Source organism: Actinoplanes sp. NPDC051470, assembly GCF_040682035.1.
Taxonomy (GTDB): domain Bacteria; phylum Actinomycetota; class Actinomycetes; order Mycobacteriales; family Micromonosporaceae; genus Actinoplanes.
This window is the reverse complement of the sequence record NZ_JBFBAA010000001.1, coordinates 720,324-773,770: the sequence shown is the minus strand read 5'-3', so window position 1 is coordinate 773,770 and position 53,447 is coordinate 720,324. Positions and strand designations below refer to the sequence as shown.

The 53,447-nt window shown below is 70.4% G+C and carries 60 protein-coding genes (2 of these 60 cut by a window edge); 29 read left to right on the top strand and 31 right to left on the bottom strand.

What is annotated here, in order from left to right:
• A protein-coding gene (locus AB0M54_RS03795) for a DsrE family protein (RefSeq protein WP_364313468.1) crosses the window boundary here: on the top strand, nt 1-142 show its 3' end. Its footprint begins 233 nt before the window's first position; the window shows 142 of its 375 coding nt (coding positions 234-375); its start codon lies off the left edge, out of view; the stop codon is at nt 140-142.
• A 592-nt stretch (nt 143-734) separates the two neighbouring features.
• Here AB0M54_RS03795 and AB0M54_RS03790 read toward each other — a convergent pair.
• The gene (locus tag AB0M54_RS03790; protein ID WP_364468928.1) at nt 735-2,192 is read right to left on the bottom strand and encodes an MFS transporter; all 1,458 of its coding nucleotides are present in this window, start codon (nt 2,190-2,192) and stop codon (nt 735-737) included.
• Between the two features lie 79 nt (nt 2,193-2,271).
• Between AB0M54_RS03790 and AB0M54_RS03785 the strand changes: the two genes are divergently transcribed.
• The gene (locus AB0M54_RS03785) at nt 2,272-2,850 is read left to right on the top strand and encodes a TetR family transcriptional regulator (RefSeq protein ID WP_364468926.1); all 579 of its coding nucleotides are present in this window, start codon (nt 2,272-2,274) and stop codon (nt 2,848-2,850) included.
• On the opposite strand, the gene AB0M54_RS03780 is transcribed toward AB0M54_RS03785, so the two are convergent.
• The 4 genes from AB0M54_RS03780 to AB0M54_RS03765 form a co-directional block, all read right to left on the bottom strand.
• A complete protein-coding gene (locus AB0M54_RS03780) occupies nt 2,813-3,808 on the bottom strand; it encodes a phosphotransferase (RefSeq protein WP_364468924.1) in 996 nt (331 codons plus the stop codon). The two genes, AB0M54_RS03785 and AB0M54_RS03780, sit on opposite strands and share 38 nt — an antisense overlap.
• Before the next feature lie 4 nt (nt 3,809-3,812).
• Nucleotides 3,813-4,823 carry a LacI family DNA-binding transcriptional regulator gene (locus tag AB0M54_RS03775; RefSeq protein WP_364313479.1) on the bottom strand — a complete coding sequence of 337 codons (1,011 nt, stop codon included), beginning with the start codon at nt 4,821-4,823 and terminating at the stop codon, nt 3,813-3,815.
• A 5-nt stretch (nt 4,824-4,828) separates the two neighbouring features.
• Complete coding sequence (locus AB0M54_RS03770) at nt 4,829-6,244, bottom strand: GH1 family beta-glucosidase (protein ID WP_364468922.1); 1,416 nt, start codon at nt 6,242-6,244, stop codon at nt 4,829-4,831.
• A gap of 117 nt (nt 6,245-6,361) precedes the next feature.
• Entirely contained in the window at nt 6,362-7,120 is a 759-nt protein-coding gene (locus AB0M54_RS03765) for a maleylpyruvate isomerase family mycothiol-dependent enzyme (RefSeq protein WP_364313485.1), read from the bottom strand.
• Between the two features lie 50 nt (nt 7,121-7,170).
• On the opposite strand from AB0M54_RS03765, the gene AB0M54_RS03760 reads away from it, so the two are divergent.
• On the top strand, nt 7,171-8,220 hold the full coding sequence (locus AB0M54_RS03760) for a UDP-N-acetylmuramate dehydrogenase (RefSeq protein ID WP_364468920.1): 1,050 nt from the start codon (nt 7,171-7,173) through the stop codon (nt 8,218-8,220).
• Between the two features lie 8 nt (nt 8,221-8,228).
• On the opposite strand, the gene AB0M54_RS03755 is transcribed toward AB0M54_RS03760, so the two are convergent.
• Nucleotides 8,229-8,705, bottom strand: coding sequence for a CAP domain-containing protein (locus tag AB0M54_RS03755; protein WP_364468918.1), 477 nt, complete (start codon nt 8,703-8,705; stop codon nt 8,229-8,231).
• A gap of 176 nt (nt 8,706-8,881) precedes the next feature.
• Nucleotides 8,882-9,556, bottom strand: coding sequence for a HAMP domain-containing sensor histidine kinase (locus tag AB0M54_RS03750; protein ID WP_364313493.1), 675 nt, complete (start codon nt 9,554-9,556; stop codon nt 8,882-8,884).
• Between the two features lie 169 nt (nt 9,557-9,725).
• Between AB0M54_RS03750 and AB0M54_RS03745 the strand changes: the two genes are divergently transcribed.
• The 11 genes from AB0M54_RS03745 to AB0M54_RS03695 all read left to right on the top strand — a co-directional run bounded on the left by AB0M54_RS03745 (nt 9,726) and on the right by AB0M54_RS03695 (nt 19,037).
• Nucleotides 9,726-10,427, top strand: a complete 702-nt coding sequence (locus AB0M54_RS03745) for a response regulator transcription factor (RefSeq protein WP_364313496.1) — start codon at nt 9,726-9,728, stop codon at nt 10,425-10,427.
• A gap of 81 nt (nt 10,428-10,508) precedes the next feature.
• Complete coding sequence (locus tag AB0M54_RS03740; RefSeq protein ID WP_364468916.1) at nt 10,509-12,848, top strand: chemotaxis protein CheA; 2,340 nt, start codon at nt 10,509-10,511, stop codon at nt 12,846-12,848.
• A gap of 1 nt (nt 12,849) precedes the next feature.
• Nucleotides 12,850-13,287, top strand: a complete 438-nt coding sequence (locus tag AB0M54_RS03735) for a chemotaxis protein CheW (protein WP_364313500.1) — start codon at nt 12,850-12,852, stop codon at nt 13,285-13,287.
• Complete coding sequence (locus AB0M54_RS03730) at nt 13,287-14,174, top strand: hypothetical protein (protein ID WP_364313502.1); 888 nt, start codon at nt 13,287-13,289, stop codon at nt 14,172-14,174. The genes AB0M54_RS03735 and AB0M54_RS03730 overlap by 1 nt, the downstream gene beginning before the upstream one ends.
• Nucleotides 14,174-15,292, top strand: a complete 1,119-nt coding sequence (locus AB0M54_RS03725) for a chemotaxis response regulator protein-glutamate methylesterase (protein WP_364468913.1) — start codon at nt 14,174-14,176, stop codon at nt 15,290-15,292. Before AB0M54_RS03730 ends, AB0M54_RS03725 begins: the two co-directional genes overlap by 1 nt.
• Nucleotides 15,289-16,134, top strand: a complete 846-nt coding sequence (locus AB0M54_RS03720) for a protein-glutamate O-methyltransferase CheR (RefSeq protein WP_364313507.1) — start codon at nt 15,289-15,291, stop codon at nt 16,132-16,134. Before AB0M54_RS03725 ends, AB0M54_RS03720 begins: the two co-directional genes overlap by 4 nt.
• Before the next feature lie 15 nt (nt 16,135-16,149).
• The gene (locus AB0M54_RS03715; RefSeq protein WP_364317015.1) at nt 16,150-16,527 is read left to right on the top strand and encodes a response regulator; all 378 of its coding nucleotides are present in this window, start codon (nt 16,150-16,152) and stop codon (nt 16,525-16,527) included.
• Complete coding sequence (locus AB0M54_RS03710) at nt 16,524-17,012, top strand: chemotaxis protein CheX (protein WP_364313510.1); 489 nt, start codon at nt 16,524-16,526, stop codon at nt 17,010-17,012. The genes AB0M54_RS03715 and AB0M54_RS03710 overlap by 4 nt, the downstream gene beginning before the upstream one ends.
• The gene (locus tag AB0M54_RS03705) at nt 17,009-17,371 is read left to right on the top strand and encodes a response regulator (protein ID WP_364313512.1); all 363 of its coding nucleotides are present in this window, start codon (nt 17,009-17,011) and stop codon (nt 17,369-17,371) included. The genes AB0M54_RS03710 and AB0M54_RS03705 overlap by 4 nt, the downstream gene beginning before the upstream one ends.
• A gap of 5 nt (nt 17,372-17,376) precedes the next feature.
• Nucleotides 17,377-17,865: a hypothetical protein gene (locus AB0M54_RS03700; protein WP_364313514.1), complete on the top strand. Its 489-nt coding sequence runs from the start codon at nt 17,377-17,379 to the stop codon at nt 17,863-17,865.
• Nucleotides 17,866-17,981: 116 nt separating this feature from the next.
• The gene (locus AB0M54_RS03695) at nt 17,982-19,037 is read left to right on the top strand and encodes a winged helix DNA-binding domain-containing protein (RefSeq protein ID WP_364468911.1); all 1,056 of its coding nucleotides are present in this window, start codon (nt 17,982-17,984) and stop codon (nt 19,035-19,037) included.
• Here the strand turns inward: AB0M54_RS03695 and AB0M54_RS03690 are convergent.
• From AB0M54_RS03690 to AB0M54_RS03640, 11 genes are all read right to left on the bottom strand, one after another.
• Nucleotides 19,024-19,788 carry a flagellar biosynthetic protein FliR gene (locus tag AB0M54_RS03690; RefSeq protein ID WP_364313518.1) on the bottom strand — a complete coding sequence of 255 codons (765 nt, stop codon included), beginning with the start codon at nt 19,786-19,788 and terminating at the stop codon, nt 19,024-19,026. The two genes, AB0M54_RS03695 and AB0M54_RS03690, sit on opposite strands and share 14 nt — an antisense overlap.
• Entirely contained in the window at nt 19,785-20,531 is a 747-nt protein-coding gene (gene fliP / locus AB0M54_RS03685; protein ID WP_364313521.1) for a flagellar type III secretion system pore protein FliP, read from the bottom strand. Before fliP ends, AB0M54_RS03690 begins: the two co-directional genes overlap by 4 nt.
• Before the next feature lie 22 nt (nt 20,532-20,553).
• Nucleotides 20,554-20,958, bottom strand: a complete 405-nt coding sequence (locus AB0M54_RS03680; RefSeq protein WP_364313524.1) for a flagellar biosynthetic protein FliO — start codon at nt 20,956-20,958, stop codon at nt 20,554-20,556.
• A gap of 4 nt (nt 20,959-20,962) precedes the next feature.
• Nucleotides 20,963-21,715: a flagellar motor switch protein FliN gene (gene fliN / locus AB0M54_RS03675; protein WP_364313526.1), complete on the bottom strand. Its 753-nt coding sequence runs from the start codon at nt 21,713-21,715 to the stop codon at nt 20,963-20,965.
• Nucleotides 21,712-22,659: a flagellar motor switch protein FliM gene (locus tag AB0M54_RS03670; protein WP_364313529.1), complete on the bottom strand. Its 948-nt coding sequence runs from the start codon at nt 22,657-22,659 to the stop codon at nt 21,712-21,714. The genes fliN and AB0M54_RS03670 overlap by 4 nt, the downstream gene beginning before the upstream one ends.
• Nucleotides 22,660-22,815: 156 nt before the next feature.
• The gene (locus AB0M54_RS03665) at nt 22,816-23,280 is read right to left on the bottom strand and encodes a flagellar basal body-associated FliL family protein (RefSeq protein ID WP_364468909.1); all 465 of its coding nucleotides are present in this window, start codon (nt 23,278-23,280) and stop codon (nt 22,816-22,818) included.
• Nucleotides 23,281-23,300: 20 nt separating this feature from the next.
• On the bottom strand, nt 23,301-24,293 hold the full coding sequence (locus AB0M54_RS03660) for a flagellar motor protein MotB (protein ID WP_364468907.1): 993 nt from the start codon (nt 24,291-24,293) through the stop codon (nt 23,301-23,303).
• 75 nt (nt 24,294-24,368) lie between these two features.
• Complete coding sequence (locus tag AB0M54_RS03655; RefSeq protein ID WP_364468905.1) at nt 24,369-25,160, bottom strand: flagellar motor protein; 792 nt, start codon at nt 25,158-25,160, stop codon at nt 24,369-24,371.
• Complete coding sequence (locus AB0M54_RS03650) at nt 25,160-25,444, bottom strand: flagellar FlbD family protein (protein ID WP_364468903.1); 285 nt, start codon at nt 25,442-25,444, stop codon at nt 25,160-25,162. Before AB0M54_RS03650 ends, AB0M54_RS03655 begins: the two co-directional genes overlap by 1 nt.
• A gap of 193 nt (nt 25,445-25,637) precedes the next feature.
• The gene (locus AB0M54_RS03645; RefSeq protein WP_364313540.1) at nt 25,638-26,831 is read right to left on the bottom strand and encodes a flagellar hook protein FlgE; all 1,194 of its coding nucleotides are present in this window, start codon (nt 26,829-26,831) and stop codon (nt 25,638-25,640) included.
• Between the two features lie 3 nt (nt 26,832-26,834).
• A complete protein-coding gene (locus AB0M54_RS03640; RefSeq protein WP_364313543.1) occupies nt 26,835-27,311 on the bottom strand; it encodes a flagellar hook capping FlgD N-terminal domain-containing protein in 477 nt (158 codons plus the stop codon).
• Between the two features lie 104 nt (nt 27,312-27,415).
• On the opposite strand from AB0M54_RS03640, the gene AB0M54_RS03635 reads away from it, so the two are divergent.
• From AB0M54_RS03635 to AB0M54_RS03620, 4 genes are all read left to right on the top strand, one after another.
• The gene (locus tag AB0M54_RS03635) at nt 27,416-28,504 is read left to right on the top strand and encodes an EscU/YscU/HrcU family type III secretion system export apparatus switch protein (protein ID WP_364313546.1); all 1,089 of its coding nucleotides are present in this window, start codon (nt 27,416-27,418) and stop codon (nt 28,502-28,504) included.
• Nucleotides 28,505-28,565: 61 nt separating this feature from the next.
• A complete protein-coding gene (locus AB0M54_RS03630) occupies nt 28,566-30,611 on the top strand; it encodes a flagellar biosynthesis protein FlhA (RefSeq protein WP_364313548.1) in 2,046 nt (681 codons plus the stop codon).
• Nucleotides 30,601-32,190, top strand: coding sequence for a hypothetical protein (locus AB0M54_RS03625; protein ID WP_364468901.1), 1,590 nt, complete (start codon nt 30,601-30,603; stop codon nt 32,188-32,190). Before AB0M54_RS03630 ends, AB0M54_RS03625 begins: the two co-directional genes overlap by 11 nt.
• Nucleotides 32,187-32,426: a hypothetical protein gene (locus AB0M54_RS03620; protein ID WP_364313554.1), complete on the top strand. Its 240-nt coding sequence runs from the start codon at nt 32,187-32,189 to the stop codon at nt 32,424-32,426. The genes AB0M54_RS03625 and AB0M54_RS03620 overlap by 4 nt, the downstream gene beginning before the upstream one ends.
• Before the next feature lie 11 nt (nt 32,427-32,437).
• Here AB0M54_RS03620 and AB0M54_RS03615 read toward each other — a convergent pair whose 3' ends face one another.
• Nucleotides 32,438-33,100 carry an MBL fold metallo-hydrolase gene (locus AB0M54_RS03615; protein WP_364313556.1) on the bottom strand — a complete coding sequence of 221 codons (663 nt, stop codon included), beginning with the start codon at nt 33,098-33,100 and terminating at the stop codon, nt 32,438-32,440.
• Between the two features lie 179 nt (nt 33,101-33,279).
• Between AB0M54_RS03615 and AB0M54_RS03610 the strand changes: the two genes are divergently transcribed.
• From AB0M54_RS03610 to AB0M54_RS03600, 3 genes are read left to right on the top strand one after another with little or no spacing between them, the layout of a single operon-like run.
• On the top strand, nt 33,280-33,927 hold the full coding sequence (locus AB0M54_RS03610) for a hypothetical protein (protein WP_364468899.1): 648 nt from the start codon (nt 33,280-33,282) through the stop codon (nt 33,925-33,927).
• Nucleotides 33,924-34,901: a transglycosylase SLT domain-containing protein gene (locus tag AB0M54_RS03605; RefSeq protein ID WP_364468897.1), complete on the top strand. Its 978-nt coding sequence runs from the start codon at nt 33,924-33,926 to the stop codon at nt 34,899-34,901. Before AB0M54_RS03610 ends, AB0M54_RS03605 begins: the two co-directional genes overlap by 4 nt.
• 17 nt (nt 34,902-34,918) lie before the next feature.
• Nucleotides 34,919-37,003, top strand: a complete 2,085-nt coding sequence (locus AB0M54_RS03600) for a flagellar hook-length control protein FliK (protein WP_364468895.1) — start codon at nt 34,919-34,921, stop codon at nt 37,001-37,003.
• A gap of 180 nt (nt 37,004-37,183) precedes the next feature.
• On the opposite strand, the gene AB0M54_RS03595 is transcribed toward AB0M54_RS03600, so the two are convergent.
• The 11 genes from AB0M54_RS03595 to AB0M54_RS03545 all read right to left on the bottom strand — a co-directional run bounded on the left by AB0M54_RS03595 (nt 37,184) and on the right by AB0M54_RS03545 (nt 46,038).
• Complete coding sequence (locus AB0M54_RS03595; RefSeq protein ID WP_364468893.1) at nt 37,184-38,491, bottom strand: FliI/YscN family ATPase; 1,308 nt, start codon at nt 38,489-38,491, stop codon at nt 37,184-37,186.
• Nucleotides 38,488-39,156, bottom strand: coding sequence for a FliH/SctL family protein (locus tag AB0M54_RS03590; RefSeq protein WP_364468891.1), 669 nt, complete (start codon nt 39,154-39,156; stop codon nt 38,488-38,490). The genes AB0M54_RS03595 and AB0M54_RS03590 overlap by 4 nt, the downstream gene beginning before the upstream one ends.
• Nucleotides 39,149-40,144: a flagellar motor switch protein FliG gene (gene fliG, locus AB0M54_RS03585; RefSeq protein ID WP_364313571.1), complete on the bottom strand. Its 996-nt coding sequence runs from the start codon at nt 40,142-40,144 to the stop codon at nt 39,149-39,151. Before fliG ends, AB0M54_RS03590 begins: the two co-directional genes overlap by 8 nt.
• Before the next feature lie 76 nt (nt 40,145-40,220).
• Nucleotides 40,221-41,828: a flagellar basal-body MS-ring/collar protein FliF gene (fliF, locus tag AB0M54_RS03580; RefSeq protein ID WP_364313574.1), complete on the bottom strand. Its 1,608-nt coding sequence runs from the start codon at nt 41,826-41,828 to the stop codon at nt 40,221-40,223.
• A gap of 4 nt (nt 41,829-41,832) precedes the next feature.
• Nucleotides 41,833-42,180: a flagellar hook-basal body complex protein FliE gene (gene fliE, locus AB0M54_RS03575; protein WP_364468889.1), complete on the bottom strand. Its 348-nt coding sequence runs from the start codon at nt 42,178-42,180 to the stop codon at nt 41,833-41,835.
• A gap of 2 nt (nt 42,181-42,182) precedes the next feature.
• Nucleotides 42,183-42,578, bottom strand: coding sequence for a flagellar basal body rod C-terminal domain-containing protein (locus tag AB0M54_RS03570; RefSeq protein WP_364313579.1), 396 nt, complete (start codon nt 42,576-42,578; stop codon nt 42,183-42,185).
• Nucleotides 42,579-42,583: 5 nt separating this feature from the next.
• The gene (locus tag AB0M54_RS03565; RefSeq protein WP_364313582.1) at nt 42,584-42,931 is read right to left on the bottom strand and encodes a flagellar basal body protein; all 348 of its coding nucleotides are present in this window, start codon (nt 42,929-42,931) and stop codon (nt 42,584-42,586) included.
• Nucleotides 42,932-43,055: 124 nt separating this feature from the next.
• Complete coding sequence (locus AB0M54_RS03560) at nt 43,056-43,376, bottom strand: hypothetical protein (protein ID WP_364313585.1); 321 nt, start codon at nt 43,374-43,376, stop codon at nt 43,056-43,058.
• Between the two features lie 19 nt (nt 43,377-43,395).
• The gene (gene fliS, locus AB0M54_RS03555; protein ID WP_364313587.1) at nt 43,396-43,773 is read right to left on the bottom strand and encodes a flagellar export chaperone FliS; all 378 of its coding nucleotides are present in this window, start codon (nt 43,771-43,773) and stop codon (nt 43,396-43,398) included.
• A gap of 19 nt (nt 43,774-43,792) precedes the next feature.
• Nucleotides 43,793-45,085: a flagellar filament capping protein FliD gene (gene fliD / locus AB0M54_RS03550; RefSeq protein ID WP_364313590.1), complete on the bottom strand. Its 1,293-nt coding sequence runs from the start codon at nt 45,083-45,085 to the stop codon at nt 43,793-43,795.
• A 137-nt stretch (nt 45,086-45,222) separates the two neighbouring features.
• On the bottom strand, nt 45,223-46,038 hold the full coding sequence (locus AB0M54_RS03545) for a flagellin (protein WP_364313593.1): 816 nt from the start codon (nt 46,036-46,038) through the stop codon (nt 45,223-45,225).
• 248 nt (nt 46,039-46,286) lie between these two features.
• Here AB0M54_RS03545 and flgN point away from each other — a divergent pair, with 248 nt between their 5' ends.
• The 5 genes from flgN to csrA are packed head-to-tail and all read left to right on the top strand — an operon-like array spanning nt 46,287 to nt 49,805.
• Nucleotides 46,287-46,772, top strand: coding sequence for a flagellar export chaperone FlgN (gene flgN, locus AB0M54_RS03540; protein ID WP_364313596.1), 486 nt, complete (start codon nt 46,287-46,289; stop codon nt 46,770-46,772).
• Nucleotides 46,772-48,169, top strand: coding sequence for a flagellar hook-associated protein FlgK (gene flgK / locus AB0M54_RS03535; RefSeq protein ID WP_364313598.1), 1,398 nt, complete (start codon nt 46,772-46,774; stop codon nt 48,167-48,169). Before flgN ends, flgK begins: the two co-directional genes overlap by 1 nt.
• Nucleotides 48,170-48,182: 13 nt before the next feature.
• Nucleotides 48,183-49,076, top strand: coding sequence for a flagellin (locus AB0M54_RS03530; protein WP_364313601.1), 894 nt, complete (start codon nt 48,183-48,185; stop codon nt 49,074-49,076).
• 41 nt (nt 49,077-49,117) lie between these two features.
• Nucleotides 49,118-49,504, top strand: a complete 387-nt coding sequence (locus AB0M54_RS03525; protein ID WP_364313603.1) for a flagellar assembly protein FliW — start codon at nt 49,118-49,120, stop codon at nt 49,502-49,504.
• Nucleotides 49,505-49,544: 40 nt separating this feature from the next.
• On the top strand, nt 49,545-49,805 hold the full coding sequence (gene csrA, locus AB0M54_RS03520) for a carbon storage regulator CsrA (RefSeq protein ID WP_364468887.1): 261 nt from the start codon (nt 49,545-49,547) through the stop codon (nt 49,803-49,805).
• Between the two features lie 55 nt (nt 49,806-49,860).
• Here csrA and AB0M54_RS03515 read toward each other — a convergent pair whose 3' ends face one another.
• On the bottom strand, nt 49,861-50,694 hold the full coding sequence (locus AB0M54_RS03515) for a peptidoglycan DD-metalloendopeptidase family protein (protein ID WP_364468885.1): 834 nt from the start codon (nt 50,692-50,694) through the stop codon (nt 49,861-49,863).
• A gap of 181 nt (nt 50,695-50,875) precedes the next feature.
• Here AB0M54_RS03515 and AB0M54_RS03510 point away from each other — a divergent pair, with 181 nt between their 5' ends.
• From AB0M54_RS03510 to AB0M54_RS03500, 3 genes are all read left to right on the top strand, one after another.
• Nucleotides 50,876-52,435: a methyl-accepting chemotaxis protein gene (locus AB0M54_RS03510; RefSeq protein WP_364468883.1), complete on the top strand. Its 1,560-nt coding sequence runs from the start codon at nt 50,876-50,878 to the stop codon at nt 52,433-52,435.
• A gap of 109 nt (nt 52,436-52,544) precedes the next feature.
• Nucleotides 52,545-53,285 (top strand): hydrolase, encoded by a 741-nt coding sequence (locus tag AB0M54_RS03505; protein WP_364468881.1) that lies wholly within the window; start codon nt 52,545-52,547, stop codon nt 53,283-53,285.
• A 67-nt stretch (nt 53,286-53,352) separates the two neighbouring features.
• Nucleotides 53,353-53,447: the start of an SRPBCC family protein gene (locus AB0M54_RS03500; protein WP_364468879.1), read on the top strand. Its footprint extends 724 nt past the window's final position; only the first 95 of its 819 coding nucleotides appear in the window; it begins with the start codon at nt 53,353-53,355; the stop codon falls past the right edge of the window.

Sequence of the window (53,447 nt, the reverse complement as noted above, 5' to 3'; positions counted from 1 at the left end):
GGGCCGCGTCACGGCCTGCACCCAGTGCGCCGCCCGCCGCGACATCGGCCCCGACGACGTCCTCCCCGGCATCCGCATCGCCGGCGCCGCCGTCTTCGTCGAGGAGATCACGACCGACGGCGCCCAGGCGCTGGTCTACTGAGTTCAAGATCAAGAGGGTGATGTCGCACCTGGGTGGGTGGCCCAGACCGTCGCTCCCGGCCCTTTCTTCTTCCCAACCCAGGTCAAGGTCAAGTACTTCATGTCGTAGCTGGCTGGGTGGTGCTGACCGTCGCTCCCGCCGAGGCCGGGCGCGCGGCTCCAAGGCCGTGACCGGCCAGAACAGAGCCGCCCACCCTTCATTCTGCGTGAGCGGTCACCCTGAACCCCCTCAAGTGGTAGCCAGGCGCGCCATCCGTGCCTTGAACACCGTCCGGGCCTACCACTGCAGGCGGGGGTGGTAGCCCAGCGCGCCATCCGCGTCCACGATCCCGCCCTGAGCTACCACCGTCCCGGCGCGACCGGCGGCAATCAGCGTGAGCGGGCACCCGCCGGCATGGCCACCCGCCTCAGCCCACCACCGGGCGCAATGGGCGGCAGCAAAGGGCGACCGGGCACCACCTCGCCCGCCGGAGAAGACAGCGCGGCGACGCAGGCGCTCTTGCCGAAGGTCCACGTGGGTGAGTGGTCACACTCCGGCGCGCGCCGAACAGGACGGCCCGACGGGCCGAGTTGGCGCCGCCGGGCTGACGAGATCAGCGGTTGCTCAGATGCAGCTCGACCGGCTCGGGCGGGAGGTCGTCGACGCCCGCGGCCACCGCCTGGTTGTGGCGGCGCCTGGCCGATGGGACCAGGAGGGCGGCGACGATGGCCAGGACGGCCACGCCGGCGCAGACCGCGAAGCCCATCGTGAACGCGTCGTCGGTGGGGAGGCCGCGCGGCGTGGTGTTCGAGGCGATCACGGCCGCGATGACCGCGGTGCCGATGCTGCTGCCGACGGTTCGGGCGATGGTGTTGACGCTGATGGCCTCGCCGGTCTGGGCCGCCGGGACGCTTTCGATGATCGCGTTCGACATGGCGGCGAAGCAGAGGCCGATGCCGGCGCCGACCAGCACGCCGGACAGGACGACCTGCCACAGCTGGCCGTGTGCGACCGCGGGGACCACGAAGCCGGCGACCACGGCGACGGTGCCGAAGAAGAGTGGGAGCTTCGGGCCGAACCTGCGGGCGAGCAGGCCGGCCAGCGGGCCGAAGACGACCATGGTGGCCACGGTGGGCAGGAGGAACAGGCCGGCCTGGGAGACTGACTTGCCGAAGCCGTAGCCGGTGATCGCGGGCAGCTGGAGCAGCGTCGGCACCAGCAGGAATGTGCCGAACATGGCGAAGCCGAGGATCAGCGCGACCAGGTCGGTGGCCCACACGCCGCGGATGCGCATCAGGCGCATGTCGATCAGCGGCTCCTTCGTACGCGTCTCGACCAGGACGAACGCGACCAGCGCGACCGCACCGAGGGCCAGCAGGCCGATGGTCGAACCCGAACCCCAGCCCCATTCGCGGCCCTTGCTGATCGCCAGCAGCAGGGAGACCAGTGACACCGAGAGGATGGTGGCGCCGACCCAGTCGAGGTGGCCGGGCTTGCGCACCGCCGATTCGGGCATGCCGAAGATGGCGCCGAGCAGGGCGATCACGACCAGCACCAGCGGCAGCCAGAACAGCCAGTGCCAGGACAGGTGCTCGACGATCGGGCCGGCCGCGACGATGCCGATGCCGGCGCCGACCCCGAAGATCGCGGAGAGCAGGCCGACCGTGACTCCGACCCGCTCGCGGGGCAGGGCGTCGCGGACCAGGCCGATGGAGAGCGGCATGATCGCGCCGGCCGCGCCCTGCAGGGCCCGGGCCACGATCAGCACGGCCAGGTTCGGGGCGAGGGCGGCCAGGGCGGTGCCGATGGCCAGGATGGCGAGGACGCCGATGAGCACCTTCCGCTTGCCGACCATGTCGCCGAGGCGCCCGAGGATCGGGGTCAGCACCGATGCGGACAGCAGGTACGCGGTGATCACCCAGCTGGCGTCGCCGCTGGACACCTCGAGCTCCCGGGCGATGGTCGACAGGGCGGGCGCCACCAGCGACTGGAGTACGGCGAAGGCCAGGCCGCCCAGCGAGAGGTAGAGCACGAGCAGGGTGCCGTTGACGTGACGGCTGGGCTGAGTCATGGAACCAGTGTGGGGGAGAGTCCCCCGGATAAGTAAACGGTTGTTTACGTCACATCACGGACCGCGTACCCTGCACGGCATGACGCAACAGGCCCGCCGCCGGGACGCGGCCGGCACCCGGCGGGCGCTGCTCGACGCGGCCCGCCACCGGTTCGCCACCAACGGGTACGCGGCCACCACGGTGCGCGACATCGCCGACGAGGCGGGCGTCAACGTGTCCCTGATCAGCCGCTACTTCATGTCCAAGGAGGGCCTGTTCGAGGCCTGCCTGACCGGGGCGGTGGACGAGTTCGACCGCAGCGTCACGCCCGGCATCACCCTCGACGAGCTGCCCCGCACCATGGTCCGCCACCTCGCCGACGACAGCGGCAAGACGCGTCTGCTGCTGCTCCTGCGCTCGTCCGGCGACGCGGCGGCCGACCAGGTCCGGCGCAACGTGATGCGCAACTTCGCCGAGCGCCTGGTCGCGGCGACCGGGCTGGAGGCCGACGACGCGCTCCTGCGTGCCGAGTTCGTGCTGGCCACCGCCCTCGGCCTGGTGCTGATGAGGACGGTCATCGGGGTGCAGCCGCTGGCCGCCGCCGATCAGGAAGACCTGGTCACGCCGCTGGGTGACGTCATCACCGGACTGCTGCGGCCCACTCCCCGAGCATCGTGATCAGCCCGCGCAGCCGCACCATCGCGCTGTCGCCGCTGGTGTCCTGGCCGTAGGTCTTCTGGCCCAGGTCGCCGTCGCGGCTCATCCGGCCGAGCAGGGCCGGCGCGAACCAGGAGTACTTGGTGACCCCGAACAGCATGATCCACCGCCGGACGTCGTCGCCCGAGCCGGTCCAGCCGCCGTCGCGCAGCCCCTCGACGTAGGAATCCATCACCGCTTCGGACAGTTCCGGCAGCAGGGAAGGGTCCATCAGGCCGTCGGTGAAGCTGTCCACGATCAGGTTGGCCGGGTCCTCACCGATCCCGCCGTCGCCGCAGAACGCCCAGTCGAGCAGCACGCTGGTCCCGCCGGAGGAGATCAGGTTGTTGGGCCAGACATCGAGGTGGCACAGCGTACGCGGAACGGCGTCGCATCGGGCGACCAGCGACGGCCGCGCGATCCACGCCGACCGCAACCGGTCCAGCGCGTCCGAGGGCCACAGTGGATGACGCCAGGGCGAGGCCGGGGACAGGAAGACCGAGTCCGCCGGCCCGGCGGAGAGATATTGCGCCAGCCAGTGCCGGGAGAGCCAGGGTTCGGCAGGTACGCGGCCCGCCCACCCGGCCTGCGCCTGGCCCAGCTGCCGGGCGAAGGCGGCGATCCGTGCCACCGGCCACGAGAAGCCGGGCATTCCGTCGGCGAACGCCAGCCAGAGCTCGATCTCGCCGTCGGGCCGGTCGGCGGTCCGCAACAGCGAAGGCGGCACGATGCCGGCGTCCGCGTAGACCGACGCGGCGAACCCGGTCCGGTAGGCGAGCGCCTCCCGCTGCCAGTAGTTCCAGTGAGCCGGATCGTCGCTGGTCGGCCAGGTCACCGGGTGCAGTGGCGGCAGCCAGGCCGGCCGGGCGACCTTGAGCACCTCGCCGCCCGGCATCCGCCACACCCCGCCGGTGGCTGGGTTCCCCTGGTTGTGAACCAAGAGCTCAGGCTGAGGCACGGACCACCAGTTCGGTCGCGAGGACCACCGACTGGGGCACGTCGAGATCGTCGTTGACCAGGCCGAGCATCTGCCGTGCCATGGTGCGTCCCATGTCCACTATGGGCTGCCGGACCGTGGTCAGCGGCGGGTCGCTGTACTGGCTGATCTCGAAGTCGTCGAAGCCGATCACGGCCACGTCGGCCGGCACCCGGCGGCCCTTGTCCTTGAGGGCCTGGAGCGCGCCGTGCGCCATCATGTCCGACGCCACGAAGACCGCGTCCAGGTCGGGGTCCTCGGCCAGCAGGTCGTTCATCGCGCGTACGCCCGAATCGCGGGTGAAGTCACCCACCGCGACGTGCCCGCTCAGCCCGGCCTCCTCCAGCGCCGCCCGGTAGCCGTTCAACCGGTCCACCCCGGCCACCATGTCCTGCGGGCCGGCGATGGTGGCGATCCGCCGTCGCCCGCCGGCCACCAGGTGGGCCACCGCCTGGGCGACGCCGCCGAAGTGGTCGACGTCGACGTACGGCACCGGCGACCCGGCCGGCGGCCGGCCGCTGCACACCACCGGGATGCCGAGCCGGGCCAGCGCGCCGGGCAGCGGGTCGGCGCCGTGCATCGAGGCGAACATGACGCCGTCGACGTGCCCGGCCATCGCGTACCGCTCGACCCGGCCGTGGCTGGCCGGCGACCCGGCCATCATCAACACCAGTTGCTTGTCGGCCGCCTCCAGCTCCTGGCTCACCCCGCGGATCACCGCCGGGAAGAACAGGTCGTCGGAGAAGACCCGGTTCGCGGTCTCCGGCAGGATCAGCGCGATCGACTCGGTGCGCTGCGTGACCAGGCTGCGCGCGGCCTGGTTGGGCACGTAGCCGAGTTCCTGCACGGCGGCGTTGACCGCGTCCCGGATCGCGACGGCGACCGTGGTCGAGCCGTTGACGACCCGGGACACCGTGGCCCGGGAGACCCCGGCGCGCCGGGCGACCGCCTCCAGGGTGGGCCGTTCCCGGGTCACCATGGACCTCACTCCAAGCCGTTGCGTCGGATCACGTCCGCGTACCACCGGGCACTGTCCTTCGGGCGCCGCTCCTGCGTCGCGTAGTCGACGTGGATCACGCCGAACCGCTTCGCATATCCCTCAGCCCACTCGAAATTGTCCATCAGAGACCACACGAAGTATCCCCTCAGGTCAACCCCGTTCGAGATGGCGTCGAGGCAGGCCCGCAGGTGGCCGTCGAGATACTCGACCCGGCGGGTGTCGTGCACCTCGTCCGAGCCCGGCGCCGGGACCTCGGGGTAGGCGGCGCCGTTCTCGGTGATCATCAGCGGCACGCCGTAGTCGTTGTGCAGGCGCTCCAGCAGCTTGCGCAGGGCGTCCGGCTCGATCAGCCAGTTCATGTCGGTGACCGGGCCGACCGGCTTGGCGAAGCTGATGCCTTCGGTGCCGGGGGCCTCGGGCGCGGCCGGCTGTCCCGGCTTCGCGGAGACGTAGGACGGCGTGTAGTAGTTCACGCCGAGCACGTCGATCGGCTGGTTGATCTGCTTCTCGTCGCCGTCGGAGATGAAGTCGAGCGGCGTGAACCGGGACATCAGCTCACGCATGTCGTCCGGGTAGGCGCCCTTGATCAGCGGGTCCAGGAAGATCCGGTTGTGCAGGCCGTCGGCGATCCGGGCCGCGGCCTGGTCGGCCGGGTTGGCCGGGTCGACCGGGATGACCGCGTCCGGGTTGAGCGTGATGCCGATCGTCCCGGCGCCGGCCGCGCGCAGCGCCTCGGCGGCCAGGCCGTGGCCGAGCAGCAGGTGGTGGACGGCGCGGAAGGCGGAGGCCGGGTCCTGGACGCCGGGCGCGTGCCGGCCCGAGGCGTAGCCCAGGAAGGCCGAGCACCACGGCTCGTTCAGGGTGGTCCAGGTGGGCACGCGGTCGCCGAGGCGGGCGTACGCGATCTGGGCGTACTCGGCGAACGCGAGAGCGGTTTCCCGCGAGGCCCAGCCGCCGCGGCTCTCCAGCGCCTGTGGCAGGTCCCAGTGGTAGAGCGTGACCACCGGCTGGATGCCCTGACCCAGCAGTTCGTCGGTCAGCCGGTCGTAGAAGTCCAGGCCACGGGTGTTGACCGGGCCGGTGCCGTCCGGCTGGATCCGCGGCCAGGCGATCGAGAACCGGTAGGACTGGAGCCCGAGGTCCGCCATGATCGCGACGTCGTCGCGGTAGCGGTGGTAGTGGTCGCAGGCCACGTCGCCGGTGTGCCCGGCGAAGACCTTCCCGGGGGTACGGGAGAACGTGTCCCAGATCGACGGCCCGCGCCCGTCCTCGGTGGCCGCGCCCTCGATCTGGTACGACGCAGTCGCCGATCCCCACACGAATCCGTCCGGGAACCGGGCCGTCGCGGGCTGTGCCGCTTCGCCGGGCTCCACCGACTCGGACGTGACGGTTGCCGTCATGCCTTCACCGCTTCCTACGAATGGGTGTACCTAGCCAACCGCTACAGAGTAAATGTTTGAACGGTTGCGGTAACCCACCGATAGTTGCGGAACTATGACCGCATCCTGGGACGGTGATCAGGCGGCGTGCAGGGCCTGGACCAGCCGCGGGTCGCCGGTGACGGTCAGCGCCTCGATCGGCCGGCGGCCCATCAGCGCCAGCTGGAGGTCACTGGCCGTGCCGGTGGCCTCGGCCCGGGGGTGGTGGTCGTCGGTGTCCAGGATGGTTCCGGTGTCGAGCAGCGCCACCCCGGTGCCGCGCAACCGGACGAACCACTCGTATGCCGCGTCGGTGGCGGTCAGGTGCACCACACCCTGAAGCTCGGTGGACTCGAAGCGCCGGCCGGCGGGCAGCCAGGTGTCGAGGATCTCCATCACCCCGTCGGCGGCCAGCTTGGTCTCGATCGGCTGGGGCCGGCCGGCCGCCGCCTCGGCGTCCCACCGGTGCACCGAGACCTCGTGGGCCACCCGGCGCGGCCAGAAACCGGCCTTCTTGGCCTGCGCGGGCCAGGTCCAGGCCGGAAATTCCGGGTCGAGGGCGTCGAGGGTCTCGATCGTGCCGACCAGCTCGCGGCGCAAGATCTCGAGCGCCTCGTCCCACGGCGGGCGGGGCGGCAGCGGCGGGCGTTCCGGCGCGGTGGTCACACCCCGGGGCGCGGACTCGCGGACCCGGCGGAGCACGGCGGTCAGGTGCTCGACGAGCTCGGCCGTGGACCAGCCCGGGCAGCTCGGCACAACGGCGTCGGGACCGGCCTCGGTGACCGCGTCGAGCAGCGCCGGACCGTCGGCGCGCAGCGCGGCGAGCCAGAAGTCCTTGGTCGCGTGCAACCTGTTCATGACCTGCTCCCGCCCGAGTCCTGCGAAATCGATGAGCCTAGGCTGACTTCGTGTCCGAAGTCTTCCCTGAGCAACGAGTCGAAGCGTCCCCCGGTTCACTCGGGGCCTACACGACGCTACGCCTCGGTGGTCCGGCCGGCGCACTGACGGTGGCCACCGAGCCCGGCGAAGCGGTGACAACCGTGCGAAACGCCGCCGCCGCCGGGGAACCGGTGCTCATCCTGGCAGGTGGGAGCAACGTCGTCATCGGCGACGCCGGCTTCGCGGGACGCGTGGTGCTGCTCCGCACGCGCGGGATCAGGGAGATCGCCCGGGACGCCACCTTCGTCACACTGCGCGTCGCGGCCGGTGAGGTCTGGGACGACTTCGTCGCGCGGACCGTCGCCGAGGGTCTGTCCGGCGTGGAGTGCCTGTCCGGCATCCCGGGGTCGGCCGGCGCCACCCCGATCCAGAACGTCGGCGCGTACGGCCAGGAGGTCGGTCACACGATCGTGGCGGTGCACGCGTACGACCGCGAGGCCGACGCCATGGTCACGATGACCGCCGCCGAGTGCGGGTTCGGCTATCGCGCCAGCGTCTTCAAGTACAGCGACCGCTGGCTGGTCCTCGAGGTCGACTTCCGGCTCGCCCGCAGCACCGAGTCCGAGCCCATCCGGTACGCCGAACTGGCCCGTCAGCTGGGCGTCGAGGCCGGCGACCGGGTGCCGCTGGAGCGGGCCCGGGAGACCGTGCTCAAGCTGCGCGCGGGCAAGGGCATGGTGCTCGACCCGGACGACCGGGACACCTGGTCGGTGGGTTCGTTCTTCACCAATCCGGTGGTCGGCGAGCTGCCCGAGCCGGACATGCCGCACTGGCCGGCGGCCGGCGGGCGGGTGAAGATCCCGGCGGCCTGGCTGATCGAGCACGCCGGGTTCAGCAAGGGCTTCGGCGTGAGCGAGGGCGTGCGTATCTCCTCCAAGCACACCCTGGCGCTCACCAACCGGGGCTCGGGCACCACCACCGAGCTGCTCGAGCTGGCCCGGGTGATCCGAGCCGGCGTGCGGGACCGGTTCGGCATCGAGCTGCATCCCGAACCGGTCCTCGTCGGCTGCCAGGTCTGACGGCCGTACTACTCCCACCCGAAGACCTGCGTGTAGTACGGCGTGCCGTCGGCCGACCGCCGGGTGCCGACGCCGACCGACTTGGCCTCGCAGTTGAGGATGTTCTCCCGGTGCTGCGGGCTGGCCATCCAGGCCTCCATGACCTGGGCCGGGTCGCGGTAGCCCCAGGCGATGTTCTCGCCGGCCGGCGTGGCGTACCCGGCCTGGCGGGCCCGGCTCACGAAGGTCGAACCGTCCGCCCCGACGTGGCCGAAGTTGCGGGTGGTGGCCATGTAGCCGCTCTGCTCGACGGACGCGATGATCAGCTCGGTCTCCACCCGGAGCGGGGCGCAGCCGGCCGTGGCGCGCTGCTCGTTGGTCGCGGTGAGCAGGGCGTAGCTGAGCATGCCGTCGGGCGAGTAGCGCGGGGCCGCGGCGCCGGCCGCGGTCGTCGCGGCCAGCAGGGCGGGCGCCGCGAGACCGGCGATGAGGGACTTCCACATCATGGAATGCCTCCGATACAGGGCCGGGCGTCCATCGCCCGGTATCACGTATCGGACCGTCTTCCCGGCTGTACGTCCGATTTATCGGCATTGTCATCCCGGGCGTGTCGCCGCGATGTCAGGCTGTGGGTTTCAGTGGTAGGCCCACACGGCATCCGCGCCGCGGATGCCGTGCTGGGCTACCACTCGGGTGTGAGCGGCAGCCGGATCTCGGCGCCCGCGCCGGCGGCCGGGTCGTAGGTGAGCCGCACCGACCCGCCGTGCCGGGTGGCGATCGCGTCGGCCAGCAACATCCACAGCGCGGTGCTGCGCCGCCGGTGCGGTGGCTCGGGCGCGGCCAGCATCTCGGCCATCAGGTGCTCGTCGGTGAGCGGCTCGGCCTGCCACGCCGTGATGGTCACCGTCCAGCCGTCCCCGTCGGCGGCGGACGAGATCACCGCCGACCGGTCGGCGGCGCCGCAGGCCACCGTGCCGAGCACCGCGTAGAACAGGTCGCGCAGCAGCGACCGGTCGGCGCGCAGGTCGGGCCCGTCGCCGGCGGTCAGGGTGGCGGCGGTGTGCGGCTCGTGGCCGGCCAGCAGGTCGATCGCCTCCCGCAGGATCGGGGCGAGCGGCCCGTCGGCCGGGTTCAGCGGCAGGTCGCCGGTCTGCAGCCGGCTCACCACCATGAGGTCGTCGATCAGGGTGAGCATCCGGTCGGTGTTGCGCCGGACCGCCGAAAGTGCCAGCGAGCGTTCGTCGGGTGCGAGATCGTCGTGATCGAGGCTCTCGGTGAACGAGGCGATGGTGGTCAGCGGCGTTCGCAGTTCGTGGGAGATGACGGCCAGAAAGCGGGCCTCGAGGGTGGCGGTCACCGGATCCTCGCGGACCGGCCCGGACGGCGGATAAGCACGCTAAAGTTTAACTGTCCGTATTTGACTGGACACATCACGCTATCGCGCGTTTCGCGTGTTTCGCGGGTTCCGGTGCGACGGGGGTTGTGGCGATGGGTATAACGAGCATGACGTGCTCCGGTGACGCCGGATGAGCCGGCTTCTGGTCGTCGAGGACGACCCGGACATCGCGCTGGCCCTGCGCCTGCTGTTCGGCCGGGCCGGCTACGAGGTGGCGCACGCCGGTGACGGCCGCACCGGCCTCAAGGAGGCCTACGCCGAACACCCCGACCTGGTGGTGCTCGACGTCGGCCTCCCCGAGATGGACGGCTGGCAGGTCCTCGAGCGGCTGCGCGACGTCTCCGACGTGCCGGTCCTGGTGCTCACCGCGCACGGCCAGGAGACCGAGAAAGTACGCGGCCTCCGCGGCGGCGCCGACGACTACCTGACCAAGCCGTTCGCCAACAACGAGCTGCTGGCCCGGGTCGAGGCGCTGCTGCGCCGCTCGTCCTCCGGGCAGAACAGCTGGGCCAGTCAGATCTACGACGACGGCCTCGTGCACCTCGACCCGACCAAGCGCCGGGTTTACGTCAAGGGTGACGAGAAGCGCCTCACGCCGACCGAGTTCCGGCTGCTCAACGCGCTGGTCCGGCACGCCGGCGCGGTGCTCAGCCCGAACCAGCTGCTCACCCAGGCCTGGGACGACCCGACCGGGATCGGCCAGGAGCGGGTCAAGTTCGCCGTGCTCCGGCTGCGCCGCAAGCTCGGCTGGTCGGAGCCGGACGACTCGCCGATCGAGTCGGTCCGCGGCTTCGGCTACCGCTATCGGAAGGCCTCCGGGGACGAGGGATGAGGTGCGGTCCGGGTGTGCTCAGGTTGCGCGTACCCGGGTCGATCAGGGTCTTGAAGAGCTCGAGCGGAAGGTGGGCGCACGGTGGAAGACCTTGGTGAGATCGTCGGCGAGTTCCTCATGGAGAGCCACGAGAACCTGGACCAGATCGACCGGGATCTCGTCGAACTCGAGCAGGAACCGAACTCGCGCGATCTGATCTCGCGCATCTTCCGCGCGATCCACACGATCAAGGGCACGAGCGGCTTCCTGGCCTTCGGCCGGTTGGAGACGCTGGCCCACGCCGGTGAATCGCTGCTGTCCAAGCTGCGGGACGGCGTCATGCCGGTCACCCCGCAGACGATCACCACGCTGCTGGCCACCATCGACGGCGTCCGGTCGCTGCTCGCCGAGATCGAGGCGAACGGCAACGAGGGCGACGTCGACGTGGAAAGCATCATCAGCGCGGTGCACGCCCAGATGCAGGCGCCGGTGGCCGAGGCCGAGGCCCCGATCGCGCCGGCCTCGGCGGAGCCGGAGGTGGCGCCGGCGCCGATCGAGGAGCAGGGCGTACGCCCGGCGCCCGACCCGGTGGAGGGTCAGCGCCGCCCGCTCGGCGAGATGCTGGTCGAGTCGGGCGCGGCCCAGCCCGCGGACGTGGCCTCGGGCCTCCAGTCGCAGCTCGAGGGCGACGACCGCAAGCTCGGCACGATCCTGCTGGAGGAGGGCAAGGCCCAGCCGGCCGCGGTGAACGAGGCCCTGCAGCAGCAGGCGCCCAAGCGCAGCGCCGCCGACCAGGCCATCCGGGTCGACGTCGACCTGCTGGACAACCTGATGAACATGGTCGGCGAGCTGGTGCTGGCCCGGAACCAGCTGGTCCGCGGCGTGATGGACATCGGCGACTCCGGCCTGGTCCGCAGCGCCCAGCGGCTCGGCATGATCACCAGCGAGCTGCAGGAAGGCATCATGAAGACCCGCATGCAGCCGATCGAACACATCTGGTCGAAGCTGCCGCGGGTCATCCGGGACCTCTCCAACTCGCTGGGCAAGCAGGTCCAGCTGGTCATGGAGGGCAAGGAGACCGAACTCGACCGCAGCCTGCTCGAGGCGGTCAAGGACCCGCTGACCCACCTGGTGCGCAACGCGGTCGACCACGGCATCGAGGACACCGAGACCCGGATCGCCAGCGGCAAGACCCCGGAGGGGACGCTGACGCTGCGGGCCTACCACGAGGGTGGGCATGTCGCGGTCGAGGTCGCGGACAACGGCGCCGGCATGAACGTCGACCGGATCGCGCAGAAGGCCGTGGAGAACGGCCTGCTGCGCCCCGAGCAGGTGCCCACCATGGACAAGCGGGACATCATGGCGATGGTGTTCCAGCCCGGCTTCTCCACCGCGGCCAAGGTGACCAACGTGTCCGGCCGCGGCGTCGGCATGGACGTGGTGAAGACCAACATCGAGCGGATCGGCGGCGCGGTCAGCGTCGACTCCACCCTCGGCGAGGGCACGGTCTGGCGGCTGACCATCCCGCTCACCCTGGCCATCATCCAGGCGCTGACCGTCGACTGCGGCGACCAGCGGTACGTCGTACCCCAGGTCGCGGTCCTCGAACTGGTCTTCATCGACGGCCAGTCCACCAAGATCGAGTACGCCTCGGGCGCGCCCGTCTACCGCCTCCGGGGCAAGCTGCTGCCGCTGGTCCGGCTGGACCGCGCGCTCGGCCTCGAGGTCGGCGGTGACCAGGGCGTCTACATCATGGTGCTGCAGGCCGACGGTCGCCGCTTCGGCCTGGTCGTGGACCGCGTCCTGAACACCGAGGAGGTCGTGGTCAAGGCGCTCAACAGCCGGTTCAAGGACATCGGCCTGTACGCCGGGGCCACCATCCTCGGCGACGGCAAGGTCGGCCTGATCCTGGACGCCTCCTCGTTGGCCCGGCGCAGCCACCTGGCCGACTCCAAGGAGAGCAAGGCCGGCACGTCCCGGGAGTCCAAGATCGGCGGCACCGGCGAACGGCTGCTGGTCACCGCGGTCGGCGAGCGCCGGGTGGCGATCCCGCTGGACACGGTCACCCGGCTCGAGGAGTTCCCGCGGGACCGGATCGAGCAGGCCGGCTCGCGCGAGGTGGTCCAGTACCGCGGACAGATCCTGCCGCTGGTCCGGCTGTCGCATCTGCTCGGCGCGTACAGCGAGGAGCCGGAGGGCGACACCGTCTCGGTGGTGGTCTACAGCGAGGGCGGCCGCAGCGTCGCGCTGGTGGTGGACCGGATCGTCGACATCGCCGAGAACTCCACCGCCGCCCGCCGGGACGCCGAGGAGGACGGCCTGGTCGGCACCGCGGTGATCCAGCAACGGGTGACCGAGCTGCTCGACGTACGCCGGGCCATCCTCGCCGCCGACCCGAACTTCTACCGCGACGCCGACGACCCGATGCTGGTGGAGGCCTGACATGGCGACTCGGCAGTTCGCCACCTTCGAGGTGGCCGACCAGCTCTTCGGTGTCGAGGTGTACACCGTGCAGGAGGTGCTCTCGTACAACGAGTACACCCCGGTGCCGCTCGCCCCGCCGGCCGTCGGTGGCCTGTTCAACCTGCGGGGCCAGGTGATCGCCGCGGTCGACCTGCGGGTCCAGCTCGGCCTGGCCCGGCAGTCGCTGGAGGGCCCGGTGATGAACGTGATCCTGCGCGGCGACGGCGAGCCGGTCAGCCTGCTGGTCGACCGGATCGGCGAGGTGGTCGACCTGGACGACGACGCGTTCGAGCCGCCGCCGGACACCCTCGGCGGGCCCACCCGTGAGCTGGTGGTCGGCACGTTCAAGCTGGACGGGCGCCTGATGCTGGCCCTGGACGTGCGGCAGGCCGTCGACACGTATCGAGCCACCACCTGATGTACAGCCTGGTCAGCGCTCCCGTCCTCGGTTTCGACCTGACCCGCCTGGGCGGCGGGGCGGCCACGGCCGAGGTGTTCCTGCGTGGCCTGCGGCTGGGGCCGGGCGACCTGTCGATCCTCGCCGAGCGGCTGCCGCACGAGGACATCCGGGGCCCGCTCTGGGTCGACGTGGAGAGCGCCGCCCGGCGGCTGCCGTCGCTCAAGTCGCTGGCCAAGGACGACCCGGCCGGCGCGCTGGCCCTGGTCGAACGGGCCCCGATCGGCTCGGTGGACTCGCTGCTGACCTGCATCCGCTACGACGTGATGGCCTGGACCTGGCACGGGACCGGGCGGGAGGCGACGCAGACCGACGCGGCGGCCTCGGCCACCGCGCTGCTCTGCGACGCGGCGGTGGCGAGCTACCTGCGCGAGGTGCTGAGCGAGTCGACCCGGCGGATGCTCGGCGCCGGCTGGGTCTCGGCGATCCGGAAGCTGCCGGCCGGGGCGCCGATCGACCTCGGCCCGCACCACTACGCGGTGTCGGCGCTGCTGGATCGGCTGCGTGGCCTCCGGTCCCGCGATCTGACCCGCCTGACGGCCTCGGCGGAGGACGCGCGGCGCAACGCCGGTGGGTGGTCCCCGGCGGTCCATTCCGCCTCGTGGGCGGCCTATCTGTCGGATCGGGTCCGCACGGCCGCCGCAGCACAGATGCTGTTGGTACAGGCCGTGGACACGGCCGGTATTCCGCTGGCCGACCGGGCCGGCGGGGTGTGGAACATGCTCAGCGGCGCGGTCCAGGCGCTGGTCGTGCGTGACCTGCTGGACACCGCTACGGCTCACCGGCTGCTCGCGCCGGTGGTCGCGGCGCTCGGCCCGTCCTGGCTCGGCGAGAAGGGGGTGATCTGATGATCACTGTCCTCGTCGTGGACGACTCCGTCGTGGTCCGGAAGCTGATCACCGACGCTCTGGGCGGCGCGCCCGGCATCGAGGTGGTCGGCACGGCGGCCAACGGGCAGCTGGCCCAGGCCAAGATCGACCAGCTGCGACCGGACGTCGTGACCATGGACATCGAGATGCCGAAGATGAACGGCATCGAGGCGGTCCGGGAGCTGCGCAAGCGGCACCGGCAGCTGCCGGTCATCATGTTCAGCACGCTGTCCGCGGCGGGCGCGTCGGCCACGCTGGAGGCGCTGTCCGCGGGCGCCACCGACTACGTGACCAAGCCGTCCAACGTCGGCTCGATCGCCGAGTCGGTGGCGGCGGTCCGGGAACAGCTGGTACCCAAGATTCACGCGCTGGCCAGGAAGGGCCCGCCGCCGCGAGCACCGATGCGGCCGTCGAACGCCCCGCCCGGGCGGCCCGCGCCGACCCTGCGGCCCGCGCCCACCCGACCGGCCGCCGCTCCGGCGCGCCGGGGTCCGGCCGGCCGGGTCGACCTGATCGCGGTCGGCTGCTCCACCGGCGGCCCGGACGCGCTGACCAAGGTTCTGCTCGGGCTGACCGCCGACCTGCCGGTGCCGATGGTGGTCACCCAGCACATGCCGCCGGTCTTCACCAAGATGTTCGCCGAGCGGCTCGACCGCAGCACCGCGCTGTCCGTGGTCGAGGCGACCGACGGCATGGAACTGACCGCGGGCACGGTCTACATCGCGCCCGGCGACAAGCACCTGGTGCTGCTGCGCAAGGGCACCTCGGTGGTCACCCAGCTCAGCGCCGCGCCGCCGGAGAACTCCTGCCGGCCCGCGGTGGACGTGATGTTCCGCTCGGTGGCGCAGCTGTTCGGCGGGTCCGGGTACGCCCTGGTGCTCACCGGCATGGGCCACGACGGCCGCGGCGGCGCCAAGGTGATGCGCGACGCCGGCGCCGAGGTGCTCGCCCAGGACGAGGCCAGCTCGGTGGTCTGGGGCATGCCCGGCGCCGTCGTGCAGGCCGGGCTGGCCGACGATGTGCTGCCCCTCGACCGCATCGCCTCCTGCCTGCTCACCCGGCTCAAGGTCGGCCGATCCGCGGCGGTGGCCCGATGACCCTCTCCCAGTCCGACTTCTCCTACGTCTCCACGCTGGTCCGCCGCGAGGCGTCGATCGTGCTCGCCCCCGGCAAGGAGTATCTGGTCGAGGCGCGGCTGATCCCGGTGGCCCGGGCGGTCGGCGCGGCCGGGGTGGCGGAGTTCCTGTCCGACCTCCAGCGCCGCCCGGACAAGGCCAACGAGCGCCTGGTCGTCGACGCGCTCACCACCAACGAGACGTCCTGGTTCCGGGACCGCGAGCCGTTCACCGCGCTGACCGACGTGGTGCTGCCCGACCTGGTCAAGTCCCGGGGCGCCCAGCGCAAGCTCCGGGTCTGGTCGGCGGCCAGCTCCAGCGGCCAGGAGGCGTACAGCCTGGCCATCACGATGCAGGAGCACCTGCCGCCCGGCTGGTCGTTCGAGATCGTGGGCAGCGATATCTCCACCGAGATGGTCAAGCGCGCCGAGACCGCCGAGTACAGCCAGGTCGAGGTCAACCGAGGCCTGCCCGCGGCGCAGCTGGTGCAGTACTTCGAACGGGCCGGCGCCCACTGGCGGGTCATGCCGGCGCTGCGCCGCAACATCAGCTTCAAGCTGATGAACCTGACCGCGCCGCTGCCGCCGATGCCCCCGTTCGACGTGATCTTCCTGCGCAACGTGCTGATCTATTTCGACGTCGCGACCAAGAAGAACGTGCTGCGCAACGTCGCCCGGCTGCTGCGGCCGGACGGCTGGCTGTTCCTCGGAGCGGCCGAGACGACCATCGGCATCGATGACAACTACGAACGGGTGGCGGCCGGACGGACCTCTGCCTATCGGATCCGCAGTGCCGTGCCGGTCGGCGCGGCGAGGAGAGGGTGAACCCGCGTGCGCGCCATGGTGATCGACGACTCCCGAGCGATGCGCATGATCCTCAAGCGCATCGTCTCCAAGCTCAACTTCGAGGCCACCGAGGCGGGTGACGGGCAGGAGGCCCTCGACCTGCTGGCCACGATGACCGAGGTGCCGGAACTGGCACTGATCGACTGGAACATGCCCAACATGAACGGGCTCGAGTTCGTCACCCGGGTGCGGTCCGATCCGCGCCTGCGGGAGATGACCTTGGTCATGGTCACGACCGAGAGCGAACAGAGCCAGATCGTGCGGGCGCTCGCGGCGGGCGCCCACGAATACGTGATCAAGCCCTTCACCGAAGGGGCGATGATCGAGAAGCTGGCCCTGCTGGGCCTCGTCCCGACCGGAGCGAACTCATGAGCGTCGACGTCGTGGTGAAAGAGGGCGACCTCGCCGAGATGGTGGAACAGGTCTGGGTGTCGTACCTGGACCCGGAGGGCGTCAACCCGCTGGTACCGACCGGTGATGCGAAGCAGCCGTCCGAGGTGCACTCGTCGGTCTCGATAACCGGCTCCTGGACCGGACACGTGGTCTACGCGTCGTCCATCAAGGCCGCCAAGATGGCCGCCGCCGCGTTCCTGGCCATGGAGGTCGAGGAGATCGGCGTCGAGGACCTGTCCGACGTGCTCGGCGAGCTGGCCAACATCGTCGGCGGCAACGTCAAGGCGATGCTGCCGCCCGGCTGCTTCCTGTCCCTGCCCCAGGTGGTGATGGCGCCCGACTCGGCCACCAAGTATCCGAGCGCCGAGCGGATCAGCGGCCTCTACGGCGTGTGGGACGGCGAGCCGGTGTCGGTCTCGATGTGGCAGAGCCGCGACGGCCGGAACGAGGGGGAGTCCGCATGAAGATCCTGATCGCCGACGACAGCCGGGTGATGCGGCAGATCGTGACCCGGACGCTGCGGCAGGCCGGCTTCGGCGACCACGATCTGGTGGAGGCCGCGGACGGCCAGGAGGCGCTGGACAAGGCCACCGCCGAAGGCCCCGACCTGGTCATCTCCGACTGGAACATGCCGGAGATGACCGGGATCGAGGTGCTCCGGAAGCTGCGGGGCGCCGGCAACGACGTGAAGTTCGGCTTCGTCACCTCGGAGTGCACACCTGAGATGCAGCAGCAGGCCGAGGCGGCGGGCTCGCTGTTCTTCATCGTCAAGCCCTTCACCGCCGACCGTTTCGACGAGGTTCTCACTCCGATTTTGGGATGATGCATATGTCTGACACCACGGTTATCCCCGGTTCCCACCTGGTCCGGAATCTCTTCGAAGACCTGCTCGGCCGGGACTGCAACGTCAGTCCGGGCGCGCCGATGAGCGCCGACGATCTGCCCGGCGGCACGATCGCCATCTACACCGACAGCCAGCAGCAGATCTACGCCGTGATGGGCATGGAACTCGTGCTGGCGGCCAACGTGGGCGCGGCGCTCGGCCTGCTCCCGCCCGGCGCGGCGGAGGACAGCATCGACGACAAGAAGCTGGCGCCCAACCTCGCCGAGAACGTGTTCGAGCTCTTCAACGTGCTGACCTCGCTGCTCAACCGCGAGGGCGGCCCGCACGTCAAGCTCTACCAGGTGATCTATCCGGGCATGCCGCTCCCGAACGACGCCCGCGCCCACTTCCTGGCGCTGGGCCGCCGCCTCGACCTGACCATCGAGGTCGCGAGGTACGGCAAGGGGAAGTACTCGCTCTCGTTTGCCCCGTAAAGATCAAGGGCTTTTCTTCCCACGTCCGTCGGGGTACAGACCGTTTGCTCCCGCGGGCTCCAGGTCCGTGCGTGGTGCGGTCAGAACCTGACCGCAATTCCGGCCATGCTGGGTGCATGGCCGTTCTCACCGATCGTCAGCTGAATCGGGCGACCCTCGAGCGGCAACTCCTGCTGGAGCGGTCGCCCGACGCGTGCCCGCTGGATGTGCTGAAGCTGCTGGTGGGGATGCAGGGGCAGGATCCGGAGCTGCCGCACATCGGGTTGTGGAACCGGCTCTCGTCCTTTGTGCCGGCCGACCTCGACGCGCTGCTGGCGAAGCGGCTCGTCGCGCGGGCCACGCTGTATCGGTGCACCCAGCATCTGCTGGCCACCGAGGACTACGTGTGGGTGCGGCCGGTGTTGCAGCCGCTCCTCGGGCGGATGTGCACCACGCTCTTCAACCAGTGGGTGCCGGCGATCGAGCGGGACGCGCTGGCCGCGGAGGCGGCCCGGCTGCTCGACGGCCGGATCCTCAGCCGGCCCGAGCTCGGGCGGGCCCTCCAGCAGCGGTGGCCTGAGCAAGACGGTGTGTGGCTGGCGCGGGCCGCCCAGGTGGCGCTGCCGATCGTGCACCCGCATCCGGACGGGACCTGGGGCAAGCGCGGGGCGACCCCGTTCGCGCTGGCCGAGCAGTGGCTGGGCGGCCCGTTCGCGACCGACCGATCGGCGCGCGACCTGGTGCTGCGTTACCTGGCCGGCTTCGGGCCGGCGAGCGTGCGCGACCTCCAGGCGTGGAGCGGGCTGACCCGGATGAAGCCGGTCGTCGAGGAGCTGCGGCCCGAGCTGGTCACCTATCGCAACGAGCACGGCGCCGAGCTGTTCGACCTGCCCGGCCGCGAGCTGCCCGACCCGGACGTCCCGGCGCCGGTCCGCTTCCTGCCCGGCTTCGACAACGTCACCTTCGGGTACGCCGACCGCCGCCGGATCATCGACGACGAGCACCGCCCGGCCCTGGTCGAGTTCGCCGCGTTCACCGTCGACGGCCGCGTCCGCGGCGTGTGGAAGATCCGCGCCGGCGTCCTGACCGTCCGCCCGTTCGGCGCGCTGACCAAGGCCGAACGCGCCGACGTGGAACCGGAGGCCGAGGCGCTGCGGGCCTTCGCCGGAGTGGGCGAGCTCATCCTCCGGTGAGCGAGACGACCGCCGAGACCGCCTTCTGGACCAGCCCGTCCAGCGCCTTGGGCAACATCGCGACCGCGGTGCCGGCCAGCGTCAGAACCAGCATGATCTTGGCCGGGAAGCCGAGCTGGAACGCGTTCAGCGCCGGGGCGACCCGGTTGAGCAGACCGAACGCGACGTCGGTGAGGAACAGGACGGCGATCAGCGGACCGGCGATCTGCAGCGCGGCCAGGAACATCTCGGCGATCCCGGAGAGCAGCAGCTTGCTGAACGTCTCCATGGAAAAGTTCGCGTTCAGCGGCAGCGCCTCGTACGACTGGAGGAACCCGCGCAGGATCAGCTGATGACCGTCCGAGGCGAACAGCAGGGTGGCCGCGGTCAGGTTGTAGAACCGGCCGAAGATCGAGCTCTGGTTCATCGACAGCGGGTCGAAGGCCATGGCCAGCGTGAAACCGCCGAACACGTCGATCAGGTCGCCGGCCGCCTGGATCGCGGCGAAGATCATCGCGGTGATGAAGCCGAGCGACGCGCCGACGAAGACCTGGAGCGCCGCGCACGCGACGATGTCCGGCGTCTCGATCGACGGCAGGTGGCCGCGCAGGTACGGCGCCATCGGCAGGGTGATCCCGATCGACAGCAGCACCTTGACCTGGCGCGGGATCAGCCGGTTCTGGAACGGCGGGCAGATCGCCAGCCACGCGCCGGCCCGCACCGCCCCCAGCGCGATCGCGAGCAGCTCGGCGATCGGGACGTCGTAGTTCACCCGTAACTCGCCACCAGCGACGTGATGATCAGCCCCCAGCCGTTGACCAGCACGAACAGCAACAGCTTGAACGGCATGGCCACGGTCACCGGCGGCAACATCATCATGCCCAGCGACATCAAGGACGCCGACACCACCATGTCGATGATCAGGAACGGGATGAAGATGACGAAGCCGATGATGAAGGCGGCCCGGATCTCGGAGAGCACGAACGCCGGGATCAGCGTGGTCAGCTCGACGTCGTCCTTGTTCTTCGGCGCCTCCTGCCGGGACACCTTGATCAGCAGCGCCACCTCGTCCTCGCGGGTGGTCCGCCACATGAAGTCGCGCAGCGGCTCCACGCCGGCCTTGAACGCCTGCGTCTGCGTCTTGTCGCCCTTCAGGTAGGGCTGGATCCCCTGCTCGTTCACCTGCGAGATGGTCGGGCCCATGATGAACAGGCTGATGAACAGGGCCAGCCCGGCCAGCACCTGGTTGGGTGGCATGCTCTGCAGCCCGAGCGCGTTGCGGGTGATGCCGAGGACCATGAAGACCTTGGTGAAACAGGTGCACAGCAGCAGCCCGGCGGGGGCGACCGACAGCAGGGTCAGGCCGAGCACGATGACCAGCGAGGTGGCCGGCTTGCTGCCGTCCGGGTTGGTGCCGCCGATGTCGATGTCGATGCCGGGCGGGGTCGGCGGGGTCGGCGCCGCCCACGCCGCGTCCGGCAGGAGCACCAGGCCCAGGCCGAGACCCAAGATCAAGATCCAGAGGGTACGCCGCATGTCAGCGCCTCGTGGTCCGGTCGCGGAGGAAGTCCATCGTCGAGCGCCAGGTCCGCGGGGACAGCACCGAGCCGTCCAGCCGCCCCGGCTGGACGAACGTCTCGCTGGGCAGGGCCACCGCGTCCCGATGCTCGTGCGGGTGCGCCGCCTGCTTCTGGAACACCGCCAGCTCGGTCTCGCCCAGCAGGTTGACCTGCTGGTCGGTGACGCCCAGGATGAGCGCCCGGTCGGCCACCTGGACCACGGTCACCGCCGCGCCCCGGGTGAGTTGCTGCCGGTTGAGCACCGACAGCGTCCCCGTCCCACGGCTGCCAGTCACTCCGCGCCGGGCCACTTTGGCCAGGCCCCACATCAGGCCGAAGACGACCAGGAGCGAGAAGCCGATCCGCAGGACGAGTTCGAACAAGGGGTCACTCCCGTTCGCTGCCCGGCGCGACGATCTCGGTGATCCGGATGCCGAAGTTCTCGTCCACCACGACCACCTCGCCGCGCGCGATCAGCCGGCCGTTGACCAGCAGGTCGGCCGGGCTGCCGGCGGCCCGGTCGAGCTCGACGATCGCGCCGGGGGACAGCGACAGCAGCTCGCGCACGCTCATCCGGGTCCGGCCCAGTTCGGCCGAGACCTCCATCTCGACGTCGTGCAGCATGTCCAGGCCGCCCCGGATCGCGGCCGCCCCGGGCGACCGGGACGCCATCCCGCCGCCGGCCTCGCCGTCGGCCGGCCAGGGGCTGAGCGCGAGCGCCACCACGGCCCGGATCTGACCGCCGTCCAGCAGCGGCACGGCCACGGCGTCCGGCTTGGCGGCGATCGCGCTGAGCGCCACGCCGGGCTCCATCAGCTGGCCGGGGTCGAGCACGGTGGGCCCGAAGGCGCGGGCGGCCGCCTCCAGCGCCGGGCGTACCGCCGCGGTCAGGTCCAGCTCACCCAGGGGGCTCTCCTTGAGCGCGTCGGCGAGGTCCTGGCCCACCACCACGACCACCTCGCCCGAGGCGGCGCCGCTGAACTTCGCGGTGATCGCCTGGCCGTCGGTGAGCAGGTCGGCGGCCGCGGCCACCGGTTTGCCGGGCATCAGCTCGCGGCTGGTCGGCAGCACCGCCAGCGCGGCCTCGGCGGCGGTCCGGGCCAGCACGAGCTGCGGTGCGGTGATCGTCGGCGCGGTCATCGACGGCCAACCTCCTTCGACGGGGCCTCATGGGGCGTCGGCACGATCAGGCACGCGAGCCGGGCGCCCTGGTTGCCGGGGACCGCGTGCGCGAAGACCGTCTCGTTGACGGTGACGTCGAGCGGCAGGCTGGTCGGGTGGCCGAGCGGCACGACGTCGCCGGGCCGCAGATCCACGATGTCATCCGTACGCATCCGGATGGGCTGAAATCGGACGGCTACGTCGATCGGCGCCGAGGAGAGGCCGGCCGTAAGGTTGCGCTGCGAGGAGTCCCGGACCATCCGCTCGGCCGCGGTCAGCTCGATGTGCTCCTGCTTCTCCAGCACCGGGAGGATCGTGTTGTACGGCAGGCAGATGCTGGCCACACACTCCTCGGTCCCGATCTTCACTTCGAAGGACGCGACGACCACCGCGTCACTGGGCTGATGGGCCCGCAGGAACTGGGCGTTGTACTCGATCTCGCGCAGCTTGGGGGAGATGTCGACCAGGGTCTCGAACCCGTACCGCAGCTCGCCCAGCATCCGTTCCAGCAGGCCGCGCAGCAGCGGCATCTCGACCTCGGTGAGCGGGCGTTCCGGCTGGGCGCCGCCCGGGCCGCCGAGCATGTGGTCGATCGCGGTCATCGCCGCCGACGAGGCCATTTCCATCAGCACCGTGCCGGGCAGCGGGTCGATCGTGACCATCGCGATCACGGTCGGGTTGAACAGCGACGACACGTACTCGTCGTAGTTCAGCTGCTCGATCGAGGCGAGGGTGACGCTGCTGACCACGCGCAGCCGGGTGGTGAGCAGGTTGCCGCAGCTCCGGGCGTAGGTCTCGAAGCAGATCTGCAGCGAGCGCACGTGCTCGCGGGACAGCTTGATCGGCCGGCGGAAGTCGTACAGGGTCGGCCCGCTGCCACGGCGCGACATCTTGCCCGGTGGGCGCGCGGCGGTGGAGGTCACATGGCCATAATCGCGCCATTTCACCCGGACCCGTGCCGGTATGCGCAAGATGCCGTGTTCCAGATTCGCTTGCGAGGCGTCGAACAGGTGGCGAATCGGGAACACGGCAGTGGGCAGGTCCGGTGGTGACCGGCCTGCCCATCTGAGCGTTTCGCGTTACTGCGTCACGAACTGGGTGAAGTAGATGTCCATGACCGGCGACTCCGTCTCGCCCTCCTTCAGGTACGCCTTCTCGACTTTCTCCAGCAGCTCCGCCTTGGCCGTGTCGCGGCCCTTCTCGGTCTCCAGCTCGCCGACCTTCATGCCGGTGTACTGGTCGATCGCCAGGTCGATCGCCTCGGCGATGTCCGGGGCCTCCTCGCCGGCCTCCTCGGTGAGCTGGAGCGTGAAGGCCAGCTTGAGGTAGTGGGCGTCGGCCAGGTTGATCGTGATCGCGTTCTCCATGGTCACCACGGCGCCCTTCACCGGCGCCTCCGGCTTGGCCTCGGCCTTGTCGCCCTTCAGCATGAAGAACGCGCCCGCCCCACCGCCGCCCAGGACGACCAGGGCGATGACGATGATCATCAGCATCTTCTTGGACTTCTTCGGCGCCTCGGCCGCTTCGGTCTTCTGCTCAGCCATTTCGTGTCCCCCTGTCTCGCTCAGTCGTGGGTGGTGCTGGTCGTGGTTCCGGTGGTCTGTTCGGCAGCCGCCTCGGCGGTCGTAGCGCCGGCGTGCAGCTTGCTGTCGTTGCCCGCGGCGGCCGGCAGCAGCGCCGCCTGCTCCGCGGTGAGCCGGGTGAGGACGACGATGTCGACACGACGGTTCATCGTCACCGACCTCGGGTCCTTCGGGTTGATCAGCGGCTTGGTGTCGGAGAAACCGACCGCGCTCATCCGGTCCTTGGACAGGCCGTGCCCGGTCAGGAAGCGCACCACCGTCGAGGCGCGGGCCGCGGAGAGCTCCCAGCCGCTCGGGTAGTACGTCGTCGTGGCCTTGAGCTGGTTGGTGTGCCCGTCGACCTCGATGTTGTTGGGCAGCTTGGCCAGGGCCGGCGCCACCGCGTCCAGGATCTTCTCGCCACCGGCCTGCAGGTCGGCGCGGTTGCCGTTGAACACCACGTCGTTGGTGATGACGGTGATCACCAGCCCGCGCTCGTTGATGGTGAACTTGACCTGGTCGCGCAGCTTCGCCTTGACCAGGGCGTCGGTCACCTTCTCCTCGACCTGCTTGAGGTTCTTCGCCTCCTTGGTGGCCGCCTCGGCGTCCTTGGACGCCTTGGACCGGGCCTCGGCCCGCAGCGCCGCCTCGACGGCCTGCTTGTCCTTCTGGGACATGTTGGCCGTGCCGGAGCCGCCGTCACCGGGGTTGGCGCCCGGGTCGATCGGCACCACCGAGGTGGAGTTGCCGGAGCCGTCGAGCGTCGCGGCCGAGCCGCTGAACGCCGCGCTCTGGGCGCCGAACCCCTCGGAGAGGCCGGACGCCAGCTCGGCGAACTTCTTCTGGTCGACGCTGCTCATCGAGAACAGCACCACGAACAGGACGAACAGCAGCGTGAGCATGTCGGCGTACGACACGAGCCAGCGCTCGTGGTTGACGTGCTCCTCGTGCTCCTCGTGACCGCCCTTCTTCTTCCTGCCCCCGCCGCTACTCATGTCAACCTCCGCTTCGCTCCGGTCGCCAGGAGCGACTCAACTGTGCTTGCCGGCCTCGCCGCGCTCGGGCGCAGATCACGCAGCCTTCTTGTTCGATGCGGCGGCCTCCGCGGCAGCGGCGGCGTCCGGCGGCAACAGGGAACGGAGCTTCTGGGCGACCAGGCGTGGGTTGGAGCCGGCCTGGATGGCGAGCACGCCGTCGATCACCAGCTCCATCTCGTCGACCTCGATGCCGGTCAGACGGTCCAGGCGGGCGGCCATCGGCAGGAAGATCAGGTTGGCCGAGAGCACGCCCCACAGGGTGGCGACGAACGCCGCGGCGATCGAGTGGCCGAGCGACTCCGGCTTGTCCAGGTTCTCGAGCACGTGGACCAGGCCCATGACCGTGCCGATGATGCCGACGGTCGGCGCGTACCCGCCCATGTTCTCGAAGATCTTCTTGCCGGCCTTGTCGGCCTTCTTCTTGGCGCCGATCTCCGCGTGGAGGATGTCGTGCAGCTCCTCCGGGTCGGTGCCGTCGATGGCCAGCTGCAGGCCGCGCTTGAGGAACGGGTGCTCGACGGTCTTGACCGCGTCCTCGAGGGCCAGCAGGCCTTCGCGGCGGGCCCGCTCGGCCAGCTTGACGACCTCGTCGACCAGCTTGGTCGGCGGCGCGACCTTGGCCAGCAGCGCCTTCTGGAACAGCTTGCCGATGCCGATCGCGTCCTTCATCACGCCGCCGGCCATGGCGGCCATGAACGCGCCACCGAAGACCAGGAGCATCGACGGGATCAGGATGATCGAGGCCGGGTTGCCACCCTCCAGGATCTGGACGGCGAACACGATGACGACGGCAACGACGATGCCGATGATGCTTGCGAGGTCCATCAGCGGTCCTTCCGGTGCAGCGGGAGCACGACGGCGTCCTGCTCGACGTTGTCGGAGACCGCGGTGGCGGGCTCAGTCTCGAGGCGGCTCGCCTGGGCGATCAGCGAGGCGCGGTAGTGGCGCACCGAGTCGATGAACTCGGGCACGGATTCCGAGATGACGTACTTGGTGCCGTCGACCAGCGTGATCACCGTGTCGGGCGTGCAGTCGGCACGCTCGACCAGGTCCGGGTTGAGTGCGAACACGGCTCCGTTGATGCGGGTTACGAGGATCAAGACGTCCATCCTTGGTCAGTCAGGTATCGGCTGGGTGGGCCATCCGTAGCCCGTCAACTTGTCCATCGGCCCAGGCTCGGTTGCCGATGAGCGCGCAATGGTCGCCGTTGGGGTGCGACCTGCGCCGTGTGCTTGAACAAACAGAAGCCGGGGCGGCCACCTACGCCCGCCCCGGCCTCGGCCGGCTCGTACCCTGGTGCTGTTAGCGCTTGAGGTTGACCAGTTCCTGCAGGATCTCGTCGCTGGTGGTGATGATCCGGCTGTTGGCCTGGAAGCCGCGCTGGGCGATGACCAGGTTGGTGAACTCCTGGGCCAGGTCGACGTTCGACATCTCCAGCGCGCCGCTGGTGATCAGGCCCAGCCCGGCCGAGCCGGCCGCGCCCACCTGGGCCAGGCCGGAGTTGACCGTGCTGCGGAACATCGAGTCGCCGATCTTCTCCAGGCCGTTGACGTTGTTGAAGTTGGCCAGGGCCACCTGGCCCAGCGTCTGCTTCAGGCCGTTGGAGAAGACGCCGACGATCTGGCCGATGTTCGACACCGTGTACGAGCTCAGCACACCCGCCCCGGACCCGTCCGAGTTGCTCACCCGGGCCTCGGTGTTGCCGCTGTACTGCGTGAGGTCGTGGATGTCGAAAGTGAAGTCGCCGACCGCGACCTTCCCGCTGTCCAGGCCGGTGTCCGGGTCCGGGTCGCCGACCGGCTTGCCGTCGGTGAACGTGATGGCCTTGGTGGAGCCGTCCGGCAGCGACATCGTCCACTCGGTGTCGGCGGTCTTCTCGAAGGCGACGACCAGGGTGTTCGCGGCGCCCGCGGCGTCGTACACCTTGACCGGGATCTCCTTCTTGGTGCCGAGCACCGCCTCGTTGGAGAAGTTGCCGGTGAGCGTGATGTTCTCGGTGACCTCGGGCTTCAGGCTGATGCCGATCGGCAGCTTGATGTTGCCCGGTGCGCCGGAGGTGTTGACCTCGCCGTCGCCGTCGGCACTCCAGCCCTGCACGATCTGGCCGTTCGGGTTGGTCAGCGAGCCGTTGGCGTCGAAGGTGAAGGAGCCGGCCCGGGTGTAGAGCGACTCGCCGCCGCTCTTCACCACGAAGAAGCCGTCGCCCTGGATCATCATGTCCGACGACTTGCCGGTGGTCTGCGCGGCGCCCTGGCCGAAGTTGGCGTTGATGCTGGCCAGCCGTACGCCCAGGCCGACCTGCGCCGGGTTGGTGCCGCCGGACTGGTTCTGCGGCGCGCCGGCCGCGTTGACCATCTGCGACAGCGTGTCCTGGAAGACGGTCTGGCTCGACTTGTAGCCGGTGGTGTTGACGTTGGCGATGTTGTTGCCGGTGACGTCCATCATCTGCTGGTGCGCGCGGAGTCCGCTGATGCCGGAGAAGAGGGAACGCAGCATAGGTCAGGCTTCCTTCGTGGTGGAGGTGGCAGGGTCGGAGGTTTCCTGGACTTCCGTGACCTTCGACAGCTCCACATCCATGTTCCCGACCGTGAGGGTCGGGCCGCTGTCGCCGTTGAGCTTGGTCTTCGTCACGACGCCGGTGTGGTCCATGCCGTCGGCGTCCTTGTACGTGACCGTGCGGCCGACCAGCGAGCTCGCGCCGATCAGCTGCTGGGCGGAGAGCATGTCGGCGATCTCGCCGAGCTTCTCCACCTGGGTGAACTGGGCCGTCTGCGCGAGGAACTGGGTCGAGTCGGCCGGGTTGCTCGGATCCTGGTACTTCAGCTGGGCCACCAGGAGCTTGAGGAAGGTGTCCTGGTCGCCGAGCTTCTTGGCGCCGCCGGCGTCCGTGTTCGTCTTGTTGGTGTACAGCGACGTGGACTGAAGGCCCGCGGCGTCGTAATCCCGGCTGACGTTCCCACCGATTGGTGAGGTCATGGTCTCTCCCCTGGACGTTGACGGCCCCTACTCACTGGTTTTCGGCCGCCCGCGCGATCCGCTTAGGCGAGGATCACCGGAGGTGAGGGAGGTGAGAGTGGGCCGTGAGCGAGAAGACCGAACAACCCACCGCGCAAAAACTCAAGAAGGCCAAGCAGGAGGGCCAGATCGGGCGCAGCCAGGACGTGGGCGCCTGGTTCGGCATGCTGGCGGCGAGCATCATGCTCCCCCGGACGCTCGGCTCGGCGATGGACCACGCCCGTGAGCTGATGGCCAGGATCCCCGACGTGATCCAGGACCCGGATCCGGCCGTCGCCCTCGGCATCATGAAGGACGGCCTGATGAGCGCCGGCTGGGCGGTACTGCCGCTGGCGCTGACCATGATGGCGGTGGGCATCGCCTCGGCCGGGGCGCAGGGCGGCATCCGGGTCGCCACCAAGCTCTTCATCCCGAAGTTCAACCGGTTGAACCCGCTGCCCGGCATCAAGAAGATGTTCGGGCCGCAGTCGCTCTGGGAGGGCACCAAGGCGCTGGTCAAGACCGGGGTGCTGGCCGCCGTGCTGTACCTGACGATGAAGAACATCGTGCCGCTGCTGATGACCGCCGGCCGGCTCCAGCTCGGTTCCCTGCTCGGCGTGATCAACCAGGCGGTGCTGACGCTGATCCGGTCGGCGTCGGTGGCCGGCATCGTGATGGCCGCGGCCGACTACTTCGTGGTGCGGCGGCGGACCAACAAGCAGCTCCGGATGACCAAGGAAGAGGTCAAGCAGGAGAACAAGAACACCGACGGCGATCCGCACGTGAAGGCCGCGATCCGCCAGCGGCAGATGGCGATGGCCCGGAACCGGCAGATGGCCGACGTGCCGACCGCGGACGTGATCCTGGTCAACCCGACCCACGTGGCGGTGGCCCTGCGCTACGAGCCCGAGAAGGGCGCGCCCCGGGTGATCGCCAAGGGCACCGGGCCGATCGCCGGCAAGATCCGGGATCTGGCCGCCGAGCACCGGATCCCGATGGTCCAGGACGTCGCCCTGGCCCGGGCGCTCGAGTCGGCGGTCGACGTCGGCATGGAGATCCCGGCCGACTTCTTCGGCGCGGTGGCCAAGGTGCTCGCGTTCGTGATGAGCCTGAAGAAACGCGGGTCGGCAGCCGGCTTGCATCGCAACCCGAACCCCACACCAGTACCGGCATAAGCGAAGTTTCCGCACATCACGCCTGGTTTCGAGAGACCATTCGGGGTGAGGGGAGGAGGCCGTGGAAAAGAAGAACCTCAGCAGGCTCGCCGTGCCCATCGGGGTCATCGGCATCATCGTCATGATGGTCGTGCCGCTGCCGACCTTCCTCCTCGACCTGTTCATCGCGCTGAACATCACCGTCGCCCTGCTGGTGCTGCTGGTCTCGATGTTCGTGCAACGGCCGCTGGACTTCTCGGTCTTCCCGGCGCTGCTGCTGGTCATGACCCTGTTCCGGCTGGCCCTGAACATCAGCGCGACCCGGCTGGTGCTGCGCGACGGCGACGCCGGCAAGGTGATCCACGCGTTCGGCGACTTCGTGGTCGGCGGCTCCCTGGTCATCGGCCTGGTGATCTTCCTGATCCTGATCATCGTGCAGATGGTCGTGGTCACCAAGGGTGCCGAGCGGGTGGCCGAGGTCGGCGCCCGCTTCACCCTGGACGCCATGCCCGGCAAGCAGATGGCCATCGACGCCGACCTGAACGCCGGCCTGATCGAAGAGTCCGAGGCCAAGCGGCGTCGCGCCGACGTGACCGCCGAGGCCGACTTCTACGGCGCCATGGACGGTGGCTCCAAGTTCGTCAAGGGCGACGCCATCGCGGCCATCATCATCACCGTCATCAACCTGGTCGGCGGCTTCGCCGTGGGCATCCTCCAGCAGGGCATGTCGCCGACCGACGCGATGAACCAGTACAGCCTGCTGACCGTCGGCGACGGCCTGGTCTCGCAGATCCCGGCGCTGCTGCTCTCCGTGTCGACCGGTCTGATCACCACCCGCTCGGCCACCAGCGGCGACATGGGCACCAGCGTCACCAAGCAGCTCAGCCAGAACAAGCTGGCGCTGCGCATCGCCGGTGGCGCGGCGCTCGGGCTGTGTGTCATCCCGGGCCTGCCGAAGGTCCCGTTCCTGATCATCGGCGTGCTCACCCTGGTCATCGCCCAGCGCATCAAGGACCCGGAGCCCGAACCGGAGACGCCGGTCGGGGCCGAGGAGGGCGAGCGTCCGGCGCCGGACTCGCCCGAGCAGCTGATGGGCGAGATGCGGGTGGACCCGCTCGAGCTGGCGCTCTCACCCGACCTGGTCGACCTGGTCGACACCAACGGCGGAGACCTTCTCGACCGGGTACGCGCGCTGCGCCGCAAGATGGCCCTGGAGCTGGGCGTGGTGATGCCTCCCGTGCGTACCCGGGACGACCTGGATCTTCCGCTCTCCTCCTACGCGATCCGGATCAGTGGCGTCGACGCCGGGACCGGGCAGGCGCCACCGGGAACCGTGCTGGCCATCGGCGACGGTCTGCAGGCGCTGCCCGGCCGGGCCGGCGTCGAACCGGTCTTCGGGCTGGCCGGCAAGTGGGTGCCGGCCGAACTGCACTACCAGGCCGAGCTGTCCGGCGCGACGGTGGTCGACCGGGCGTCGGTGATCATCACGCACCTGGCCGAGGTGGTCCGCACCAACGCCAGCCGGCTGCTCGGGCGTGAGGACGTCCGCCAGCTCACCGAGATGGTCAAGCGCACCCACCCGGTGGTGGTCGAGGAGCTCACCCCGGCCCAGCTCAGCCTCGGCCAGGTGCAGAAGGTGCTGCAGGGCATGCTCGACGAGGGCGTGCCGATCCGGGACCTGGTGCGGATCTTCGAGGCGCTGTCGTTGCGGGCCAAGATGTCCACCGAGCACGACGGCCTGATCGAGGCGGCCCGCAGCGCGCTCGGCCCGGCGATCGCCGCCCAGTACGCCCAGCACGGCCGGCTCACCGTGATCACCCTCGACCCGCTGCTCGAACAGGGCCTGCTCGAGTCGCTGCGGCCCAGCGAGAGCGGAGTGTTCATGGCCATCGACGGGATGCGCGCCGAGGCCATCGTCAGCGAGGCCGGCCGGCTGATCGAGGTCGCCGAGCAGTCCGGCGTCACCCCGGTGCTGGCCTGCTCACCGCAACTGCGGCTGCCCCTGATGCGGCTGCTCAAGGCCGGCGCACGCCGGATCCAAGTGCTCTCCTACACGGAGATCTCAGGTTCCACCGCACAGATCGAGACGATGGGGGTGGTGAACGGTGCCTACGCGGGTGCTGCTTGAGGGACCGGCCATCGAGCCGTTGCTGGCTCAGGTCCGCGAGGAGTACGGCTCCGGGGTGCGGATCATCTCGGCCGACAAGGTCCGTAGTGGTGGCTTCGGCGGCTTCTTCGCGAAGCAGCACTATGAGCTCTCCGTGGAGGTGCCGGACGCCACCGAGGACAGGAAGACCATGCCCCAGCGCAGAACACCGGCGGCCGCGCCGGCGCCGCAGCGGACCGTGCCGGCGAAGACCGTCCCGCCCGCCCGCGACGAACCGGCGCAGACTTTGGAACAGCTGCTGGAACGGGCCGAGGCCAAGGACCGGATCGTGCCGGACGAGCCGCCGCTGAAGCCGCGCCCGACGCCTCCGCCGGTCGAACGTCAGGCCGGCCGGGACGCGGGCATGGACGACCTCGAGGCGGCCGGCAAACGCGATCTCTCCGACAACGCGGCCGCGTTCGCCGAGCTCATGGCCGGACTGGACGCGGCCAGTCACATCGCCACGACCGCACCCCGTCGCCCGGCGCCGAGGCCCAAGGCGGAGGACAAGCCGGAAACCCCGATGGTACGGCCGTTCCGGCCCGCCCCGGCCGGCGATGCGCCGGTCAACGCGCCACTTCGGCCGCTGCCACCCGTACCCAGCCTGGCCGAGCTGATGGGCGGCCTCGGGGTGACCCAACCGCAGAGCCCGGCCGCCCCGCGCCCGCCTTCCCCACCCCCCGGTCCCGGCCGGTCGGCGGCCGAGGCCTACGGGCTGACCCAGCCGCTGCCGCCGCCGAAGACCCCGCCGACCCCGTTCGAGGCCACGCCCGAAACCGGGCCTTCGCCCGAGGTCCAGGTCGAGGCCGAGGCGACCCCCGCGGCGCCGCCGCCGAGCACGGAGGTGGCGTTGCGCCCGGCCATGACCGATCCGGTGGTCGCGAACCTGGTCTCGGTGGGCATGCCCGAGCCGATGGCCGCGCAGATCATCGGCGGCGACACGTACGCCGGGGTGCTCACCGCCCTGGCCTCCCGCCCCGCCGCACCGGCCGTGCCCGACGGCGCCGGCGAGATCCTGGTCCTGGCCGGCGACCTGACCTACGCCGTGCCGATCGCCAAGCAGCTGCTCGACCAGGGCAACATCGACCAGAGCCACCTGCTGCTGGCCGGCCCCTCGTCGGCCGGCACCGGGCTGCACTCCTCGCGGGTGCTGCGCAACCCCAAGGAGGCGGCGGCCCGAGCGGACAAGCTGCAGAACGGCACGTCGGCCTGGGTCGTGGTGATGGACGCCAAGGTCGGCTCGGTGGACCCGATCTGGGTGAACGACATGTGCGACGCGATCGGCGCCACCGCGCTGTGGGCCGTCGTCGACGCCACCCGCAAGACCGCTGACACCGCCCGCCACCTGCGCGCCCTCGGCGACGTCGAGGCGCTGGTGGTGCACAGCGTCGACCTGACCAGCGACCCGGCCACCGTGCTCGGGCTGGACCTGCCGATCTATTCGCTGGACGGCAAGCCAGCCACCCCGCACGCCTGGGCGGCGATGCTCTGTGCCCGGATCGCCGCGGACGTGACGCCCCAGGTCGCCGCGCCGCGCCGGCAGGTGCGATCCTCGCGATGATCCGCTGGTCGGTGCTGCTGTTCGCGCTGCTGATGAGCGCACCGGCGGTGTACCGCTTCGTCCTCGACGAGATCGACGTCACCGAGATGCTGGTGCGTTTCCTCATCGCGGTGCCGATCGCGGCGCTGCTGCTGGCCGGGCTGCGCTTCCTCACCTCCGGGTACGGCCGCACCGACGAGCCGGCCACCCCGGTCACGCCTTCGCCCGCCCCGGACCCGGGCGAGAAGCAGCCCTGACCCCGTCCTGCTCAGCCGACCAGGGCGCGGAAGCGGTCGGCGGCGCCGTCGGTGACCGCGCGGCCGTGGCCGAAGACGACCACCTCGAAGTCGAGGGCGGCCAGCCGGCGCAGGCTCTCGTCGGCCACCGTCCGGTCCTCGGTCATCACGCCCGGGCTGCGCCGCACGGTCCGCCCGCCCGCGGCCGCGTCGCCCGCGAAGAGCACCCCGCCGGCCCGGTCGAGCAGGTAGGCGACGTGGCCGTCGGTGTGCCCCGGGGTGTGCACAGCGGTGAAGCCGGGCACCGAGGTCGCGCCGTCGGCGGAGAGCAACTCGTCCACCGGAGCGGCCTCGGCCGGCTTCATGAACCTCGAACTGAACCGCTGGAGCGGGGTCAGCGACGGGGCCGGCGCGCCCTCGATCGTCGGCGCGTCCAGCCGGTGGGCGATCACCCGGGCGCCGGACCGGCGGCGCAGCTCGGCCAGCCCGCCCACATGATCGGGATGACGGTGGGTGAGCAGGATCGCGGTGACGTCGCCGATCGCCCGGCGCATCTCGCGCAGCGCCTTGCCGAACTCGGCCGACCGGCCGGGCAGCCCGGTGTCGACCAGAACCACCCCGTCGTCGACCACCACGAGGTGGGCGTGCACATAGCCGACGCTGATCTCGAAGACCCCGTCCACGATCTCTCGCATGGGCGAATGCTCCCACGTCGGCGCAGGTTGACGCGGCTCCCGCGCGGCAGCGCCGCCCGTGGCGGAGAGCAGCAGGTCCACCGCCCGGGCCGGGACGAAGCCGGTTGCAGGTCGGGTGCAGGCGCTCAGCGATCGGCGCTCCGGGTCGATGCGGCAGATGAGGGCTCGAGGAGGATTGGGTGAATCGACTGTTTCGGCTGGGGCCGGTGCTACGGGCGCGCAAGGCCCAGGAGGACGCCGCCCGCGGCGCGGTGATCCAGTCCCGTCAGGAGATCAGGGAGGCGCAGCAGCTGGCCAAGCGGCGTGCACTCGACCTGACCGGCGCCGACGCGCCCACCGAGGGGACCGCGCGGGCCATGGTCGCGTCCATGGTCGCCCGGCAGTCGCTGGCGCAGAGCCTGACCAACGCCCACCGGATGGTCGCCGACGCCGAGGAGGTCACCCGGGAGAGGGTGGCCGAGCTCGCCGACGCGGCCAAGCGCCGACGTGCGGTGGAGATGATGGCCGAGCGGCACGCCGACACGGTCCGCTCCCACGATCTCAAGGTCGACCAGGCCAACCTCGACGAGCTGGCGGTCACCATGAAGGCCCGCAACGCCGCCCGCGGACTGGACGGTCAGTCCGAGGAAAGGGCCAACCTGTTGCGTACGGGGGCCGGCACGGCCGCCGACCGGGAGGCCGTGAGCCGGGACGCCGCGCTCGCCGTGCACGCCACCCGCACCCAGCCGCTCGACCTCGCCGACGCCGCCCAGGCGATCGCCGCCCGCCGGGGGGACCTGGCCGAGGCGGTGCGCAAGGCCGAGCCTTCGCCGTCGGAGCCCACATGACGATGGGTGTCACGGGAGTCCTCTCCCGGATCTCCGAGTTGCAGTCGCAGCTCGGGCTGACGCCGACCGCGAACACCGCCACCACGGCCGCCAACCGCACCGGGTTCGCGAGCGCGCTCGCCGACGCCACCTCGTCGGGCGGCGCCAAGGGCGGGGTCACCGGCGACCAGATCGTCACGTCCGCCAAGAAGTACCTGGGCACCAAGTACGTGTTCGGCAGCACCGACCCGAGCAAGGGGCTGGACTGCTCGGGGCTGGTGCAGCGGGCGTACCAGGACCTCGGCATCGAACTGCCCCGGAACTCGTGGCAGCAGGCCAAGTCGGGCACCGAGGTGAAGAGCCTCGAGGAGGCCAAGCCGGGCGACATCCTGGCCTTCGACTCGCCGGTCGACCACGTGGCCATCTACCTGGGCGGCAACAAGATGATCGCCGCCCCCAAACCCGGCGACCACGTCAAGATCCAGTCGGTGTACGAGACCCCGACGCACATCCGCCGGGTGGTCGGCACCGAGGCCGCCGCCGGGGCCACCGGGCTGAACGCCGCCGCCACGGTCCGCCCGGCCAGCCTGCAGAGCTCCGGCCAGCTGTCCGGTGTCCCGTACGGCGATCTGTTCGCCAAGGCCGGCGCCAAGTACGGCGTCTCGCCGAAGCTGCTCGCCGCCGTGGCCAAGGTGGAGTCGGGCTACAACCCGAAGGCGGTCAGTCCGGCCGGGGCGCAGGGCCTCATGCAGCTGATGCCCGGCACGGCCAAGGGTCTGGGCGTACACAACTCGTTCGACCCGGAACAGGCGATCAACGGCGCGGCCAAGCTGCTGTCCCGCAACCTGAAGGAGTTCAGGTCGCTGCCGCTGGCGCTCGCGGCCTACAACGCGGGCGGCGGGGCGGTGCACAAGTACGGCGGCATCCCGCCGTTCGCCGAGACCCAGGCCTACGTGCCGAAGGTGCAGAAGGCGCTCGCCGCCCTGGGCGGCTGATTTCCGAGGAGAACCTTATGAGTACGCCGGGCTCCGTCACCGGTCCGGACCGCCGTCCGGCCGCCGATGTCACCCGCCGAGGCGCGTCCGCCCGCACCAGCGAGAGCGGCGGCGAGGAGTTCGGCACGGCCCTGTCGGCCGAACTCTCCCGCCCCGACACCGAACGCAACCGCCAGACCCAGGACCGTTTCGCCCGCAACCAGGCCGCCCAGTACACCAACGCCCAGCTCCAGGCCGCCCGCGACCGCAACACCACCACCCGCACCGCCCCCGGCCGCACCGCCGACCGTTCGGCCGCGGACCGCGCGGTAGCCGATCGTGCCGCCGCCGACCGCGCTGTCGCGGACCGCGCCGCGACCAACCGTGCCGCCGCGGACCGCGCCGCGGCCGAGCGGGCCACCACCAGCCGCTCCCTGGCCGACCGCGCCGCGACCGACCGCGCCGCGACCGACCGCGCGTCCGGCCGCGCCGCGGCGAACCGGGCCGCCGACCGTGGGGTAGCCGCCGATCGGGCCCTCGCCGGCCGTGCCGCCGCAGCCGATCGCGCCGCCGACCGGGCGTCGGCCCAGGAGCACCGGGCGGCGCCGCCGCACCACGACCGGACCGGCGCCGATCGGGCGACCGGCCAGTCCGAGGCCCGGCAGGCCGCCGCCGAACGTTCACAGGCCCGGGCCGCGGCCCAGCGAACCACAGCCGACCGCTCCCACCCCGCCTCACCTTCCAGCTCACCGTCCGCGACCGAGCCGGCAAGCACCGAGGCCGCCGAGGCTTCCCAGGCCGCCCAGGTCGCCCAGGCCGCGACCCAGGCTCAAGCCACCGCGGCCCCCGCCGCCTCCGTCGCGACCCCAGCGGGCGCCGCCGTGGAAGGCGTCGAGGCGTCCGGCCCGGCCGCCCCCGGCGCCGCGCCGGCCACCGCGGGAGTCTCCGCCCTGCCCACCGATCAGCCCACCGCCGACGGCGCGCCGAGAGCGACCACCCCGATGCCGGACACCCCCGTCCAGGGCGGACCGATCGCTCCAGCCGGGCCGGGCGCACCTGGCACCACCGCACCGACGGCCCCGTCCACCGACGGCGCGACCCCGACCGGTCAGCCCACCGCCGGCCTCACACCCGCCGCCCAGCCCGTCGCCGGCCGCACACCCGCCGGCGCGTCCATCGCGGGCCTCACCCCGGTCACCGCCGACGCCGCCCGCGCCCCCGACCTCGCCGCAACCCCAGCCCCGCAAGGCGCATCCACCCAGGCCCCCACCACACCACCGTCGGCCACCGGGTCCGCCGCCGCAGAGGCACCTGCCGCCCAGCCCCCCACCGCATCAGCCTCCGCACCCTCCGCGCCCTCAGCCGCAGGGGCCACACCGCCCGTCACCGCCGAGTCCACCGCTGCCGCCGCACAGACCACCTCACCGCAGGCCGCCCAGGGCGTCAGTCCCCAGGCCGGCGCCGCAGTGGCCGCCGCCGCGCTGACCGACCCGTCCGCCGCGTCCCCCACCGAAGGCATCCCCAGCGCCACGCCCACACCCGCCAGTTTCCAGGCCGACCTGGCCGCCCAGGCGGACACGACGGCCGGCGTACCCGGAATCACCGCAGCCGCACCAACCGCACCCACCGCGCCCGCGGCCCCCACCGTCCCAACCGCCCCCGCCGCCCCACCACCCCACGTCCCCGTCCCCGGCAGCCCCGCCACCCAGGTGGCGATGCGCATCGCCCCGCTGCGCCTGGAGGCCGACGGCATCCACCGCCTGACCGTCAACCTGCACCCCGCCGATCTGGGCCCGGTCCAGGTCGTGGCCGAGATCCGCAACGGCCAGATCAACGTCCAGCTCTCCGGCTCGACCGACGCCGGCAACGACGCCCTGCGCAACGCCATGGACGACCTGCGCCGCGAACTGGAGCAGTCCGGCTTCGGCAACACCAACCTCGACCTGCGCCAGGGCCCGAACCAGCAGGATCAGGCGCGCCAGCAGTTCGCCTTCATGGACCAGGGCCGCCCCGGCGGCGGTGGCTCCGGCGGCGGGGCGTCAGCGCCCGCTCCGGCCGACGCGCCCGCCCCCACGCCGACGCGCCCGGCCCCCGACGACGGCCGACTCGACATCCAAGCCTGACGCCCCTTTGCTCTGCGCACCTATATGCACCCCGTCGATACCGCCACCAATCGGACGCCGCGCCGATGCGGGAGCGATCGGCATCGCATTTCCGCAGCTGGGAAGGGGGGTGAGTATGAGTGCGCAGAGCAGAGGGGCCCTCGCGGGCTGGGGGCGGGCCAGGGGCGGCGGGCGCGGCGGTCAGCTGGCGGCGATCAGCTGGCGCAAGGCGTCCCAGGCCTCGTCGGCGGTCACCCGCTCGTCGAGGCCCTGGCGCAGGAAGTCGGTGATCTGGGGCCACACCGCGGTGGCCCGGTCGGCCTCAGGGTTGGTGCCGGGGACGTAGGCGCCGATCTCCACGAGTTCGCGCACCTCGCGGTGGGCGGCCATCATCCGGCGTAGTTCGGTGGCGTCCGACTTCTGCTGGGGCGTGGTGATCCTGTTGGCCACCCGGGAGATCGAGTCCAGGGCCTGGATGCTGGGGAAGTGGCCGGCGGTGGCCAGCTTGCGGTCGAGGACGACGTGACCGTCCAGGATGGAGCGGGCGGCGTCGGCGATGGGCTCGTTGTGGTCGTCGCCCTCGACCAGGACGGTGTAGAGGCCGGTGATGCTGCCGCGGGCGCCGGGGCCGGCCCGTTCCAGCAGGCCGGCCAGCATCGCGAAGACCGACGGCGGGTAGCCGCGGGTGGCGGGTGGTTCGCCGACGGACAGGCCGACCTCGCGCTGGGCCATGGCCGCGCGGGTCACGCTGTCCATCATGAGGAGCACGTCCTGGCCCTCGTCGCGGTAGTACTCGGCGATCCGGGTGGCAACGGCGCCGGCGCGCAGGCGTACCAGCGGAGGGGTGTCGGAGGTGGCGATCACCACCACCGAGCGGGCCAGGCCTTCGGGGCCCAGGTCGTGTTCGATGAACTCGCGCACCTCGCGGCCGCGCTCGCCGACCAGGGCGACCACGTTGAGCTCGGCCGACGTGCCGCGGGTGATCATGCTCATCAGCGTGCTCTTGCCGACGCCGGAGCCGGCGAAGATGCCGATGCGCTGGCCGCGGCCGCAGGGTACGAGCGTGTCGAGCACCCGTACGCCCAGCGACATCGGCGCGTCGACCAGCTGACGCTCCATCGCGGACGGTGGCGCGGCGTCGATGCTCACCAGGTCTCCGCGCAGCGGCGGGCCGCCGTCCATCGGGCGGCCGAGCCCGTCCAGGATCCGGCCGCGCAGGTCGGGGCCGACCGCCACGCGCAGGGGTCCGCCGGTGCTGACCACGGGCTGGCCGGTGCCGAGGCCGGCGATCGGGCCGAGTGGGAGGCAGGACAGGCGGTCGCCGTCCAGGGCGGCCACCTCGGCGTACACCGAGGACGGGCCTTCGCCGATCTCGAGCAGTTCGCCGACGCGGGCCTCGAGGCCGCCGACGGTGACCCGGAGGCCGACGGCGCCGGTGACCCGGCCGCGGGAGAGCGGGCGGGCGGCGGAGAGCGCGGCGTCGACGCGCGCGCGGAACAGGTCGCTCACAGCCGCAGGGCCTCCCGGGCACGGTGGACCGCCGCGGCGATGGACGCGTCGACGGTGGTGGAGCCGGTCTCGGCGATGGCGTCGCCGGGCCGCAGCGCCGGGTCGGGTCGCAGGTGGACCGCCCGTCCGGCGTAGTTGTGGTCGGCCTGGCCGGAGCCGCCGACCAGGTTCCGATAGTCGTCGGGGTGCAGGTTGACCACGATCTCGCCCTGGTCGGGGGCGGCCGCCATGGCCCGGCGCAGGGCGTCGGCGGCGCGGTGCTCGGGGTCGTCCAGGGTGCGCCCGACGATGGCCTCGGCCAGTTCGAAGGCGTGTGCCAGCACCGCCTCCTGCAGCTCGTGCAGGGTGGGCATGAGCTGGGTCTCCAGCCCGGTCACGGCGCGGCCGAGCGCGTTCACGGCCTGGCTGAGCGCGGCCGCCCGGCGCTGCTCGTGCGCGTTCTCCAGGGCGCGCGCCCGTTCCGCGGCGGCTTCGGCCTCCAGGGCGGCGGCTCGCTGGCCCTGCGCCCAGCCCTCGGCGTACCCGGCGGTCCGGGCCTGTTGTTTGGCCTTCTCCACCGGAGCGCTGTCCATCGGCGGCTCTCGGCGCAGGTCCGTGCCGAACCGCGCGGCCGCCGCCGATTCGGCGACGTTGCCACGCAGCACGGACGGGCGCTCGTCAGGCAATGAGTTCCTCCTGCTCGCCGCCGCGCTGGATCTCGATCTGGCCGGAGTCCTCCAGCGCGCGGATCACCGAGACGATCTTCTGCTGCGACTCCTCGACCATCTTGACCTTGACCGGGCCGAGGAGGTCGATCTCCTCGAGCAGGTTGTCCCGGCCGCGTTCGGACAGGTTGCCGGTGACCTTCTCGCGGACGTCCTCGCCGACGCCCTTGAGCGCGGTGGCCAGGTCGGACGGCTCCACCTGGCGCAGCACCAGCTGGATCGAGCGGTCGTCGAGGTTGATGATGTCCTCGAACATGAACATCCGCCGGCGGATCTCCTCGGCGATCTCCGGGTTGCGCGCCTCCAGCGCCTCCAGGATGAGCCGCTCGGTGGTGCGGTCGGCGCGGTTGATGATGTCGACCAGCGGTTGCAGGCCGCCGACGGTGGACAGCTCGTCGGGCTGGAGCACGGTGGACAGCTTGCGCTGCAACGCCAGCTCGACCTGGCGGATCACGTCCGGTGAGGTGCGGTCCATCACCGCGATGCGGTGCGCCACGTCGCTCTGGACCTCCGGCGCGAGGCCGGAGAGGATCGAGGAGGCGAGGGCCGAGGGTACGTGCGCCAGCACGAGCGCGATCGTCTGCGGGTGCTCGTACTGCACGTAGGAGAGCACCTGCCGTGGGTCGGCGTGGCTGAGGAAGTTGAACGGCATGTCGGTCATGGAGGCCTGGAGCCGGTCCAGGATCAGGTTGGCCCGTTCGGAGCCCAGGGACGCTTCGAGCAGCTCCCGGGCGTACTGCAGGCCGCCGGCGCCGGCGTGCTTGGTGGTGGCCATCGCGTAGAACTCGTCGATGACGTCGCCCACCACGTCGGGCTCCAGCTTGCCCAGCCGGGCGATCTCCGCGGACAGCTCCTCGACCTCGCCCTCGCTGAGCGCGGCGAGAACCCGGGTGGAGTACTCCTTGCCCATCCGCACCAGCAGGATCGCGGCCTTGCGCAGGCCAGTCATCGACGTCGTGCTCAATGCCGGTGTGGTCAACGTGGTCCTTCCTCAAACCGCGGGGGTGATGCCAGGAACTCCAAGGTCAGCGGCCCGCGCCCAGCCAGCCGCGCAGCAGGGAGGCCATCTCCTCGGGCTGGTCCTCGACCATCTGCTCGATCTCGCGCTGCCGCCCGTCGACCTCTTCCTGCTGCCGGTCGGGCACCGCCTCGATGGCCGGGCCGGGGATGACGGCGTTCAGCTCGGCCAGCCTCTGCGCCTCCAGGGCGGCCTGCATCTGCTCCAGGTGGGCGAGCTCGGACGGGCTCAGCGACTTGCGCTTCCTGGCGCGGCGGCTGGCCCGCCAGGCGAATAACAGCAGGAGCAGGACGACCAGGGCGAGCGCGGCCGTCTTGACCAGCGACTGCTGCTTGTCGGCGGTGGCCGCGGCGGACGACTCGGCGAGCTCCTTCTTGGCCGCTTCGGCGGCGCTGGTGTCGAACGGCATGGCCGCGATCGCCACCGAGTCGCCGCGGGTCGCGTCGATGCCGGCGGCCGTGCTGACCAGCTGCTGCACCTGGGCCGAGTCGACGGTCCCGGCCGTGGTCGCGTTGAGCAGCACGGCCACCGACAGCTTCTTCACGCCGCCGGGCGCGCTCTTGCGGACCTCGTCGACCTGGTTCACCGCGTTGTTGCGGGTCTGCTGGGTGTTCTCGTACTGGCCGGCGGCGCTGGTGCTGGTGTTGCCGTTGGGGACCTGGATGTTGTCCGGGCCGAGCACGCCGCCCTGCCCCTTGCCGTCGTCGCCGTTGTACGCCTCGCGGCTGATCTGCTCGGACAGCGCCGCCACGGACGGGTCCGAGGTGTACTGGCGGGATGTCGTGGAGGTCTGGTCGAAGTCGAGCTCGGCGGTCGTGGTGACCACGGCGTTGCCCGGTCCGACCACGCTGTCCAGCATGTTCTGCAGCGAGGTGTTGAGCCGGTTCTGGTAGGCCACGGTCTGCGAGTCGGCGCCGCTGTCGCCGCCGGTCGCCACCGCGGCGCCGCCGCCGGTGGAGAGGATCTTGCCGTCCGCGCCGGCCACCGTGACCTGGGTCGGGTCGAGGCCCTCGACGCTGGAGGCGACCAGGTTGACGATCGCCTGCACCTGCTGGTTGGAGAGCGGCTTGCTGGCCGAGGACTGGACCAGGACGGAGGCCGTGGTCTTGTTCTGGTCGTCGGCGAAGACGTCCTTCTGCGGGATGACCAGGTGCACGGTGGCGGCCTCGACGCCGTCGATCGACTTGATGGTGTTGGACAGCTCGCCCTCGAGCGCGCGCTGGTAGTTCGTGTGCTGCATGAAGTCGCTGGTGGTGATGCCCTGCTGGTCGAGCAGCGCGTAACCGGTGTCCGACTCCCCGGGCAGGCCTTCGCCGGACAGCGACAGCCGCAGGTCGTAGACCTGGTCCTGGGGCACCATGATGGTCTGGCCGCCGTTGGCCAGCTCGTACGGTGTTCCGGTCTTCTGGAGCGACTCGACGATCGCGCTCGCGTCCTTGCTCGACAGGTTGCTGAACAGGGCGGCGTACGACGGCTTGGACGCCCAGGTGGCGAAGAAGTAGCCGCCGACGGCGAGGGCGACGACCGCGAAGATCGTGACGGCCTTCTGTCCCGGGGTGAAGGACTTGAAGGCGTCGCTGACCTTGCGGACGGGCGCGGGGAGACGGTCCGTCATGACGTCAGGCCTGCATTCTCATGATCTCCTGGAAAGCCTCCAGGGCCTTGTTCCGGACCGCCATGGTCAGCTGGAGACCGAGCGCGGCCTCGGTCGAGGCCATGGTGTACTGCGCCGGGTCGGCGAGCGTGCCGTTGGCGACCTGGGTGGCCAGGTCGGACGCCTTCGTCTGAGCGGCCTGGACGCTCTCCAGGCCGGAGGACAACATGCCGGCGAAGTCGGTGCCGGAGGTGGATTCGGCGGCTTCGGTGCCCGAGGCGCCCGCGGTCTTGCCGATCTCGGTGACCTTGCTGAGCGCGTCCATCGGGCTGATCCCCGAGAATCCGCTGATCGCGCTGATCGGAGAGGTCATGATCAGGCCTTCCCGAGGTTGATCGCCGCGGTGTACGAGTCACGGGCGCGGTCGACCACAGACAGGTTCGCCTGGTACGCGCGCTGCGCCATGATCATCTGGGCCATCTGGCTGCCGAGGTCGATGTCCGGCCGGCGGACGTACCCCTCGGTATCGGCCAGCGGGTTGTCCGGCTCGTAGGTCAGCTTGCCCTCGGCGCTGCCCAACGCGATGCCGCCGACCTGGGCGCCGTTGCCGTCCTGGGCCTCCTGGGCCACCACGTACCGGGCCTGGAAGGCGTTCTCCGAGGTCCGGGTGACGTTGTCGATGTTGGCGATGTTGTCCGAGACGGCGTCCAGCCACTTGCGGTAGACCGTGACGCCGCTGGCGGCCACGCCGATCGCGTTGAAGGTGCTCATCCGGATCAGGCCCCCTTGATCGCGTCGCGGATCAGGCCGTACTTGCCGTCCAGCGCGCGGAGAGTCAGCTGGTAGCGCATCGTGGTGTCGATGTGCGAGAGCGTCTCCTCATCGAGGTTGACGTTGCTGCCGTTCAGCCGGGTCGGCTCGAGCGAGCGGGCCACCGACGGCGTCACCGACCGGGGTGCACGACCGTGCTCGACGGCGCTGCTCAGCGCCTCCTCGAACTTGACCTTACGGGCCTGGTAACCGGGCGTCTCGATGTTCGCGATGTTGTCCGCGATGGCGGTCTGACGGGCGGCCAGGCCGGCCACGGAGACCTTGAGCGAAGCGGTGGACACGTCGTTGAACACGGCTGATTCCCCTCGGTCGTGCAGGTCGCCGGTCCGTGGCGGTCGTTGAGCGATCCGTCGCTCGTACCATCCGAATCGGCGTGTTGAGGGATCCGCTTAGGGCCAATCGGTTGCCGCGTGGTTGCTACATCGCGCAGTCGAGATAGACCGGGCGCTTGGACGCCTCACCGGTCTCGATCCGGGAGTTCATCGCCATCTGCTGGCGGGTGGCGACCATCCGGCGGGCGATCTCCTCGGCCGCGCGCAACTGGCGGGTGAGGATCTCGTCGGCCCGGGGCCGCAGCTCGAGCGGGAGGGCGCCGAGCTCGGTCGGCGGCTTCCACAGGTCGGCCGGCGGGTGCTGGGCGTGCCGGTGCTCGTCGGTCAGCATGGCTTCGGCCGCCGCGACGTCGAGTTCCATCTCGTCGAGCGCGGCGACCCACGCTTCCCGCCAGTCCCCAGTCACAAAGGTGATCCCTTACGTCTCAGTTGGTCGCCTGAGCCGCGGCCTCGCGCCACGCGTCGCGCAGCGGTTCGACCAGGCGCCGGCAGGCGGCCACCCGATCGGCGTCGCGCTTGATGTTGGCGCCGATCAGCTCGGTGACCAGGAAGCCGTACAGGTTGGCCAGGCCGGGCGCGCCGGACCAGGCGTCCAGGTCCAGTGTCGTACGCAGCTCCAGGATGATCTCCTGGGCGTGGGTGAGTTTGTCGGCGGCGACCTCGCGGTTCCCCGTGCGCACCGCTTCCTCACCCTGCACCAGGTCGATCACCAGGCGGTCGTAGAGCATGACCAGCAACTTGCCGGGCGAGGCAGTGTTGACCGAGTCCGCCAGGTAACGGTCGCGCAGTGCGGGAGAAGACATTGGATCCCTTGGGTCGGTGTCAGCCGAGCTGACTGGAGAGGTAGGAGGACTGCGACTTGAGGTTGCTGAGCGCGGTCTCCAGGGATGCGTATTGCTTGGTGAGGGCTTCGCGACGCTGATCGAGCCGCACGTCCCAGTGGTCGATCTGCGCGTTCATCGAGTCGATGAACGACTTCCGTCCGGTGATCGCGTTGGTGATGTTGGCCGTCTGCTTCTGCGAGACGGCCTTGAACGTGTCCGCCATGCCCATGCCGGCGTTCTTGATCTTGTCCGGGTCGGCGGCGTACGACGCCTCGAACGCCTCCTTCGCGAAGGTGAGCGTCCCGTCCTTCTCCAGCTGCACGCCGAGCTTGCTGAGGCTGCCGATATCGGCCTGGCCCTGGCTGACCGCGCTCATCACGGACTGGCTGATCTGCCGGACCATGAATTCGCTGGAGAGGGCGGCGCCGGACTTGGTCGTCGCGTCGTACTTGGTCTGCTTGGTGACCTCGCTGATCACCGCGTTCGCGGCGTCCACCATCGCCTTGATCTTGTCGGTCATGCCCCCGATGTCCGAGGTGACGCCGATCGTGACGTTGTTCTCCTCCTTGGTGGCGGTGAGCGTCACGCCGGTCATCAGGTCGGTGAACGTGTTGGTGCTGCTGGTGACCGTGTAGCCGCCGTCCTCGTCGGCGCCGCCGACCTGGAGCATCGCGTCCTGGGCCACGGCGGCGGTCTTCAGGTCGGCGTCGAGGCCGCCGACGGTGAAGCTGCCGGCGACGCCGGTCTTGGCCGCGGTCATCTGCAGCACGCTGTCGCCGGTGCTGGTCTTGACCACGGACGCCTTGACGCTGAGGCCGGCGCCGTTGATCGCGTCCGAGATGCCCTGGGCGTTGCGCGGCTGGTCGGTGAGGTCGATGGTGACCGGGTCGCTGCCGTCGTCGAAGCTGATGGTGATGCTGCCGCCGGGGGCGAGGTCGGCATCGGAGTCCACCCGGGCGGTGGAGATCTGGGCCTTCGCGAGCTGCTTGACGTCGAAGGTGAGGCTGCCGGTCTGCGTGGCCGCGGCGTTAGGGGTGGCGGCGGCGGTGACCGAGGTGGACGACGAGGTCGGCTTGATCGAACGCCAGGTGGCGGGCTTGGCGAGATCTTCCGACGCGGTCTTCAGAGCGGCGAGCTTGGTGTTGACCGACTGGTAGGAGGTGACCATCGACTCCGCGCCGGAGACCTTGGTCTTGAGGCGGTTCTGCGGCGCTGCCTCGATCTGCATGAGCTGGCTGATCATCGAGGAGGTGCTGAGGCCGCTGACCAGGCCGTCAACAGTGCTGCCCACGGTGCGCCCCTTTCTGTCGGTCGTGGTGGTGCCGGTGACGCTGGATGTGCCGAGGGCGGCCGGCGCCGTCTGCCAGCCGCCCTCAACCTGTTCGGTCGTGCGTCGTATTCAGTTAGCCCGCGCCGGTTGCCAATCGGTTAGCGGAGCAGCGAGAGCACGTTCTGCGACGCCTGGTTGGCCTGCCCGAGCATCGACGTGCCGGCCTGGGTCAGGATCTGGCTCCGGGTGAAGGAGACCATTTCCTGCGCCATGTCGGTGTCCCGGATCCGGGACTCCGACGCGGACAGGTTCTCCACCGAGACGTTGAGGTTGTTGATGGTGTGCTCGAACCGGTTCTGGGCAGCACCCAGCGTGGACCGCTGCTCGGAGACCGTCTCGATGGCGGCGTCGATCGTGTCGATGGCAGCCGCGGCGCCGGTGGTGAGGTCCAGGCTGTCGATACCCAGATCCGCGGCGCTGACCTGGTCGATGGTGACGGTTACCTTCTCGCCGGTGTTGGCGCCGATCTGGAAATCCTTGGCCGTGAAGGAGCCGTCCAGCAGCTTGGTCTTCCCGAACGCCGTGTCGGTGCCGATCTGGTCGAGCGCGGAACTGAGCTCCGCGAACTCAGCCTGTGCCGCTTCCTTGGCCTTCGGGTCACTGGCGCCGTCGTTCGCCGCCTGCACCGACAGGTCACGCATACGTTGCAGCACGGAGTGCACCTCGTTCAGGGCGCCTTCAGCGGTCTGTGCGACGCTGATGCCGTCCTGGGCGTTGCGGACGGCGACCTTGAGGCCACCGACCTGGGCGCGCAGGCCCTCCGAGATGGAGAGGCCGGCCGCGTCGTCGGCCGCCCGGTTGATGCGGAAACCGCTGGACAGCTTCTCCAGCGACTTCGACATCTGCCCGTCGGTGATCGACAGGTTCCGGTAGGAGTTCTGCGCGGCGACGTTCTGATTGATGCGAAGACCCATGGGGTTTTCCTCCTTGATGAGGGTCTGGTCCGGGCTCGTCCATGAGCCCTTGGCGTACGCCCTGAGTGATCGGACGGTTGCCATCAGTCATGAGAAGTATCCGAGACTTGTTCGCACCTGTTCTCGAAACCGCGGAAAACGGGTCGCACCGGACTGCAACCCGATGGAGCCCAAATCCTCAGAGAGGCGCCCTCCGTTGCCGACCTGTCCGGTAGCGGGGGAGAAGCCTCCGCGGATGGAGGACCGGCGTGAGCCTTACCGACCTGTCCAGCGTCCTGTGGCGGTCCCGCGAGTTGCTCGAGTTGCTGCTGTTCAAGCTGGAGGAGGAGCAGTTGCTCCTCGCGGCGAACCGGTCGCGCTGGCTGTCGCACGCCACCCGCGAGGTCGAGGTGGTGCTGGACCAGATCCGGCAGACCGAGGTGGCTCGTGCGGCGTACGCGCAGGCCGTGGCCTCCGAGCTGGGCCTGCCGGTCGAGGCGTCCCTGGGCGAGCTCGCCGACGCCGCCCCTGACCCCTGGTCCGAGCTGCTTCACCAGCACCGTAAGGCATTCCTGACGCTGACCTCGGAGATCAGCGCGATGGCCGAGGCCAACCGGGACCTGCTCACCGCCGGTCAGCGCGCAGCTCGCGAAACGATGCTCGCGTTCGCCGGAACCGTGGAAACGTATGGCCGGCAAGGACAGACCGTCACCGGCGGCGTGCGCCGCCCCAGCCTGGTGGACGAGGCGATCTGATGGCAAGCAGCTTCGGGGGCATCAACACCGCTCTGACCTCGCTCTACGCGCAACGTCGTGCCCTGGACGTGACGGGTCAGAACATCGCGAACGCGAACACCGAGGGCTACACCCGGCAGCGCGCCGAGATGCAGTCCCAGGTGGGCTCGCTCTCGCCGGCCATGTACGCCAGGACCGACGGCCTCGGCACCGGTGTCGCGGTGTCCGACGTGCAGCGGCTGCGCGACGAGTTCATGGAGAACCGGGGCCGCGCCGAGCACGGCAAGAGCGCCTACCTGGCCCAGCAAACGTCCGCCTACGGCTCCATCGAGGACGTGTTCGCCGAGCCCGGCGACACCGCGCTGGCCGCACAGCTGCACGACATGTGGGGCGGCTGGAACGACGTGTCCAACAACCCGCAGCTCGCCGCGACCCGCTCGACCCTGCTCCAGCAGGCGTCGACGGTGGCCGACGGGCTCAACTCGGCCCACTCGTCGCTCGCGTCGCAGTGGTCACAGTCCAGCACCCAGCTGGCCGCATACACCAACGAGGTCAACACCACGGCCGACTCGATCGCCCAGCTCAACGACAGCATCGTCAAGGCCAAGGCCACCGGCCTGACCGTCAACGAGCTCGAGGACCGCCGCGACCTGCAGGTGATGAAGCTGTCCGAGCTGGCCGGGGCCACCGCGTCGGCACGGGCCAACGGCGCGGTCGACGTGTTCGTCGGCAACTCCACTCTGGTCAGTGAGTTCACCACCCGGAAGCTGGAGGTCTCCGGCGCCAAGCGGCTGGACGACCAGAACTCCGACCCGATGACGCTGCGCTGGGCCGACACCAAGACCGCGGTGCAGGCCGGCGGCACGATGGGCGCGATGGCCGACACGATGACCACGATCATCCCGGCCATCTCGGACGCCCTGGACTCGGTGGCCAAGAACCTCGCCGACAAGGTGAACACCCTGCACGGCGGCGGATACAGCAAGGACGGCAGCACGGGGCTGGACTTCTTCACCAGCAGCAGCGGCGGCGACATCACGGCCGGCACGATCCGGCTGAACATCACCGACCCGGACCAGGTCGCGGTCTCCGGCACCGACGGCACCTACGACAACTCGATCGCCGACCAGATGGCCGACCTCGGCGAGTCGATCGACGGGCCGGACCGCGAGTACCAGGGCATGATCGGCCAGCTCGGCGTGGCCGCGCAGGCGTCCGGCCGGCGCAACGACATCCAGGCCACGGTGACCGAGCAGGTGGACGCGTCGCGCGAGGGGCAGTCCGGGGTCAACCTCGACGAGGAGATGACCAACCTGCTGACCTATCAGCGTGGATACGAGGCGGCGTCGCGCGTGCTGACCACCATCGACTCGATGCTCGACCAGCTCATCAACCGCACCGGACTGGTCGGAAGGTAAGGAGTAGAACGTCATGGCGATCGGCGGACGCGTCACCGAGGGCAGCATCCACACCCGGGTGCTGGCCAACCTTCAGCGGAACATCGCGAAGGGCGAGAAGATCCAGGAGCAGTTGTCCAGCGGCAAGACGATCAACCGCCCGTCGGACTCACCGACCGGCACGGTGTCGTCACTCCAGCTGCGCGGCGAGGTGCGGGCCAGTCAGCAGTACGCCCGCAACGCCGACGATGGCCTCGGCTGGCTGGGCACGCTCGACAACACGCTGTCGACCGTCTCCTCCCGGACCATCGCGGCGCGCGACCTCGTCGTCCGCGGCCTCAACCAGGGAGCCAACGACCCGACCACCAACGCTGCGATTGCGTCCGAATTGGATCAGATTCGCGAGCAGCTCGTCGGGTATGGCAACACCAAGTACATGGATCGTCCGGTGTTTGGCGGCTCGACCGCCAGTGAGGTCGCGTACGACCCGGACGGTACCTTCGTCGGCGACACCGGCACCACCTCACGGACCGTCGGCGCCGGCGCCAAGGTGCGCGTCGACGCCACCGGCCCGGAGGCCTTCGGTGAGGGAGACACCCAGCTCTTCAAGGTTCTGAAGGATGTCGCCGATTCCATTCGGGCCGGTGACACCACTGCGACTGCCGCGAACCTGGAGAAGCTTGACGCCGCGCACAATCTCGTGAAAACCACTCTTTCGGATGTTGGCGCTCGTTACAATCGGCTTGAAGGGATGAAGCAGTCCGCACAGGATCGATTGCTGACCGTGACGTCGCAGCTGTCCGATATCGAGGATGTCGACCTGCCGAAAACGATCATGGAGATGCAGCTTCAGCAGACCTCGTACCAGGCAGCTTTGGCCGCCTCGGCCAAGGTGATCCAGCCCTCGCTCATCGATTTCTTGAGGTGACCATGAGCACGCAAGCAGTCTCTCGAACGCACGGGGATCAGATGATCACGACTATTCCCACGATCCACCTGGCCGCCCCGATGCCGGGCTTCCCGGCGCACACCCGGTTCGCTCTCGTGCGGCTCAACGACGAAGGCCTTCTCTACGCCTTCACCTCGCTGGACAACCCGGAGCTCCGCTTCCTCGTGGTCCCGCCGGACCCGTTCTTCGAGAACTACACCCCGGAGATTCCGGACGAGTCGCTCGCCCTGCTGGGCTACCCCGAGGCCGAGGACGTGATCACGATGCTGGTGATCACCGCCGGCAAGGAGGCCACCGCGGCCAACCTGATGGCGCCGATCGTCATCAACACGGTGAACCGGATGGCCCTCCAGGTCGTACTCGCGGGCACGGAGATGCCGGTGCGCGCGATCCTCAACAAGAAGTAGGCGTCGGGCCGGTCCTGTCCACGGATGGAAAGGGGCATCGGTGCTCGTGCTGACCAGACGGGCCGGCGAGAGCGTGATGATCGGCGACGACGTCGTCATCACCGTTCTCGAGGCCCGGGGTGATGTGATCCGGCTCGGCATCCAGGCGCCACGGGACGTGCGCGTGCATCGCGAAGAGGTCTATCGCGAGCTGCAGGCGGCCAACCGTGAGGCGGCCTCGCCCACCGACGCGGTGGTCGACGAGCTTTCCCGGACGCTGCGGCCACCGTCCGAACCGGACGCTCCGCAAGACAATCGGTAACCACGAAAAGCGCCCCGCCGGTGACGGCGGGGCGCTTTCGCGTCTGCGGAAAGGGTCAGCCGATCGGGGCGCCGCGCGCCGCCATGAACCGGATCGGGTCGATCGCGTTGGCGTGCGTGGCCGGCGTTCCGGTGTGGACCTCGAAGTGCAGGTGCGGGCCGGACGACGAGCCGGAGGTGCCCACGTACCCGAGGAGCTGGCCGGTGGCCACGGTCTGGCCGACGACCACCGACGGCTTGCGCACCATGTGGCAGTAGCGGGTCACATAGTTCAGCGCGTGCTGCACCTCGACGTACCAGCCGCAGCCGGAGATCGAGCGGCTGCCGTCCACGTCGCAGTTGTTGGTGGAGGCGTTGCAGACCACCCGGATCACCTTGCCGCCGTTCGCGGCCTTGATCAGGGTGTTGCGCGCGGCGCCCAGGTCGACACCGTCGTGCGACGGGCGGGTCACCGTACGGAATCCGCTGACCAGCCCGGCCGACACCGGCTGGGTCCAGGTCTTGGCGACCACGGGCGCCGGCGTGGTCGTCGAGGTCTTGGGGCAGGTCGGGATCGGGAACACGGCGCGGGCGACGTAGGCGTCCGCGACCCAGTAGTTGTTCGTCAGCTTGTCCCAGAGGTTCGTGGTGCGGACCGTGCCGCGGATCGTCTCGGCGCGAACCTGGCAGACGATGGAGAGCTTGCCACCTTTGGAAACGGTGCCGGCCAGCTTGCCGGCGGAGGCGGGCGTCACGCGCAGGTTGAGCGCGGTGCCGCCGGTCTTGGCGGTGCCGATGCCGGCCACCTTCGGGGCGGCGGCGACGGGACCGGCCGCGCCCAGCGCACCGGCCAAGATGCCGGCGGCGGCGAGCAGCGTGGTGGAGATGCGGCGCTGATGTCGGGCCTTCATGGGCTTCCTTCCCGGCACGCGGTCACGTGCTCACGGGCCAATCTGCCGAGCGTGGGATGCCACCGGGGTGCGCCTCCAGTGCAGAACAGTTGCTGCTGAATCCGCCGAAACCGCCATCGGACGGGCGGCCAGCGCTGAAGATTGAGGCACCGGCAAATGCTCGCGTCTGAAGGAGTCGTACATGTCGCGATTGGCCGATCTCGGCGTCGCCAAGCGGTTGAGCCTCATCGTGGCCAGCGGTGTGGTCGCGCTGGGCGCCCTGACCGTGATCAGCACCATGAGTCAGGGACAGCTCACCGACCAGGCCGAGAATGTCCGGCGGCTGGAATCGGCCCTGGGCGCGCTGAACCACCTGGACACCCGCCAGTCCGAGCTGAAGGTCGACATGTACCGGCAGCTGCTCGGCCAGGACATGTCCGACGACGTGGCCGACGACGTGGTCTCGGCGTCCGAGGCGGCCCAGGCCGTGCAGGACGCCGGGTTGCCGGCCCGGATCCAGCCGATGTTCGACGACCTGAAGCCGGACGTGGTGTCGTTCGGCGCGTTCGCCGGTGACTTCGTCAAGCGGGCCGCCACCGACCGCGAGGCGGCCGTGCGCGACATCGACCAGATACCGGAGCGCAACAACATCTCCGACGACAAGATCGACACGATCAAGACGGAGCTGGAGAAGGACATCAGCACCGAACGCGGCGACATGACCAGCACCACCAGCCGCACCGCGTGGTTGACCGACGGCGTCGCCCTGCTCGGCCTGCTGCTGCTGATCGGCCTGGCCGTCCCGGTGGCCCGGTCGATCCTGCGGCCGGTCCGCCGCCTCGGCGAGGTGATCGGGAGCCTGTCCCGCGGCGACCTCACCGCGCGCAGCGGGATCACGACCCGCGACGAGATGGGCCGGATGGCCGAGGCCCTGGACAGCGCGCTCGAGTCGATCCACCGGTCGATGGCCGCGATCGGCAGCAACGCCGACGTCCTGGCCAACTCGGCCGGCGAGCTCACCGCGGTGGCGGGCAAGATCGCGGACGCGGCCAACGACACCGACGCGCAGAGCACGTCAGCGTCGGCCGAGGCCGAGGAGATCTCCCGCAACGTGCAGACGGTCGCGGCCGGCTCCGAGGAGATGGGCCTGTCGATCCGCGAGATCTCCAGCAACACCAGCGAGGCCGCGCAGATCGCGGCGGTGGCGGTGTCCGAGTCGGCCCGGGCCACCGAGACGATCCGGCAGCTGGGCGAGTCGTCGGCCGAGATCGGCAACGTGATCAAGCTGATCACGTCGATCGCCGAGCAGACCAACCTGCTGGCCCTGAACGCGACGATCGAGGCGGCCCGGGCCGGTGACGCCGGCAAGGGTTTCGCGGTGGTGGCGTCCGAGGTGAAGGACCTGGCCCAGGAGACGGCGCGGGCGACCGAGGACATCGGCGCCCGGGTCACCGCGATCCAGCAGGACACCGGCGGCGCGGTCGAGGTGATCAGCCGGATCAGCGAGGTGATCGCGAAGATCAACGACTACCAGACCACGATCGCCAGCGCGGTCGAGGAGCAGACCGCCACCACGGCCGAGATGAGCCGCAGCATCAGCGAGGTCGCCTCCGGCAGCAGCCGCATCGCGGCCAACATCGCCGACGTATCGCACGCCAGCGCTTCCGCGGTGCAGGGCGTCAACCAGACCCGGCAGGCCAGTTCCGAGGTCGCCCGCACCGCCGAGGAGCTCCGCGGGCTGGTCTCCGGCTTCAAGCTCTGAGCATTTGATACTCACCTGCACCGGCCACATACCTTGCTTCACAACGCCGCCGTCCGACTCTTCTCCCAGACGGGAAAGGGCCCGTCGGTGATCAGCGCGGGAGCGAATCGTGGGCGCAGAGCAGGAAACCATCGTGGCCGGACCGGGCCACACCCTCGATCTGACCGTCGACGCGCACGTGCACACCGGCTTCGCGGCCGGCCGGGACAGCGTCGGCGTGGTCGTCTCGGCCGCCGACCGGGCCGGACTGACCGCCGTCACCTTCGCCGACCAGGTCGCCCGGGACACCACCTGGCTGCCCGCGTACGCCGACGCCGTGCGCCGGGCCCGCCGGCGCACCGAGCTCACCCTCCGGATCGCCGCCGAGGTCGAGGTCGTCCGGCCGGACGGCTGGCTCGCCTGGCCCTCGGCCGACCTGGCCCACCTCGAAGCCCTCTCGGTCGCCGTCACCCGGCTGCCCACCGAGGACGGCCCGCTCAGCCCGCGTGAGGTCCGGCAGGCGATCGCCGCCGGCGCCCTGACCGAGGCCGAGGTGGCCGAGATCGTGGTCGGCGCGACGGTCAAGGGCCTGGAGCGCGCCTCCCGCTACGTGCCCACCCAGCTGGCCCGCCCACTCAGCCTGCTCACCCAGGTCGGCATCGACGACGCGATGCTCGCCGACGAGGTGCTCGACCACCTGGCCGACGCCTGCCGGAACGCTGGCGCCGCGGTCGAGATCAGCGAGGCGTGGCGCAGCCCGTCGGCGCGGATGGTCGGCCGGCTCCGGGACGCGGGAGTGCCGCTGGTGGCCGCGAGTGACGCCCGATATGCGGCCGAGGTCGGCCAGTGGCAGTACCTGCTCCGGGTCTGAAGGAAACCGCCCCCGGGTCTGAGGGAAAGCAAGCACCGAGCGTGTTCGCAAAAGTACTCTCGGTCGCATGAGCCTGGTTCAGCAGAGCATCGAGGTCGGCGCGCCCCTGCACACCGTGTACGAGCAGATCGCCGCGTTCGAGAACTATCCCCGCTTCATGAC

What these genes read in the sequence shown, in the direction of transcription:
- AB0M54_RS03790 (WP_364468928.1), bottom strand. Translation starts at nt 2,192, where the DNA reads ATGACTCAGCCCAGCCGTCACGTCAACGGCACCCTGCTCGTGCTCTAC.
- AB0M54_RS03785 (WP_364468926.1), top strand. Translation starts at nt 2,272, where the DNA reads ATGACGCAACAGGCCCGCCGCCGGGACGCGGCCGGCACCCGGCGGGCG.
- AB0M54_RS03775 (WP_364313479.1), bottom strand. Translation starts at nt 4,823, where the DNA reads ATGGTGACCCGGGAACGGCCCACCCTGGAGGCGGTCGCCCGGCGCGCC.
- AB0M54_RS03770 (WP_364468922.1), bottom strand. Translation starts at nt 6,244, where the DNA reads ATGACGGCAACCGTCACGTCCGAGTCGGTGGAGCCCGGCGAAGCGGCA.
- AB0M54_RS03765 (WP_364313485.1), bottom strand. Translation starts at nt 7,120, where the DNA reads ATGAACAGGTTGCACGCGACCAAGGACTTCTGGCTCGCCGCGCTGCGC.
- AB0M54_RS03755 (WP_364468918.1), bottom strand. Translation starts at nt 8,705, where the DNA reads ATGATGTGGAAGTCCCTCATCGCCGGTCTCGCGGCGCCCGCCCTGCTG.
- AB0M54_RS03745 (WP_364313496.1), top strand. Translation starts at nt 9,726, where the DNA reads ATGAGCCGGCTTCTGGTCGTCGAGGACGACCCGGACATCGCGCTGGCC.
- AB0M54_RS03735 (WP_364313500.1), top strand. Translation starts at nt 12,850, where the DNA reads ATGGCGACTCGGCAGTTCGCCACCTTCGAGGTGGCCGACCAGCTCTTC.
- AB0M54_RS03730 (WP_364313502.1), top strand. Translation starts at nt 13,287, where the DNA reads ATGTACAGCCTGGTCAGCGCTCCCGTCCTCGGTTTCGACCTGACCCGC.
- AB0M54_RS03725 (WP_364468913.1), top strand. Translation starts at nt 14,174, where the DNA reads ATGATCACTGTCCTCGTCGTGGACGACTCCGTCGTGGTCCGGAAGCTG.
- AB0M54_RS03720 (WP_364313507.1), top strand. Translation starts at nt 15,289, where the DNA reads ATGACCCTCTCCCAGTCCGACTTCTCCTACGTCTCCACGCTGGTCCGC.
- AB0M54_RS03715 (WP_364317015.1), top strand. Translation starts at nt 16,150, where the DNA reads ATGGTGATCGACGACTCCCGAGCGATGCGCATGATCCTCAAGCGCATC.
- AB0M54_RS03710 (WP_364313510.1), top strand. Translation starts at nt 16,524, where the DNA reads ATGAGCGTCGACGTCGTGGTGAAAGAGGGCGACCTCGCCGAGATGGTG.
- AB0M54_RS03705 (WP_364313512.1), top strand. Translation starts at nt 17,009, where the DNA reads ATGAAGATCCTGATCGCCGACGACAGCCGGGTGATGCGGCAGATCGTG.
- AB0M54_RS03700 (WP_364313514.1), top strand. Translation starts at nt 17,377, where the DNA reads ATGTCTGACACCACGGTTATCCCCGGTTCCCACCTGGTCCGGAATCTC.
- AB0M54_RS03695 (WP_364468911.1), top strand. Translation starts at nt 17,982, where the DNA reads ATGGCCGTTCTCACCGATCGTCAGCTGAATCGGGCGACCCTCGAGCGG.
- fliN (WP_364313526.1), bottom strand. Translation starts at nt 21,715, where the DNA reads ATGACCGCGCCGACGATCACCGCACCGCAGCTCGTGCTGGCCCGGACC.
- AB0M54_RS03665 (WP_364468909.1), bottom strand. Translation starts at nt 23,280, where the DNA reads ATGGCTGAGCAGAAGACCGAAGCGGCCGAGGCGCCGAAGAAGTCCAAG.
- AB0M54_RS03660 (WP_364468907.1), bottom strand. Translation starts at nt 24,293, where the DNA reads ATGAGTAGCGGCGGGGGCAGGAAGAAGAAGGGCGGTCACGAGGAGCAC.
- AB0M54_RS03655 (WP_364468905.1), bottom strand. Translation starts at nt 25,160, where the DNA reads ATGGACCTCGCAAGCATCATCGGCATCGTCGTTGCCGTCGTCATCGTG.
- AB0M54_RS03650 (WP_364468903.1), bottom strand. Translation starts at nt 25,444, where the DNA reads ATGGACGTCTTGATCCTCGTAACCCGCATCAACGGAGCCGTGTTCGCA.
- AB0M54_RS03645 (WP_364313540.1), bottom strand. Translation starts at nt 26,831, where the DNA reads ATGCTGCGTTCCCTCTTCTCCGGCATCAGCGGACTCCGCGCGCACCAG.
- AB0M54_RS03640 (WP_364313543.1), bottom strand. Translation starts at nt 27,311, where the DNA reads ATGACCTCACCAATCGGTGGGAACGTCAGCCGGGATTACGACGCCGCG.
- AB0M54_RS03620 (WP_364313554.1), top strand. Translation starts at nt 32,187, where the DNA reads ATGATCCGCTGGTCGGTGCTGCTGTTCGCGCTGCTGATGAGCGCACCG.
- AB0M54_RS03615 (WP_364313556.1), bottom strand. Translation starts at nt 33,100, where the DNA reads ATGCGAGAGATCGTGGACGGGGTCTTCGAGATCAGCGTCGGCTATGTG.
- AB0M54_RS03605 (WP_364468897.1), top strand. Translation starts at nt 33,924, where the DNA reads ATGACGATGGGTGTCACGGGAGTCCTCTCCCGGATCTCCGAGTTGCAG.
- AB0M54_RS03600 (WP_364468895.1), top strand. Translation starts at nt 34,919, where the DNA reads ATGAGTACGCCGGGCTCCGTCACCGGTCCGGACCGCCGTCCGGCCGCC.
- fliG (WP_364313571.1), bottom strand. Translation starts at nt 40,144, where the DNA reads ATGACTGGCCTGCGCAAGGCCGCGATCCTGCTGGTGCGGATGGGCAAG.
- fliF (WP_364313574.1), bottom strand. Translation starts at nt 41,828, where the DNA reads ATGACGGACCGTCTCCCCGCGCCCGTCCGCAAGGTCAGCGACGCCTTC.
- fliE (WP_364468889.1), bottom strand. Translation starts at nt 42,180, where the DNA reads ATGACCTCTCCGATCAGCGCGATCAGCGGATTCTCGGGGATCAGCCCG.
- AB0M54_RS03570 (WP_364313579.1), bottom strand. Translation starts at nt 42,578, where the DNA reads ATGAGCACCTTCAACGCGATCGGCGTGGCCGCCAGCGGCGTCACGGTC.
- fliS (WP_364313587.1), bottom strand. Translation starts at nt 43,773, where the DNA reads ATGTCTTCTCCCGCACTGCGCGACCGTTACCTGGCGGACTCGGTCAAC.
- AB0M54_RS03545 (WP_364313593.1), bottom strand. Translation starts at nt 46,038, where the DNA reads ATGGGTCTTCGCATCAATCAGAACGTCGCCGCGCAGAACTCCTACCGG.
- flgK (WP_364313598.1), top strand. Translation starts at nt 46,772, where the DNA reads ATGGCAAGCAGCTTCGGGGGCATCAACACCGCTCTGACCTCGCTCTAC.
- AB0M54_RS03530 (WP_364313601.1), top strand. Translation starts at nt 48,183, where the DNA reads ATGGCGATCGGCGGACGCGTCACCGAGGGCAGCATCCACACCCGGGTG.
- AB0M54_RS03525 (WP_364313603.1), top strand. Translation starts at nt 49,118, where the DNA reads ATGATCACGACTATTCCCACGATCCACCTGGCCGCCCCGATGCCGGGC.
- AB0M54_RS03515 (WP_364468885.1), bottom strand. Translation starts at nt 50,694, where the DNA reads ATGAAGGCCCGACATCAGCGCCGCATCTCCACCACGCTGCTCGCCGCC.
- AB0M54_RS03510 (WP_364468883.1), top strand. Translation starts at nt 50,876, where the DNA reads ATGTCGCGATTGGCCGATCTCGGCGTCGCCAAGCGGTTGAGCCTCATC.